Raw genomic sequence first — 54,581 nt, 5'->3', positions numbered from 1 at the left:
GAAGCGGTGGATCGAGGAGTAAGGCCAGTCGACCGCACGGCGCACATGCCCATGCTTCACCGGGTTGATGTGGATGTAATCGATGTGCCGAGCGAGGTCCCGCTCATCCCGTATCTGGTGCTCCCAGAAGCGTCTCTGCCAGATGCCACGCTCACGCTTGTCCCGACGCGACCGGTTCACCCGGCCCCGCTCCGGCACCAGCCGGGAAAAGGTGCCCTTGATCTGAGACCAGCGCAGGGGGAAGTCGGCATCACCTTCCGGCAAGGTCCATATGGCATGCAGGTGGTCGGGCAGCACGACCATCGCGGGTATCTCGAAAGGGTGCCGTGCCCGCACCCGCTTGAAGGCCATGCGCAGCAGATCGACATGTTCGATCAACAAGCCATGGGAGCGATTCGCGAGATTGACGGTGAAGAAATAGGTGCCACCCGGCACGAAGGCGCGGCGGTATCGCATGTTCCATCCCTTGAGCCATGAGGAGCCCGCAGTCTAGGGATCGCCACGCCCTTCGGATCCGGGAAAGGACATGGCCGCCTGTCGGATCATTGCCAGCGCATGCGGGCGAAGCCGGGAAGCGAAGCGCGATACGCGCATCGCGGCGTTGGGCCTCGCTGCGCTCGGCGCCAACCTACGGGCACGACACAACTCGCCAGAATTGACTCGATGGCAATTTGCCGTGCCGTGAACTCTCCCACGCAATGCCTTGTTACGAAACGCTATAGTCGGCCAACTACACCGGCCGGTGTAGGCCGAGGCCTTGCCAGGTACACGAAAAATGCCGCCACGCGCGGCCTAAAAAGGGAGTTTTCTATGGAATGGTATTTGAAGTGCATCAAGCAGCATTACTTCGACTTTAACGGCCGTGCGCGCCGCAAGGAGTACTGGATGTTCACCCTGGTGAACGTCGTGATCTCCATCGCGCTTTCCGTGATCCTGGGCCTGATCAGTGAAAACCTGGCCCTGCTGGCCAACCTGTACAGCCTCGCCGTGCTGCTGCCGGCCCTGGGCGTGACCGCGCGTCGCCTGCACGATATCGGCAAGAGCGGCTGGTGGATCCTGATCGCCCTCGTGCCGATCCTCGGCGGCCTGTACCTGCTGTTCCTGCTGGTCCAGGACAGCGTGCCGGAGACCAACGCCTACGGTCCCAACCCCAAGGCCTGATGGCCGGGTTCCCGTCGCCCTGGCGGGAACCTACGGGACAGACGCCTGTCCCAGCGCAGTGGCCGGGAGTTCCCCCGGCCACGCCCATGGATGACCAGGAACGCCACAGGATGTCCGATACCCCCCTCCCCCGTTTCAAGGGCGGCCTCTTTGCCCTGATCGGCCTCGCGCTGCTCGCCGCGATGGCCATCCAGACCTCTTCCCGCGTGGGATTCCTGCAATCGGCCCTGGAGGCAGATGGCAGCGTCGTCGCGCTCAACGCAGGCGGCTCCCACCCCGAAATCGCCTTCACCGATGGCACCGGTACGCGCATCTCCTACCCCCAGGGGGGCTGGATCTACGGCTACCAGGTCGGCATGCAGGTGAAGGTCCACTACCAGGCCGACGCGCCGGCCACCTCGGCCGTGGTCGACGACTTCGGCGCACTCTGGGGCACCCCGGCCTTCCTCGGCCTGCTGGGCTCCGCCTTCACGGTCACCGGACTGATGACCCTCTTCAGGCGCCCCCGTCACGACATCGCCTGAACCGCACCGCACAAGGAAGCAGCAATGCCGAAGATGCCCATTCCCCTGCCCGTCAATCCGAGCCGCTGGGGCTATGTCACCGCCAGTGGCGGCGGCCTGACCATCGCCTTCGTCGCCGGTGGCGGCGGTTCCATCACCCTGCGCTCGCCCGCCGGCGAGAACGTCAACCTGCGCTACGGCGGCCTCGGTGCCGGCGTGGGCATCGGTGCCAAGCTGCCGCGCTTCGGCAAGGTGGACATCAAGATCAAGGGCAAGAGCATCGGCGGTGCCGGCGCGGCGGAAGCCTTCCCCAGCGACGGCGCGGTCTTCGTCGCGGACGACCTGGTGGAGCGCGACCTGACCCGTGACGACATCACCGGCCCCTGCATGTACGTGGAAGTCGGCGCGGGCGTCGCCGTCGGCGTGTCGGGCACGGCGATGCTGTTCGGCCTGGACCCCAAGCTCTTGGCCGCGGTGATGCTGATGAACGCGAGCCCGGTGACCAGCCTCACCGTCTCGCCGATGCTGACCCGCCAGCTGATGCAGTCGGCGCGCGGCGCCCTGCTGATGGGCGGTGCCAACGTCGGCATCCAGGCCGGCGCCGGCGGCGCCGTCTATCTCGGCGCGCTGTTCTGAGCCTTCAACGCAACTGGCTGTCCTTGCTGCCGCGCCGGTTGTAGCCGGCGTAGGCGGCGTTCTCACGGTCGTGCTCGGCCTGGCATTTCACGCACAGCCGCACGCCCGGCACCGCCTCGCGGCGCGCCTGGGGAATGGGTGCATCGCATTCTTCGCAATGCGTCAGGCTCTCGCCCTTCGGTAACTGGCTGCGTGCCCGTTGCACGGCGTCTTCGATGGTGCTGTCGATCTGTTCCTGGACTGCGCCATCTCCCGCCCAACCACTGGCCATGCCGGCCTCCCATGCTGTCGAGGATTGACCCGATCAGTTATGGGGGCGGCACTCGGCCTTTTGCAACACCCGGGGCCGGTGGGCGACAAGCGGAGGTCGTTCCGGGCTATTCCTTCACGTCCATGTATTCCCGCGCCCAGATGATGTAGTCCTCGGGCAGGGTGTACTTGTGGGTCAGCTCGGTGGCGCTCAGTTCGGAGGCGGCGGTGTCGATCTGGCGCTGCTCGCGCAGGCAGTCGTAGGTGGCCTTGATGGCGGCGAAGTAGGCGGCGTGGCCGTTGACCACGATGCGCACGCCAAGGTCGGCCAGGCGCTGGTTGTCACGCAGTTGCGGGTTGCCGTAGGTGACCAGCATCAGCGGCACGCTGAGGTGCGCGGCGATGGCTTCCAGGTGCTCGAAGTCGGCGACGCCGACCATGCAGATGCCGTCGGCGCCGGCAGCCTGGTAGGCCTTGGTGCGGGCGATCACCTCCTCGGTGGAGAGCACGCCGGCATGGGTGCGGGCGATGATCGACAGGTCCGGGTCGACACGCGCTTCCAGGGCCGCACGGATCTTGCCGACGCCTTCCTCGACGCTGATCAGGTCGGTGGACTTGCGCCCGAACTGGGCCGGCAGCAGCGTGTCCTCGATGGTCAGCGCGGCGATGCCGGCACGCTCCAACTCCACCACCGTGCGCATGACGTTGAGGGCGTTGCCGTAGCCGTGGTCGGCATCGGCGATCACCGGCAGGCGGCTGACGCGGCCGATGCGCACGGCCTGCTCGACGAACTCGCTGAGGGTGATCAGCGCGAAATCAGGGGCGGCCAGGACCTGCAACGAGGCGACCGAGCCGCCGAGGATGCCGACTTCGAAGCCGAGGTCGGCAGCGATGCGGGCGGACATGGGGTCGAAGACGGACGCGGTGTGATAGCAGGTCTTCGAGTTCAACAGCGCACGAAAGGCCGTGCGCAACTCATGGTGAGAGGCTCTTCGCATAGAGGTTCCAGAACGACAGGTGCGGATAGTTGAAACGGGGATGCAAGTATCGCACCCCCGGTCACATTGTCCGACAACGATGGCAGCGGGATTACAGATTCTAGCCCCCGGGGCTTTCACCTGGCTTTAGCCGACCGGGCCCCGCATCGGTCGTAGGCACAGGCCCTTGCGCAAGTGACGCGTTGCCACACCGGGTTCAACTTTTCCCGCGCCCCGACTACATTGCGCGCCCCGGCGAACGAATCGCGGGATGGAATCACCCAGGAGAACGACGTGAAACACAGCATCAAGATGATCGCAGGCCTGCTGGCCGCACTGGCCATCGCCGGTTGCACCGGCACCCCGATGAAGACCCGGAACCTCGACAGCAGCCAGTACACCGTGATCGGCCACAGCGAGGCCAGCGCCACCGGGCTGCTGGTCGCCGGCTTCATTCCGGTCCGCCAGAACAGCCGCTTCGTGCGCGCGCAGAACGCCGCGATCAAGGCCAAGGGCGGCGATGCGATGATCAACACCCAGGTCCAGGAAGACTGGTTCTGGGCCTGGGTCCTGACCGGCTACACCACCACCGTTTCCGGTGACGTGGTCAAGCTGAACGACAGCCACTGAGCCCTGTGCGAGGGCCGCCCGGCCCTCGCCCCGACCGTTCCGGAAGCCGCCCGATGCCGGACCTGATCCCCTACCTGAGCCTCTTCCTCGTCGCCTTCGGCGCCGCCACCCTGCTGCCGCTGCAGTCGGAAGCGGTGCTGGCCGGCCTGCTGCTGGCCGGCGGCCAGCCGGCCTGGGCATTGCTGCTGGTGGCGACCCTCGGCAACGTGCTGGGCTCGCTGGTTAACTGGGTGTTGGGGCGGTTCCTGGCGGACTTCCGCCACAGGAAGTGGTTTCCCGTGTCGGAAACCGCCATCGAACGGGCGCAGACAACCTACCGCCGCTACGGGCGCTGGACCCTGCTGCTGTCATGGCTGCCGGTGATCGGCGACCCGCTGACCCTGGTGGCCGGCCTGATGCGCGAGTCGCCCTGGGTGTTCCTGCTGCTGGTCACCCTGGCCAAGGCCGGCCGCTACCTCGCGGTCGCGGCGCTGACCCTGGGCCTGGGCCTGGCCTGAGGCTATTTCTTCTTCAGGCACTCGCTGAGGAAGGCCTTGCGTTCGTCGCCCTTGAGCGCCTTCTCGCTGGCGGTCTTGTTGCAGCTGATCATCTTCTCCTGCTGGGTCGCCTTGAGGCAGTTGCTCATGAAGGTCTTGCGCACATCGCCCTTGAGTTCCTGGGCGGTGGCCTCGGCGTTGCAGCTCTTCATCTTTTCCTGCTGGGTGGCGGCGAAACCCTGGCTGGCGGCCAGCATCGCGAGCAGGAGCAAGGGCAGGCGGATCGACTTCATGGGGCGGTCTCCCGGGGTGTCCGTGTGGGGGGGGGGTGACGGGGGCGTCGCCTGGAGTCTAGCCACTGCGACGAACTGCGCCTCGCCGCCTGAGCAAAGCGCGCCCGGCTCGCGTACACTGCGCGGCCGTTTTTTCCACCGGACCTCTCGCGCCATGAGCAACCTCACCGCAGCCCGTGCCCTGGGCATCGACTTCGGCACCTCCAACTCCACCGTCGGCTGGTGGCGCCCGGACGTGGAGCCGCTGATCGCGCTGGAGGACGGCAAGATCACCCTGCCCTCGGTGATCTTCTTCAACATCGAGGAGCGTCGCCCCGTCTACGGCCGCCTGGCCCTGCACGAGTACCTGGAAGGCTACGAAGGCCGCCTGATGCGCTCGCTCAAGAGCCTGCTGGGCTCGACCCTGCTCAAGAGCGAGACCACGGTGCTGGGCAGTGCGCTGCCGTTCAAGGACCTGCTGGGCCTGTTCATCGGCGAGCTGAAGAAGCGCGCCGAAGCCACCGCCGGCCATGAATTCGAGCAGGTGGTGCTGGGCCGCCCGGTGTTCTTCGTCGACGACGACCCGGCCGCCGACCAGGAAGCCCAGGCGACCCTGGTGGCGGTCGCCAACAAGCTCGGCTTCAAGGACGTCTCCTTCCAGTACGAACCCATCGCCGCCGCCTTCGACTACGAACGCGGTATCGAGCGCGAGGAGCTGGTGCTGATCGTCGACATCGGCGGCGGCACCTCCGACTTCTCCCTCGTGCGCCTGTCCCCCGAGCGCCGCGACCTGGCCGACCGCCAGGCCGACATCCTCGCCACCGGCGGCGTGCACGTGGGCGGTACCGACTTCGACAAGCAGCTCTCGCTGGCCGGCGTCATGCCCGAGTTCGGCTACGGCAGCCGCATGAAGAGCGATGCCTTCATGCCCACCAGCTACCACCTCAACCTGGCCACCTGGCACACCATCAACGCCGTCTACGCGCAGAAATCGCAGCTGTCGCTGAAGAACATGCGCTACGACATCGTCGACACGCGCGGCATCGACCGCCTGTTCCGCCTGATCGAACAGCGCGCCGGGCACTGGCTGGCCATGCAGGTGGAAGACAGCAAGATCGAGCTGACCGAGGCGCGCCACCGGGTGATCGACCTCGAACGCATCGAGCCGGGCCTGCGCGTGGAACTGACCCGCCATCTGTTCGAGGAGGCCATCGAGCCGTTGCTGCAACGCATCCGCGACAGCGTCACCCAGCTGCTGGCAGACGCCGGGGTCGGTGTCGAGCAGGTCGACACCGTGTTCTTCACCGGCGGTTCCAGCGGCATCCCCGCCCTGCGTGGCAGCGTCGCCGCGCTGCTGCCCAACGCCCGCCATGTCGAAGGCAACACCTTCGGCAGCATCGGCAGCGGCCTGGCCATCGAAGCCAAGAAGCGCTACGGCTGAACCGGGCGTCGGGCGCCCCGCGACGTTCGTGCGGCTCCCCTGGCGGCGACCCCGGCGCTGGATTACCTTCGCCGGCATCGCCCCCCGAGGAACGTGCCATGAAATGCCTGCTGCCCTGCCTTGCCATCCTCCTGCTCGCCGGCTGCGGCCTCGGCGAGACCGCCGCCACCGGAGCGGCCCAGGCCAAGCTGCAGGCCGAACAGGCGCAGCAGGCCCAGCAGCAGATGGACCAGCTCAAGCAGCAGATCGACCAGGCCAACGCCGTCAACCAGCAGCGCCTGCAGGACGCCGAGAAGGCGGGCCAGTAGCGCGACGGCAAATTCTTCGAACTCGCCCGCTCCATCGCCACTCGAAACTCGTGAAGCCAATCAGGCCGTTGAAGATCAGCTCACACGAGGAACCCACCATGTACAAGGAAACGCTCGCGGCAGTGTTCGTGCTGGCATCGGTAGCAGGGTGCAGCACCAAGTTCGAGAACCCCACCGACTACGTCACCTACCGCCACGAACCCCTGGTCGAGAAGGTGCAGGACGGCATGAGCAAGGACGAGGTGCTGACCATCGGCGGCCCGCCGTCCACCGAGATCCAGCGCACCGTGCACCCCGGTACCTGCAACAACTACGTGCTGAACAAGGAAGGCCACCAGCAGGCCTACTACGTCAGCTTCAACGACGCGGGCCGGGTCGACAGCAAGGGCTTCATGACCTGCGAGCAATGGCAGAAACACGAAGCCGAGGCGGCGAAGATCTGATGCTTCGCGGCGCCCGGTCTGCCGGGCGCCGCAGTGGCCAAATGCCAGAAGTGCCAACGAGCGCACAGACCCGAAGAGAATAAATAGCGAACCGGCGCGCCTCGCTGATGTCCAAGCGCTGTTATTTACAGCGGATCATCAAGGACCTTCAGCATGTTCATGCGCTCGCTCCTGCTCGCGGCCGCTCTGGGCTCGGTGTCCGGCTGCGCCACGAAGATCGAGAACCCGACCGACTACATCACCTACCGCAACGAACCCCTGGTGCGGCAGGTGAAAGAGGGCATGACCAAGGAGCAGGTCCAGGCCATCGGCGGTCGCCCGTCCTCCATCGTCCAGCGCAGCGTCCACCCCGGTTCCTGCAACAACTACATCCTCAACCACGAGGGGCACCAGCAGGCGTATCACGTCAGCTTCGGCGCCGCCGGCCGCGTCCAGCACAGCGGCTTCATGACCTGCCGCCAGCGCGAGGAGGTCGAGCGCCAGCGCCTCGACTGACCGCACCGCCGACCACAGATTTCCTAAACTTTCCCGCTTCGTATCACTCACATCCCAGGTAGGGCCGCGACGCCAATGGCCGCCAGAGCCAGGCGCAATGGCCTGATTAGCCAAGGAGAAACGTGATGAGTGACGTACAGCTTACCGATGTGAACACCCTGCGCCAGCGCGCCCGGCAGAACGTGCTGGACGGCGCGGTGACCGAGGGCTACCACGCAGACCGCACCACCGTGCTGCGCCTGCTCAACGAGGCGCTGGCTACCGAGCTGGTCTGCTACCTGCGCTACAAGCGCCACTACTACATGGCCAACGGCCTGAAGGCGAGCATCGCCGCCAGCGAATTCCTCGAACACGCCCAGCAGGAACAGCAGCACGCCGACCGCCTGGCCGAGCGCATCGTGCAACTGGGCGGCGAGCCGGACTTCAACCCGGCCGGCCTGGAGGCCCGCTCCCATGCCCAGTACGTGGCCGGCAAGGACCTGCGCGAGATGGTCACCGAGGACCTGATCGCCGAGCGCATCGCCATCGACAGCTACCGCGAGATCATCCAGTTCCTCGGCGACAAGGACCCGACCACGCGCCGCCTGTTCGAGGAAATCCTCGAGCAGGAGGAAGAACACGCCGACGACATGGCCGACATCCTCGCCGACCTGAAGTAACCCCCCCCACCTCGTGGCCCGGGCTCCGGCCCGGGTCACGGGCATGCCGCAAGCCCCCGCGAAGAAAACCACCCTACGCAACCCGACACCACGGCGCCGAACGTCACCCCGTTGGGCCTCGCTGCGCTCGGCGCCAACCTACAGCCCTCACCGGGCACAGATCGCCAGCCCTCGCACGACACCCGTAGGTTGGGTAGAGGTACGAAACCCAACACCGCGACGCCGAATGTCATCCCGTTGGGCCTCGCTGCACTCGGCGCCGACACGCGCAAGCCGAAAGCTCCTGGACCTCAGTTGGCCTTGCGCATCTTTTCCAGCAGCGGCGCGCAGGTGTTGGTGACGTCCCCGCCACCGCTGGGGGCCACCAGCGCCAGCAGCCCGGCGGCGGGTGCTACCACGGCGCCGAGCACCACCATGCCGGCACCCCGGGCGATCAGCGGCACCGCCTTGACCCCGGCGTCCGGCTTCTTGAAGGTGCCGCGCACGTAGAGCGGCGAACGCAGGGAGAAGATGCGCACGCCCTTGGACTCCGGGGTGACGGTCAGGTCCAGGCGCTCGCTGGCCAGGTTGGCCGAACCGTCGACCTGGATCAGCGCGTTCTCGGTATCGAAGATGAACACCCGTGGCGTCACCAGGCCCTTGGCCAGCTTGAGGTCGGCAGCGGCGCAGTTGATCTTCACCTCGTCGTCGCCGAACAGCTTGCCGACCAGGTAGTTGCCGACGTTGAGCCCGGCGATCTCCATCAATCCGCGGCTCACCGCGCCGTCGTTGACCAGCAGCTTGAGGTCGCCGTTGGCCGTGCCCAGCAGAGCCGCCACCGAGTTGCCGGTGCCGGCCAGGTCGGCGTCGCCGTTCAGCTCGCCGAAGCTGGTGCGCATCGGCTCGAAGGTGGGAAACAGCTGCTTGAGCTTGAAATGCCGCGCGCTGAGGCGGGCACGGCCCTGCAGGGGCACGCTGCCGCCGTCCAGGTGGATGGTGGAGTCCAGGGTGCCGCCGGCCATGCCGAAGCGCAGGGGCTCCAGGCTCAGCTTGCCGTCGTCGAGTACCACGTGGGTGTCGAGGTCGTTGAAGGGCAGCTTGTCGCTGTGGACGATGCGCTTGCCGGTGAAGCGCACGTCGGCATCCATCTGCCGCCAGCGCTCGGTGCGAAACGCCTCCACCGGCAGCACCTTGTCCGCCGGCTGCTTGCCGGCCACGCCGCGCTCCTTCTTCTCGGCGTTGGAGTCGGCGCCGATCAGCGGCGCGAGGTCGGCGAAACGCAATTGGTTGGAGGTCAGCGCGCCGGACAGCTTGGGCCGGGGCGGGTGGGCGACGTAGTGCAGGTCACCCTGGATATCGCTGTCGCCGATGGCGCCGTTGAAGCCTTCGTAATGGAACTGCGGGCCCGCCGGGTCCTGCAGCTGCGCCACCAGGCGGCCGTCGGTGGAATAGGCCGGCGTGTCGGGCAGGGTGACACCGGTCAAGGGGTAGAGGTTGCCCAGGCTGTTGCCGGCCAGCTTCAGCCGCAGGTCCAGGGCGCCCAGGTGGGTCGGGTCGGTGAGGGTGCCGGCCAGGGCGATGCGCGTGGCGCCGATGCGCAGGTCGGCCTGCAGGGGAAATGGCTTGCGCGCGTCCTTCAGGGCCAGCAGCCCGCCGATCTTGCCGCTGCCGTCCAGCGCCTGGCCCTTGTAGCTGCCCTTGGCCGTCCAGCCGAAGGCGTAATCCTGGGGCGCATCGCCCTGCTCCGCCACCTTGCCGGCGGCCTTCTCGCCGACGATGTCGCTGAACGGGATCGGCTTGCCCAGTGGGTCCACCAGCAGCTCCAGGCGCGTCTGCGAGGGCTGGTCGTCGACCTTCACCTGGCCCTTGTCGAAGCCGATGGCACCGATGTCCAGGGTCCAGGCGGAAGGCTCCTCGTCAGCCTGCTCCGGGGAGCGGGCGAGCTTTTCGAAAGTCCAGTTGTCGCGGCCGTCGGCGCGGCGCTCGAGATCGGCGCGGGGCTCGGTGAGGTCGATGCGCGGGATGGCCACGGTCTTCCACAGCAGCAGCAGCGGCGACAGGCTCGCCTCCACGCGCCTGAGGGTGACGAACGGCTGCTTCCCGGCCCACTCGGGATTGCCCAGGGTCAGGTCCTCGGCCGTCACATGGGGCCAGGGCACCCAGGCACGCAGGCCGGGTTCCGAGGGCTCGCGCTGCCAGCGCACGCTGAGATCGCCCTTGATGGCGAAGGGGCGACCCAGGGTTTCCGAGACCCGGGTATTGAGCGTCGGCTTGATGCGGTTCCAGTCGAACGTGGCGACGAACACCACCAGGGCGGCCAACAGCAGCACCAGGCTGGCGGTGGTCCAGGCGAGGATTCTGCGTCCGCGCGTCATGCACTTCTCCTAACTCTAGCGGTGCCTTGCCCCAAGACCACCAGGGGCCGCACACGAGGCATCTTGTTCTATCGACTGGCAAACGGGACGGATGACTCCGGCAAATGCAGCGCAAAGATCATCACCGCGCGCAGCCTATACCGCCCGCGACACCGGCAGAAAGGCCTGGATGGGTAGGTAAGCACCTGATCCAAAACAGGTTTTCCAATCATCATCGGCATCGATGCCGACTATCGCGAGTGATCACTTTTTAATCGCCTGGCCGTCCGTAACATGGGCCCCGTAGCCACTTGCTACCCCCCACACCCCAGGAGATACCGACATGAAAACCCAAGCCATCGCCACCCTGTTCCTCACCGGCCTGTTCGCCATCCCGGTCGTCCAATCCGCCGTTTCCTATCCGCTTGTCGCCGAGGGCGAAGGTGCCTACATGGTCATCGACCGTGTCGCCGAAGGCGGAGCCGAACGCACCCTGAACCGCGTTGCCGAAGGCGGTGCCGATCGCACTCCGGGCTTCCGTGTCGCTGAAAGCGGTGCCGACCGCACCCCGGGCTTCCGTGTCGCTGAAAGCGGTGCCGACCGTACTCCGGGCCTCCGTGTCGCCGAAGGCGGTGCCGACCGTACTCCCGGCTTCCGCGTTGCCGAAGGCGGTGCCGACCGTACTCCGGGCTTCCGTGTCGCCGAAGGCGGTGCCGACCGTACTCCCGGCTTCCGCGTTGCCGAAGGCGGTGCCGACCGTACTCCGGGCTTCCGTGTCGCCGAAGGCGGTGCCGACCGCACCCCGGGCTTCCGTGTAGCCGAAGGTGGTGCCGATCGCACCTCGGGCTTCCGCGTAGCCGAAGGTGGTTCCGACCGTTTGCTGCAAGCCCACGGTGTGGTCTGAATCCACACCGGCTTCACCCAGTAGTCAAAGCCCGGCACCGGCCGGGCTTTTTATTGCCCGCCACGCCATGCCGCCCAGGCAGCACGCCATGCCCTGACGCCTGCGCGATCACTCCGGCAGCCGCTCATCACACCCATCGACAGGGGGCATGCCAAGCCCTCCTCAGCCCTGCAGACAAGGCTTTAAAAATCAGACAAACCATTGATTTTCAATGATTAAAGCAACCATTAAAGAGATCGATGCTTACTATTGGCCGCCTTCACTTCTGGCCTTTCCGGGGGCTCCGTAACATTGGCTCCGTAGTCACTTACCAGCCCCCCACGAGGAGCCACAGATCATGAAAGCCCATGCCATTGCCGCCCTGTTCCTGACCAGCCTTTCCGCCACCGCCTTTGCCCTGCCCTCCGAGCCGCAACCGGTTCTGGGCGAGTCCCGCGACAACAGCGGTTTCATCCAGGTCGTCGAGCCGGTTGCCGAAAACGGCTCCGATCGCACCCCCGGCCTGCGCATCGCTGAAGGCGGTGCCGAACGCACCCTGAACCGCGTTGCCGAAGGTGGCGCCGAGCGCACTCCTGGCTTCCGCGTTGCCGAAGACGGTGCCGACCGCACCCCTGGCTTCCGCGTTGCCGAAGACGGCGCTGACCGCACTCCTGGCTTCCGCGTTGCCGAAGACGGCGCCGACCGCACTCCTGGCTTCCGCGTCGCCGAAGATGGCGCCGACCGTACTCCTGGCTTCCGCGTTGCCGAAGATGGCGCCGACCGTACTCCTGGCTTCCGCGCCGTCTGAAGTGGGTTCGCTCACTGAGGCGAGAACAGACGCACCGCCCATACGGCGGCCCTCCACGGAATGAAAGCCCGGCACATGCCGGGCTTTCGCATTTCAGGGCTCAGGCAGGCACGGCGGGCGGTGGCGAACGGTAGATCCAGATGCGCTTGAGCACGGTGGCGAACTGCACGGAAAGCCTGCCGCTGTTGTAGACCTGGCCATAGCGCAGGGCGATCTCCTTCACCTCCACCGCCAAGGCGGCGTAGCGACGGGCCGGCAGGTCGGGGAACAGGTGATGCTCGATCTGGTGGCTGAGGTTGCCGGTGAGGATGTGCAGCAGCGGGCCCCCGGCGAGATTGCTGGAACCGCGCAGCTGGCGCAGGTACCACTGGCCCCGGGTTTCGCCCTCCAGCACTTCGGGCGGGAAGACCACGGCCTTCTCGGTGAAGTGGCCGCAGAAGATCACGGTGAAGGTCCACAGGTTGCGGATCAGGTTGGCCAGCGCATTGCCCGCCACCACCGCCCAGGCATTGGCACCCAGGGCCAGCGCGACGAGGGGGAAGAACAGGTAGTCCTTGACCAGCTGGCGCAGCACCTTGGCGTTGAACTGGCGCAGGCGCGGGCGCAGCTCCTCGCGGCTCATCCGGCCCTTGAAGTACTGGTCCAGGCGCAGGTGCTGCACCGCCACCGAGAACTGGAACAGCAGCGCCTGCAAGGTCACCCACAGCGGCTGCCAGCGGTAGAAGGGCTTCCAGCGCTGCTCGGGGAACAGCCGCACCAGCCCGTAGCCGACATCGTCATCACGGCCGAGCACGTTGGTGTAGGTGTGGTGGACATGGTTGTGCGTGTGTCGCCAGAAGTCGGCGGGGCCGACGATGTCCCACTCATAGCGCTGCCCGGAGAATTCCGGGTCGTTCATCCAGTCGTACTGGCCGTGCATCACGTTGTGGCCCAGCTCCATGTTCTCGAGGATCTTGCCCAGCCCCAGCAAGGCGCTGCCCAGGAGCCAGGTGGGCGGGAACCAGCCGAGCAGCAGCAGGAGCCGGCCGGCCCAGCAGCAGAACCGGGTCACGGCACGGATGCGGCGGATGTAGCGGGCGTCCGCCTCGCCCAGGTCGTCCAGGGTGCGCTGGCGCAGGGCGTCCAGCTCGGCGGCGAAGGCCCGCAGTTCCTCGGGGCCCAGTTCTCGGTCGATACGCATGTCGTTCTCGCTCATCGAGGCGTTGCCGGCATGACGCCGGTTCAGAGGTCGAGCACCAGGTCGCCCATGGGCGCACTGACGCACAGGCGGATGGGCTGGCCCGGTTCGGCGGACAGCGCGCCGGTTCGCACGTCGCGCACCGTGCCGCTGACCAGCTTGCAGGTGCAGCTGGTGCAGACGCCCTGGCGACAGCCGTGGGCAGGGCGCAAGCCATGGGCTTCGGCCTGTTCCAGCAGGTTGTAGCGGCTGTCGCCCTGCATCTCGCTGCGCGAGCGGGCGAAGCCCAGGCGCACCTGGCGCGCGGGTTCATCCGGGTTCACCGCGGGCGCGCTGAAGGCTTCCAGTTGCAGAGCGCCCCGCCGGGGCTCGGCCTGCCACCACTGGCGCACCCGGGAGATGAAGCCATGGGGCCCGCAGGCCAGCAGGTCGCTGGCGTCGATGTGCTGCACGTGGTCCGGCAGGAATCGCCCGGCCAACTCGTCGGCCGCCGGCGGCTCGCCGCTGATCGCCCAGCGCACGCTGAAATTCGGATGACGACGCGCCAGGGCCTGGAGCTCCTCGGCGAACGCCCGCTGGCCGCGTCGGCGCACGTAGTGCAGCAGCGTCACCGGCGTCGCGAAGCCTTGCGCCAGGGCCTCGCGCAGCAAGCCCAGCAGCGGTGTGAGCCCGCTGCCGGCCGCCAGCAACAGCACGCCATCGGCCCCCTGCGGCCAGCGCAGCTCGCCCTCCGCCTGGCCCATCTCGACCCGCGTGCCGACCCCGAGGAAGTCCAGCAGGCGGTTGGACAGGCGCCCGCCCGGCTGGCGCTTGATCGCCAGCTCCACGCGGCCGTCGGCATGCACCGCGGTCAGGCTGTAGCTGCGTCCCAGCCGTACGCCATCGACCGTCTGGTGCAGTTGCACATGCTGACCCGGGCGCCAGAGCCGGGCGTTGCCGTTGACGCGAAAAGTCAGCGCGAGCATGTCGTCCGCGACCCAATGGCGCGCCTCCAGGCGGGCGAAGACCCGGTTGAGACGCAGCAGCGGGTGCACGCGGGAAAGGAAGAAATCGACTTCGGCTTCACGCAGCCAGGCGCGCTCGGCGAGCGCCCGCAGGGGCTTGAGGCCGGGCGCCAGGTGGCGGGCGAGGGACAGGGGAATGAGGGGCATCGGCAACACCAGTGAACACTTGTGCACTAGCCTGCATGAGCACCCCGCTTTCAGTCAACAACCGTTCACTGAATGCGGTTCGCACCGGCAGGGGGCATTTGCTAGAGTGCGGCGCATCCACACCCCCGCGAACCGGCTCCATGACCCCACGCTCGGAACAGAAACAGCAGACCCGTCAGGCCCTGATGGATGCAGCGCGCCTGCTTATGGACAGCGGCCGCGGGTTCGGCAGCCTGAGCCTGCGCGAAGTCGCCCGCACCGCCGGCATCGTGCCCACCGGCTTCTACCGCCACTTCGCCGACATGGACCAGCTCGGCCTGGCCCTGGTCAGCGAGGTGGGCGAGACCTTCCGCGACACCATCCGCATGGTTCGCCACAACGAGTTCGAGATGGGCGGGATCATCGACGCCTCGGTGCGTATCTTCCTCGACGCGGTGAAGGCCAATCGCGGCCAGTTCCTCTTCCTCGCCCGCGAGCAGTACGGCGGCTCGCAACCGGTACGGCAGGCCATCGCCGCACTGCGCGAGCGCATCACCGACGACCTCGCCGCCGACCTCAAGCTGATCAACCGCATGCCGCACCTGGACGACCCGGCGCTGGACGTGGTCTCCGACCTGGTGGTCAAGACGGTGTTCGCCACCCTGCCCGAGCTCATCGATCCTCCCGCCAAGGGCCTGGCCCCGCACCTCACGCCGGCGGCCAAGATGATCCAGCAACTGCGCTTCATCATGATCGGCGGCAAGCACTGGCAGGGCCTCGGCAGCGCCAGAAGCTGACCGACCCGACAGTGCGCACCAAAACGGCCCGCCACGCACCACGACGAAGCACCCTGGCGCCCCGGGAACTGGCAGACCGCTCCCTGCGCCCCGCAACACAAGGGTTCAGCCCTCTTGGCAAGCACCTTGCTCTAGCACCGGCATTGCACACTGCCGGGACCTCCCATGCTGGTCATCCAGGAAAGAACCGAACCCCGCGCGAGCTGGGACGCCGAACTGCTGCTCACCTATGAAGCGCGCAGCAAGAGCCGCCTGCGCTGCTTCAGCGTGGCCGGCGAAGACGTCGGCCTGTTCCTCGAACGCGGCCAGCCGCCGTTGCGCGACGGCGATTGCCTGCTGGCCCAGGACGGCCGCGTGGTCCGCGTCAGCGCCCGCCCCGAGGCGCTGCTCCACGTCACCTGCGCCAACGCCTTCGAACTGACCCGCGCCGCCTACCACCTGGGCAACCGCCACGTCGCCCTGCAGATCGGCGACGGCTGGCTGCGCCTCCTGGACGACTACGTGCTGCTGGCGATGCTCGAACAGCTCGGCGCGCGGGTCGAGCGCATCGAGGCCGGCTTCCAGCCCGAGCACGGCGCCTACGGCGGCGGCCACCACCACTCCCACCACGGCGACGCCGACTTCAACTACGCGCCGCGCCTGCACCAGTTCGGAGTGCGCACGTGAACCCGGCCTGGCAGCTGCTGCGCCTCGCCAGCCCCCAGCTGCCCATCGGCGGCTACAGCTACTCGCAAGCCCTGGAGCTGGCGGTGGACCAGGGCCTGGTGGACGACCCGCAGAGCGCCGAACGCTGGATCACCGACCAGTTGCTGCTCAACCTCGCGCGCTTCGAGGCGCCCCTGCTGCTGGCCCTGTGCGAGGCCGCCGCCGACGCGGACTGGGCCCGCTTCAGCCACCTCGGCGAGTGCCAGCGCGCCAGCCGTGAAACCCGCGAACTGCAGCTGGAGAACCGGCAGATGGGCTACTCCCTGCAGCAATTGCTCGAAGGCCTGTCGGAGCTGGATGCCCCGGCCCGCAACGCCCTCGACGCCCTGCACGAGCCCGTGCTCGGCTGCGCCTGGGCCCTGGCCGCGCGCACCTGGCGCATCACCCCGCAGGACGCCCTCGCCGCCTGGCTCTGGGGCTGGCTGGAGAATCAGCTGGCGGTACTGATGAAGACCCTGCCGCTGGGCCAGCAAGCCGCCCAGCGCCTGACCTCCGCGTTGTTGCCGGCCCTGCAGAAAGCGCAGGACACGGCCACCGCGCTTCCCGAAAACCAGTGGGGCAGCGCCGCCTTCGGCCTGGCCCTGGCGAGCATGGCGCACGAGCGCCAGTACAGCCGTCTGTTCCGTTCCTAGGAGAGCAACATGCACAGCCAACCCCTGCGCGTCGGTATCGGCGGCCCCGTCGGTTCCGGCAAGACCGCCCTCACCCTGGCCCTCTGCCGCGCCCTGCGCGACCGCTACAACCTCGCCGTGGTGACCAACGACATCTACACCCAGGAGGACGCCCAGTTCCTGGTGCGCAACGAGGCCCTCGACCCCGAGCGCATCATCGGCGTGGAGACCGGTGGCTGCCCGCACACGGCGATCCGCGAGGACGCCTCGATCAACCTCGAGGCCGTCGACCAGCTCAACCGCCGCTTCCCCGGGCTTGAGCTGATCATCGTCGAGTCCGGTGGCGACAACCTCTCCGCCACCTTCAGCCCCGAGCTCTCGGACCTGACCCTCTACGTGATCGACGTCTCCGCCGGCGACAAGCTGCCGCGCAAGGGCGGCCCGGGCATCTGCAAGTCCGACCTGCTGGTGATCAACAAGGTCGACCTGGCGCCCATGGTCGGCGCCTCCCTCGAGGTGATGGACCGCGACGCCCGCAAGATGCGCGGCGACAAGCCCTTCGTCTTCAGCAATCAGAAGGTCGGCCAGGGTCTCGACGAGATCATCGCCTTCATCGAGAAGCAGGGCCTGCTCGGCGCTGCCTGAACCGACTCACAAGGAGCTTCACATGACCCTTCGCAAAGCCCTCTACGCCCTCGCCCTGTTCCTCACCCCGGCACTGGCCTTCGCCCACCCCGGGCATGACGCCTCGGGCCTCGCGGCCGGCATCGCCCACCCCATCACCGGCCTCGACCACCTGCTGGCGATGCTCGCCGTCGGCCTCTGGGCCGCGCAGCAGCAGGGCGCCGCGCGCTGGGCACTGCCGCTGACCTTCGTCGGCACCATGCTGCTCGGCGGCCTGCTGGGCTTCGAGGGCCTGGAACTGCCCTTCATGGAAACCGGCATCGCCGCCTCGGTGCTCGCCCTCGGCCTGCTGGTGGCCGTGGCCGTGCGCCCGCCGGTGTCCGTCGCCGTCGGCCTGACCGCCCTGTTCGCCCTGGCCCACGGTGTCGCCCACGGCCTGGAGCTGCCCCAGCTCTCCAGCCCCTGGGGCTACGCCGCCGGCTTCGTCGCCGCTACCGCCGCCCTGCACGCCGCCGGCTATGGCCTGGTGCGCGCGCTGCCGCAATCCGCCGCCCCGCTGGTACGCATCGCCGGCGGCGCCTCCGCCGTGGCCGGCGCCTGGCTGCTGGCGGGCTGAATCCCTGCGTTGCACCGGCCGGCCAGGGGCTCCCCCATCCTCCCCTGGCCGGTCGCCCCCCCTCGAAGACTCCACCCGCACGAAAGCGCAGCGGCGGGCATCGCCTTGGCGTCACGCTTTTGTCATAGTCCTCGCGTCTGATTCGGCACGCCCGTCCCTCTTCCTCGGAATATCGCCATGCGCTTCGCCCGTTTCCTGCTCGTCCCCCTGCTGCTGGTCGCCATCGCCCTGGTGGTCCTCGTCCTCACCAGCAAACCGGCGTCGCCACCGGCGGTGATCCAGGCGCTGGGCGACAAGCCGCTGGTGATCGCCCACCGGGGCGGGCGCGGGCTGTGGCCGGAAAACACGCTGTTCGCCTTCGAGCGCGCCAGTGCCCTGGGCGTGGACATGCTGGAGATGGACATCCGCCTGACCGCCGACGGCAAGGTGGTCGTCCTGCATGACGCCGACGTGGACCGCACCACCGACGGCAGCGGCCCCATCGCCGGGCTGACCCTGGAACGCGCCCAGGCGCTGGATGCCGGCTACCACTGGACCGCCGACGGCGACGAGAACCACCCGTATCGCGGCCAGGGCATCCGCATCCCGACCCTGGACGCGGTGCTGCAGGCCTTCCCGGAGCAGGCCAAGGTCATCGAGATCAAGGTGCCCGACGTGGGCCTGGAGGATCGCCTCTGCGAGGCGCTGACGGAGGCGAAGCAGCGCGACAAGGTGATAGTCGGCAGCTTCTACGAGCGCAGCCTGAAACGCTTCCGCGACCAGTGCCCGGACGTGGCCACATCGGCCAGCCCGGGCTCGGTGAAACTGCTGGTGGCGCTGAACTGGCTGGGCCTCGGCCGCCTGCTGTCACCCTCCTACCAGGCGCTGCAGATCCCCGAGCGCAGCAGCGGCCTGGAGGTGGCCACGCCGAGCCTGCTGGCCACCGCCATCGACCGCGGCCTCAACGTGCAGATGTGGACCATCAACGAGCAACCGGCCATGCGCCACCTGCTGGACATGGGCGCGCACGGCCTGATCACCGACTACCCGGATCGCGCCCTGCAACTGCTGGGGCGATCCACCCGCATCACTTCGCTGAACGATCAATAGCGAAGCCGGCCCAGGTCTGGCTCACGGGCATCAGCTCCAGGGTGTTGATGTTGATGTGCGCCGGCTGGTTCAGCACCCAGAAGATGGTCTCGGCGATGTCCTGCGGCTGGATCGGCTCGGCGCCGGCGTAGGTCGCGTCGTACTTGGCCTGGTCGCCACCGAAGCGCACCAGGGAGAACTCGCTCTCGCACAGCCCCGGCTCGATGTCGGTGACGCGCACGCCGGTGCCGACCAGGTCGTTACGCAGGTTCAGCGAGAACTGCCGGACGAAGGCCTTGGTGCCGCCATACACGTGGCTGCCGGGATAGGGGTAGCTGCCGGCGATCGAGCCCAGGTTGACGATGCCGGCGCCGCGCCCGTGGGCGATCAGCTTCGGCAGCAGCAGGCGCGTGGTGTAGAGCAGGCCCTTGATGTTGGTGTCGACCATGGTGTCCCAGTCATCCAGGCTGCACTTGGGCGCCGGGTCGGTGCCCAGGGCCAGGCCGGCGTTGTTGATCAGGCCACGCAAGGTGCCGAAGCGCTCCGGCAGGCCACCGATGGCCGCCTCCATCGCCGCGCGGTCACGCACGTCGACCACCAGCGGCAGCACCTCGACCTTCTCGCCAAGCTCCTCGGCCAGCGCCTTCAGGCGCTCCTCGCGGCGGCCGGTGATCACCAGCGACCAGCCCGCCTCGGCGAAACGCCGGGCGCAGGCCTCGCCGAAGCCGGAAGTGGCGCCGGTGATGAACAGGGTGGACGTCATGGGAATCTCCTCGAATCGATGGCGGCGGCACGCCCTTCAGGCGTCGCCCGGCCGGTTGGGCAGGAAGGCGTCCACAGTGCCAGAAACCTGCCTCTCTCTCCTAGCCCGGGCGCCGGTTGCCGGACGCGTGCCGCACCGTTCGGCAGAGCCCTTGCCAGGCCTGCATCCGGGCCATCCATACCCAGCTTATCCACAGCTCGATAACAGCTTGATCCACAGTTATCGGGGGCAAGCCCGGGCATGGCATGGACGCCTGCGCGGACTTTTCCTGTTTTTCTCAAACCCAGCAGCTGCGCCGCTTGCAAGCCAGCGCGCCGGATGGGAATGGCTGATTTTCGACCAGCCCGTGCCAGCCCCTGGCGATACTGGCGCCTGGCCAGAGCTCCAGAGCTTGCCCACAGAGTTATCCACAGCTCGCGGGGATAACTGCGAGGGCACTTCAAGGGGCATTGGCAAGTAACTGTTCCGCTTGAAAAAAGCATGACTGTACGAATCTCGACCAGACCACCCGGACGACCGCCGGTCCGGCCCGACAGCCACCTGCCCACACCTTTTCCACAGTTCGCTCCACAGATTTTGTGGGCGGCCCGGCGTGTTGCGCTAACGCACCTGTAGGGGCGAATTCATTCGCCAAGCAGCGCGCAGCGCTGCCCAGAGGCTTCGCGAGCAGAGCTCGCTCCTACGCGGCGTGCACAGGTGTGAGGTCGGTGGTGGAATCGAACTCCGTTCGGTGGATGAAAAGAGCGTCCTCCACCCTGCATCCAGTCCCGCTCAGGTGGCGCGAGCCAGCAGCAGGCGCGCTGCCACCAGGTCTTCCAGGGCGTAGCCGACCGACTTGAACAGGGTGATCTCCTCGGCGTTCCGTCGATGGCCACGGCCTTGCAGGAGGTCGCGCAATTCGGTGCGGACCTCGGCCTCGTCAAGCAGGCCATCGGCGATGGCGAACAGCAGGTCGCCGGCCTCCTCCAGGGCACCCTCGCGGGTGTCGACGACGATGCGGGCTCGGGCCACGGCGGTGGAGTCGGTCTCGCGCATGCTCGGCAGGAAGGCGCCCACCAGGTCCAGGTGGCTGCCGGGCCGCAGCCAGTCGCCCAGCACCAGCGGCGAGCGCGAGGTGGTGACGCAACTGATGCAATCGGCCTGCTGCACCAGGCCCTGCAAGTCGATGCCGGCCTGTGCCGGATAGCCCTCCCCGGCCAGCGCAGCGGCCAGCCGGGCGGACTTCTCTGCGTCACGCCCCCAGATATCCACACGCCCGTAGCGGCGTACCTGGCAATGGGCACGGACCATGTGCGCGGCGAGGGTGCCGTTGCCCACCACCAGCAGGCGCTCGGCGTCTTCACGCACCAGGTGGTCGGCTGCCAGGGCGGAGGTGCAGGCGGTGCGCCGTGCGGTGAGCTCCGAAGCCTCGAGCATGGCCAGCGGACGGCCGGTGTCGTCGTCGAACAGGGTGAACAGCGCCGCCACCGACGGCAGCCCGCGCGCACCGTTGCCGGGGAATACGGTCACCAGCTTGACGCCGATGCCCTGCCCCGCCTGCCACACCGGCATGGTCAGCAGGGACGCGCCACCGGGCAGCTCATGGCAGCCCCGCACAGGCGCCGCACAGGGCTCGGCGAGCCCGCCCCGCAGCGCTTCGATCAGGGCGGGGTAGCCGAGCGCAGCAGCGACATCGGGGTTGGTGAAGAAACGCAGGTGGGACATAGCACTCTCCGAATGGGCTGGAAGCCAGAAGCTCGAAGCTGGAAGCGAACCGCCCCTGCTTCCAGCTTCCGGCTTCAAACTTCCAGCTGCTTTTAATGCCCCCCCAGATACGCGTTGCGCACGTCCTGGTTGCCGAGCAGTTCCTCGCCCGTGCCGCTCATGCGGATTTCCCCGGTGACCATCACGTAGGCGCGGTCGGAGAGGCGCAGGGCGTGGTTGGCGTTCTGCTCCACCAGGAAGATGGTCATGCCGCTCTTCGCCAGTTCGCGCAGGGTCTGGAAGATCTGCTTGACCACGATGGGCGCGAGCCCGAGCGAGGGCTCGTCGAGCAGCAGCAGGCGGGGACGGCTCATCAGCGCGCGGGCGATGGCGAGCATCTGCTGCTCGCCGCCGGACATGGTCATGGCGCGCTGGTTGCGCCGCTCCTTGAGCCGCGGGAAGAGGTCGAACATGCGCTGCATGTCCTCGTCCGCATGCTGGGCGCCGATGGGGATGGTGCCCATCAGCAGGTTCTCCTCCACGCTCATGTCGGGGAACACCCGGCGCCCTTCCGGCGACTGCGCGATGCCGTTGGAGGCCACGTAGTGCGGGGACTTGCGCGAGATATCCACACCGCCGTAGAGGATCTCCCCGGCGCTGGCGCGGGGCTGGCCGAAGATCGACATCAGCAGCGTGGACTTGCCCGCGCCGTTGGAGCCGATGAGGCTCACCGTCTCGCCCTCGTTGATGTGCAGGCTGACCTTCTTCAGCGCCTGGATGGGGCCGTAGAAGACGTCGACGTCCTTGAATGCCAGGAGGGGGGCCGTCATGCCACTTCCTCCTCGTCGGCGCCCAGGTAGGCGGCGATCACCTTCGGATCGTTGCGGATCGCCTCGGGGCCGCCCTGGGCGATCACCACGCCGTGGTCCAGCACCACGATGTGGTCGGAAATGCTCATCACCATGCCCATGTCGTGCTCGATCAGCAGTACGGTCAGTTCGTGTTCGTCGCGCAGCTTGCGGATGATCCGGCTGAGCGCCTCGGTTTCCGCCGGGTTGAGGCCGGCGGCGGGTTCGTCCAGGCAGATCAGTTGCGGCCGCGTGCACATGGCGCGGGCGATCTCCAGGCGGCGCTGCTGGCCGTAGGAGAGTTCACCGGCCAGGCGGTTGGCGCAGTCCACCAGGTCCACCACCTCCAGCCAGTAGAAGGCGTGGTTCAGCGCGTCCTCCTCGGCGCGGCGGAAGCCGGGGGTGTTGAGGATGCCGGCCAGCAGGTTGCGGTTGACCCACATGTGCTGGGCCACCAGCAGGTTTTCCACCACCGACATCTCCCGGAACAGGCGGATGTTCTGGAAGGTGCGCGCCAGCCCGGCGCGGTTCACCAGGTGGGTGCCGCCGAACATCTTGAACCAGAGGCGGCTGCCGAACTGCGCCGGGTTGACGAAGTCGGTGGCCTGGAAGGGCTCGCCCAGCACCTTGATCACGTCGGTGCAGGTGCCCCGGGCGTTGAGGCGGATGCTGCCGCCGGTGGCCTTGTAGAAGCCGGTGAGGCAGTTGAACACGGTGGTCTTGCCGGCGCCGTTGGGGCCGATCAGCGCGGAGATCGAGTGGCGCTTGATCTCCAGGCTGACGTCGTTGAGCGCCTTGATGCCGCCGAAGTGCATCATCAGGCGTTCGACGCTGAGGATGTTGTCGTCGCTCATGGCGCTACTCCTTTACGCGGGGTGAAGCCGCTGCGGCTGATACGGATCAGCCCGCGCGGCCGCCAGATCATCATCAGCACCATGAGGATGCCGAACAGCAGCACGCGGTAGTCGGCGAAGCTGCGCAGCAGCTCCGGGGCGACGGTGAGGACGAAGGCGGCGATGACCACGCCCACCGTCGACCCCATGCCGCCCAGCACCACGATGGCGAGGATCAGCGCCGACTCGAAGAAGGTGAAGGAGGACGGGTTGACGAAGCCCTGGTAGCTGGCGAAGAACACCCCGGCGAGGCCGGCGGTGGAGGCGCCCAGGGTGAAGGCGGAGAGTTTCACCAGCACGTGGTTGAGGCCCAGGGAACGGCAGGCGATCTCGTCCTCGCGCAGCGCTTCCCAGGCGCGGCCGACGGGCATGCGGGTCAGGCGGTGCTTGATGTAGAGCACCAGCATCACCACCAGGAACAGCACCACGTAGATGAACAGGAACTTCAGGTTGGGGTTGTAGGCGATGCCGAAGAACTCGTGGAACGGCACGCCCCCGTCCTTGGCGCGACGGCCGAACTCCAGGCCGAAGAAGGTCGGCGACGGCACCGGCATGCCGTTGGGGCCGCCGGTGAAGCTCAGCCAGTTGTTGAGCACCAGGCGGATGATCTCGCCGAAGCCCAGGGTGACGATGGCCAGGTAGTCGCCATGCATGCGCAGCACCGGGAAGCCCAGCAACCCGCCCGCCAGCGCCGCGGCCAGGGCCGACAGCGGCAGCACCGACCAGAAGCCCAGCCCCAGGTGCTGGTAGCCGAGCGCGAGGCCGTAGGCGCCGATGGCGTAGAAGGCCACGTAGCCGAGGTCGAGCAGGCCGGCGAGGCCGACCACGATGTTCAGGCCCAGGCCCAGCAGCACGTAGATCAGCCCGAGGATGACCACGGTGAGCAGGTACTTGCTGGCGAAGAAGGGGAAGATCACCGCCGCCACCAGGATCAGCGGCAGCACCCAGCGCAGGCTGCTCTTGAAGTCCGGCGCACGCACGTGCACGCCCGAGCCGCTGCTTTCGAAGCGCTCCAGCAGCACGGAACCACTGGCGCTCTGCAGGTAAAGGCTGAGCAGGAAGCGCCCGAGCATGACGATGCCGATCATCCAGCCGACGCGGCCGAACTCCAGGTTGAAGCTGTAGCCGTCGAGCACCACGCCGACGATGGGGCCGAAGACGATGAGCGCCAGCAGCCCGGCGAGCACCGTGTCGACGAGGCTCTTCTTGATATCGATGGGTTTTCCAGAAATGGCAGAGGACATGCTTACACCTTGGCGACATGCGGGCGGCCAAGCAGGCCTTGGGGACGGAAGATCAGGATCAGCACCAGCAGGGAGAAGCTGAAGACGTCCTTGTAGTCGGTGTTGACCATGCCCGAGAACTGCGCCTCGGCGACGCCGAGGATGATCCCGCCGAGCATCGCGCCGGGCAGCGAGCCGATGCCGCCGAGTACCGCCGCGGTGAAGGCCTTGATGCCGATGATGAAGCCGGCATAGAAGTCGAAGGTGCCGTAGTTCATGGTGATCAGCACGCCGGCCAGCGCGGCCATGGCGGCGCCGATGACGAACACGTAGGAGATCACCCGGTCGGTGTTGATGCCGAGGATCGAGGCCATCTTGCGATCCTGCTGGGTGGCGCGGCACATGCGCCCGAGCTTGGTGCACTGGATCACGTAGGTCAGCACGCCCATGCCGATGAAGGCGGCCACCAGGATGAACACCTTGGTGTAGGTGAGCTGGACGAAGCCCTCGCCGACGTGGAACTTCAGCGCGCCGTCGAGCAGCGTGGGCACGCCCTGCTGGCGGGCGCCCTGGGACAGCTGCACGTAGTTCTGCAGGATCAGCGACATGCCGATGGCGGAGATCAGGGGCGCCAGGCGCGTGGAGTTGCGCAGCGGCCGGTAGGCGATGCGCTCGATCACGAAGCCGTACACGCCCGTCACCGCGATGGTGAACAGCAGGGTGCCGAGGATCAGCAGCGGGAAGGACTCGAGGCCGAAGAACGCCAGCAGCGCGAGGGTGATGGCAGAGAGGTAGGCGGAGATCATGTACACCTCGCCGTGGGCGAAGTTGATCATGCCGATGATGCCGTAAACCATGGTGTAGCCGATGGCGATGAGCCCGTAGACGGACCCGAGGGTCAGCCCGTTGATCAGCTGTTGCAGGAAAATACCGTCCATCACTCAGTCTCGTCTTCTGGGGGACCGGCCTGGGGTTCGGCCGGCCTCCGCGAGTGGAATCAGACGGGCACCACTGAATCACTGGATCTCTGGTTTACGTCGGCAGTCGCCTGCGCGGCACAAGCAGGAAGAGGTTTCAGCAGCCACCCGGAATACACCGGCTGACCAGGCGCGTGTGGCACCTGGCCGGCCGGCCGAGCCAGTACAGCAAATGAAGGGCCGGGACTGCGCGAGTGACAGGCGGACGGGCCGGAAAGGGCCGAGGGGCCCTTTCCAACGCGGTCCGGCCGACGCGCAGCCGGTCCCGCGCTTACTGCTGGTGGTACTTGCCTTGGTCATCCCACTCGTAGATCACGTAGTCGGACACTTTCAGGTCGCCCTTGCCGTCCCACTCCTTCTTGCCCATCACGGTCTGCACCGGGTGCGCCTTCAGCCATTCGCTGGCCTTGGCGCCTTCGTTGGCACCGGCGCCATTGAACGCGGCGGCCAGGGCCTGCAGGGAGGCATAGGCGTAGAGGGTGTAGCCCTCCGGCTCGAAGCCGCCGGCGCGGAACTTCTCGATCACGGCCTTGCCGTCGGCGATCTTGCGCGGGTCGGCGCCGAAGGTCATGAGCACGCCCTTGGTGTATTGCGGGCCGCCGGCGGTGGTGACCAGCTCGTCGGTGACAATGCCGTCGCCGGAGAGGAACTTGGCGGTCAGGCCCTGCTCGCGCATCTGCCGGACCAGCGGGCCGGCCTCGGGGTGCAGGCCACCGAAATAGACGACCTCGGCACCGGTGGCGCGGATCTTGGTGACCAGGGCGTTGAAGTCCTTCTCGCCACGGGTCAGGCCCTCGTACAGCACTTCCTTCACACCGCGCTTGGCCAACTGCGCCTTGGTGGCGTCGGCCAGGCCCTGCCCGTAGGTGTCCTTGTCGTGGATGATCGCGACCTTCTTGGCCTTGAGCACGTCGACGATGTAGTCGCCGGCGACGATGCCCTGCTGGTCGTCGCGGCCGCACATGCGGAACATGCCGGTCAGGCCGCGCTCGGTCACCTGCGGGTTGGTGGAGCCGGGGGTGATGGCGATGATGCCGGCCTCGTCGTAGATCTCGGACGCCGGGATGGTGGAGGACGAGCAGAAGTGGCCGACCACGCCGATGGCCTTGTCCTGGTCGACCAGGCGGTTGGCCACGGCCACGGCCTGCTTGGGCTCGCAGGCGTCGTCCGCCTTGACCAGCTTGATCTTCTCGCCGTTGACGCCACCGGCGGCGTTGATGTCCTCGGCGGCCTGGCTCGCGCCACGCCAGTACTGCTCGCCGAAGGAAGCGTTGGCGCCGGTATGAGGCCCGGCAACACCTATAACCACGTCAGCGAAAGCAAGGTTGGTCAAGCTCAGAACACTGGTAACCGCAACAGCCAAAATACCTTTCTTGAAAGTCTTGTGAGGCATGGGAGTTTTGCTCCTGAGGGGTTATGTGATGGCGCGATACTCGAACTAACGGGAAGTTCCTTGAGCAAGCGTCGTGCCACTCGTTTTTTGTTGTAGGAAAAAACCCGGGGTCACCCGCGCACCCGGCCTGGAATGCGGGACGGCGCACACGTGCAACCCTGCCGATCCAATAGGTGCAACCCTTTGCAACCAATCGCCGAATGGCCTTCTCAAGGGAATAGCAACCCACGGCGCGAAAAGCGCAACCTGCCGTAACCGTCACTGTCACCGAAGTGCACACCACTGGTGCGCGGCAAGCGCGCTGACGCACCAATACAGGCTAGTGCATTGCGGCCGAGGCAGCCGCTCCGCGTCGATGCAGCTTGAACAAAACCACCCTCAGATGACCACGCGCAGGCACTGGCCCGCGTGGTACAGGGAGAAGCCCAGCTCGTAGAGCCCGCTGCGCAGCGCAGGTGCGCCCACACCGCGCATGCTCTGGAAGGGCATGGGCAGCGATTCGGCCGAACCGCTTAGGAGGAAGTCGGCGAAGGCCCGGCCCACCACGGTGCCGGTGGTCACGCCCCGGCCGTTGTAACCGGTGACGGCCACCAGCCCCGGCGCCGGTTCGAACAGGCGCATCAGGTGGTCCGGGGTGAAGGCGATGCAGCCGGTCCAGCTGAATTCCCACTGCACCTTGCCCAGGTAGGGGAAGTAGTGGCCCTGGATGCGATCGGCCCAGGCCTTGAGGAACCACAGCGGCTTGCGCGCGCCGTTGCCCAGGCTGCCCAGCAGCAGCCGGCCATCGGCGTCGCGGCGGATGCTGCTGAGCACCTGGCGCGTGTCCCAGGAGCCCTGCCCGCCGGGCAGGATGCGCGCCGCCGCCTCGCCCGGCAGGGGCTGGGAGGCGACCTGGTAGTAGTAGCCGGGGAAGAAGTTGCGGCGCAGCTCGGTCCACTCGCCTTCGGTGTAGGCGTTGGAGGCGATCACCACCTGCGGGGCGATCACGCTGCCGTTTTCGGTGAGCACGCACCAGGCATCCCCCTGGCGTTCCAGGCGGGCGACGGCGCTGTGCTGGAACAGCGAGCCGCCCAGGTAGCGCACCGCCTGGGCCAGGCCCCGGGTGTAGGCCATCGGGTTGAGGGTGCCGGCGCGGCGGTCGAGCAACGCGGCGGCGATGCGGTCGGTGCCGGTGGCCTCGCGGCAGGCCTGCCCGGTGAGCAGCTCCACCGGCGCACCGCGGCGCTGCCACTGCTCGCAGCGGCTGGCCAAGTCGGCCTGGCCACGGGCGTTGTGGGCCATGTGCAGGGTGCCGTCACGGCGCAGCTGGCAGTCGATGCCGTACTTCTCGATCACCGCGAACACCTGGGCCGGCGCGCCACCCAGGGTGCGGTTGAGCTGGGCGCCGACCGGCTTGCCGAGGCCGGCCTCGATCTCGTCCGGCGGAATCCACAGCCCGGCGTTGACCAGGCCGACATTGCGCCCCGAGCCGCCGTGCCCAACCTCGTGGGCCTCCAGCACGCAGACCCGCCTGCCCTGCTCCAGCAGGCGGATGGCCGCGTTGAGCCCGGTGATGCCGCCACCGATGACGCAGACATCGGCACGGACCTCGCCGTTCAGCGTCTCGGCCTTCGGCAGCGCCGGCGTCAGATACTCCCAGAGGCATTCCTGGCGCAGGGGCATGGACGGCATTCCTTAGGGCGATGGCCCGGTCAGTCGAAGGTGATGCCCTGGGCCAGCGGCAGTTCGTGGGAATAGTTCACCGTGTTGGTCTGCCGGCGCATGTAGGCCTTCCAGGCGTCCGAGCCGGACTCGCGCCCGCCACCGGTCTCCTTCTCGCCGCCGAAGGCGCCGCCGATCTCCGCGCCGCTCGGGCCGATATTGACGTTGGCAATGCCGCAGTCGCTGCCCACCGCCGAGGTGAACAGCTCGGCCTCGCGCACATCGGTGGTGAACAGGCAGGACGACAGCCCCTGGGGCACCTCGTTGTTGAGGCGCAATGCCTCGTCGAAATCGCGATAGCCGACCACGTAGAGGATCGGCGCGAAGGTCTCGTGACGCACCACCGCGCTCTGCCCGGGCATCTGCACGATGGCCGGCGACACGTAGTAAGCGTCCGGGAATTCGCCGGCCAGCTGGCGCTCACCGCCGAACACCACGCCCCCCTCGGCGCGGGCCTGTTCGAGCGCGCGCTGCATGGCGTCGAAGCCGGCCTTGTCGATCAGCGGGCCGATCAGGTTGCCCTGCAGCGGATGGCCGATGCGCACCTTGGCGTAGGCGGCCTGCAGGCGCTGGACGATTTCCTCGCGCACCGACTCGTGGGCGATCAGCCGGCGCAGGGTGGTGCAGCGCTGGCCGGCGGTGCCGACGGCGCTGAAGAGGATGGCGCGAACCGCCAGGTCGAGGTCGGCGCTGGGGGCCAGGATCATGGCGTTGTTGCCGCCCAGCTCCAGGATGCTGCGGGCGAAGCGGGCCGCCACGCGCGGTGCCACTTCACGGCCCATGCGGGTGCTGCCGGTAGCGCTGACCAGGGCGACGCGGGGGTCGTCCACCAGCGCCTCGCCGGCCTCGCGGTCGCCGATCAGCACCTGGCTGAGGTGCGCGGGGGCGCCGTCGAAATGCTTCGCCACGCGCTCGAACAGGGCCTGGCAGGCCAGGGCGGTGAGCGGGGTCTTTTCCGAGGGCTTCCACACCACCGGGTTGCCGCAGACCAGCGCCAGGGCGGCGTTCCACGACCAGACCGCCACCGGGAAGTTGAAGGCGCTGATGATGCCGACCACGCCCAGGGGCTGCCAGGCCTCGCGCATGTGGTGCCCGGGGCGCTCGGAGGCGATGGTCAGGCCGTAGAGCTGGCGCGACAGGCCGACGGCGAAATCGCAGATGTCGATCATCTCCTGCACTTCGCCCAGGCCTTCCTGGGTGATCTTGCCGGCCTCCCAGGACACCAGCTCGCCAAGCTCGGCCTTGTGCTGGCGCAGCAGCTCGCCGAACTGGCGCACCAGCTCGCCCCGGCGCGGCGCCGGCACCTTGCGCCAGGCCTGGAAGGCCTCGGCGGCGAGGGCTATCTTGCGCTCGACCTCCGCGCGGCCTTCCAGTTGCACGCGGGCGATGCGGCTGCCGTCGATGGGGGTGTGCACGACGTGCTCGCCCTGCTGGTAGAGCTTCGGGTCGACGCCTAGGCGGTCTAGCAATGCAGCAACCATTGGAACTCCTGGAAAGCGCTTCGAAAAAGGTCGGCGCCAGTATTAGCCGCACCGGGGGCTTGCCAACAAACGACCTTTGCTCCACATATCATTCCTTTTGCTCATGAACCCGCCCGGACCCGCCATGCTCAAACGCCACATGCCGTCCCTCACCGCCCTGCAGTGCTTCGAAGCCGTGGCACGCCACCTCAGCTTCACCCGCGCATCCGAGGAGCTGGCCCTGACCCAGAGCGCGGTGAGCAAGCAGGTGGCGCAGCTGGAGGAGATGCTCCAGCACCTGCTGTTCCGCCGTGTGCGCCGACGCCTGCAGCTGACCCCGGCGGGCTCGCTGTACCTCTCCGAGGTGCGCAAGATCCTCACCCAGGTGGAGATGTCCACCCACTACATGCTGTCCTACGGCGGCGAGACCGAGGTGCTGCGCGTGGCCACGCCGCCGACCTTCGGCGCGCGCTGGCTGATTCCCCGCCTCAAGGGCTGGCGCCTGCGCCATCCCAACGTGCACCTGGACGTGCGCAACGAACTGGAGCCGGATGCCCTGCTCCAGGGCCGCGCCGACGTGGCGCTGTTCTTCGGCCAGGGCGCGCTGCCGGGCGCCGAGTGCATCCGCCTGTTCAGCGAGGAAGTGGTGCCGGTCTGCGCCCCGTCGAGCATGCCCGCCGAGCCCTTCACCGACCCCACCCAGCTCACCACCCTGGTGCTGCTGCAGAACGCCACCCGCCCGGAGGCCTGGCACGAGTGGTTCCAGAGCCAGGACCGGCACACCGAGCACAGCTATCACGGGCCGCGCTTCGACACGTCCTACATGTGCATCCGCGCCGCCCAGGCCGGCTGCGGCGTGGCCCTGCTGCCGCGTTTCCTGGTGGAGGAGGAACTGGCCGAGGGCAAGCTGGTGATCCCCTGGAACCACGCCATGCCCAGCCGCAACGCCTACTACCTGGCCTACCCCGAGCACGCCGCCGAAGTGCCCAAGGTGCGCGACTTCGTGCGCTGGATGCTGGAACAGCTGGAGAACGGCGCCCAGGGGCCGGCGTCGCATCAGGAAAAAACGGAATGAACCCGCCGGTTTTTTTCGTTTGCCCCGCGCCCGCGCGGCTGCTTGGATAGCAGGCCCGTACAGCCACAGCCGAGCCCGTGCCGATGAACGCCCGCGAACGCCTCCTGCCCCTGGTCGCCCATGTGATCGGCGAACCCGCCGCCCGCTGGGTCGACGCCCACGTCGAAGTACCCGGCGCCCTGGACGGCTTCACCTTCACGGAGCTGCGCATCCACCGCGCCTGGCTGGCCGAGGCGCTCAACCTGTGCCTGTTCCACAAGCTGGTGGAGGCGGTACCGATTGGCCGCACCTACGTCGAGGAACAACGGGCCGACGGCCGCCAGGTGCTGTTCGACCACGGCGCCATCCGCACCGTCGACTGGCCCGACAACGGCGCCCTGCCCCGTGGCCGCCAGGCCTTCGTGCGCATCCTCGAGCCCCTGGGCTTCACCGACGTGCGCACCTACCCGCTGACCCGCCTGAACATGACGGGCTACGCCTACCGGCAGATGGACCTTCCCGAGGACATCGCCCAGTTCTTCGTCTCCGAACTGCACCCTGGGCGCTTCAGCGAAGCCTTCCAGCTCGCGGTCAGCCGCGTGGTGGGCGCCAGCCGCGACCCGCTGCAACCCCGCCACCTGGCGACGCTCGATGAACTCTGGCGCACCCGCCATTGCAGCCGCGAGCAGGCCCTCGACCTGCTGCCTGCGCTGTTCGACGCCTTCGGCTGCCAGCACGACGCGCCCCTGGAAAGCGACTACGAGCAGCTGCGCGAGGAAAGCGCCGAGATGGCCTGGATCGCCACCGAGGGCAACATGTTCAACCACCTCACCGACCGCGTCGCCGACCTGGAAAGCGTGGTCGCCGCTCAGAACGCCAAGGGCCGGCCGATGAAGGCCAGCATCGAAGTCTCCGCCTCCGGCCGGGTGATGCAGACCGCCTACCGCGCGGTGCAGGTCGAGCGCGATTTCATCGACGCGGCCGGTGCCACCGTGCGGCGCCAGGTGCCCGGCTCCTTCGTCGAATTCATCCAGCGCAAGGCCGACGAGGCCGACGGCCGCATCGACCTCGCCTTCGACAGCAGCAACGCCCAGGGCATCTTCAAGATGACGGCAGGGACCTAGCAGGGCCTCCTCGTTGATGGGTTTCGCGGAGCTCGCGGAACGCCGCCCGCCCCATCCTACGGGCTACCCGCCAAGCGGAGTCGCCCCGGACACAGCCTGTGGGAGCGAATTCATTCGCGATGGAGTTCCCCCACTCCATGAGCGTCATTGCGCGCACCCATCCAGGACCGATGTGCTCGCCGGCGCGGAGTACATGAGGCGAAGCTCCGCCCGGTGGATGAAAAAAGCGTCATCCCCCTACCCAGCCACCATCATCGTGCTGGCGTGGGCGGTTTCCATCGCCCATGAAAAAGGCCGCTTCACGGAGCGGCCCCTTGTCATTGCCTGTCGGGTCAGTCGACCAGGGCCAGGGTGCCCTTCATCATCGAGACGTGGCCGGGGAAGGAGCAGAAGAACTCGTAGCTCTCGCCAGCGGCCAGCTTGGATACGTCGATGGTGGTGGTCGCGGTCTCGCCGCCGCCGATCAGCTTGGTGTGGGCGATGATGCGGGCGTCGTCGGCCTTGAGGTAGTCCTTGTCGACACCGGCGGTCATGCCTTCGGTGGCGATGGCCTGGGCGTCGGCGGTCTTGCTCAGGACCCAGTTGTGGCCCATCACGTTCTTGGGCAGCTTGCCGACGTGCTTGAGGTTCACGGTGAAGGTCTTGCAGCTTTTGCTGACCTTGATTTCCTTCGTGTTGAAGGTCATCTGATCAGTGCCTTCCACGTCCACCGAACATTCAGCAGCCAGCAGAGGGGCACTGGCCAGGGCCAGCACGGATGCAACGACGAGCTTGCGAATCATTGGAGTCTCCTTGGCAGGTAGGGCCGGATCAGCCCAGAGGGGAGACTGCCTGAGTCGGCGTGGAGTTCCCATAACCTGCGTCAACAAACCGCAGGAATCCCGCGCCCTGCGCAGGGGCTATCACGGTCATCGAGACAATCAAACGGCGCCTCGCCAGCGCGGCGCGGAGAATGGCCGCATCCCAGACCGAGGAGCGCCACCATGAACGTCCTGCAAAGCCTGCTCGCCGCCTACGCCGCCGGAGCCAGCGGCAACTGCGACGACTGATCCGCCACACCCGCCCCTACCGTTCGGAAGCTGCGTCCACGCGCCGCTTCCGGGACGCCACGCGAGCCGTTAATCTTGCCGACTTTTTTCGGGAGTCGACCATGACCTTGCGCTCCGTGTGCGTATTCTGCGGTGCCAGCCCCGGCGCCAATCCGATCTACCAACGTGCCGCCAGCGACCTGGGTCGCACCCTGGCCGAGCGTGGCCTGACGCTGGTCTACGGCGGTGGCGCGGTCGGCCTGATGGGCACCGTGGCCGATGCCGCCCTGGCGGCCGGTGGCGAGGTGATCGGCATCATCCCGCAGAGCCTCAAGGAGGCCGAGATCGGCCACAAGGGCCTGACCCGCCTGGAAGTGGTGGACGGCATGCACGCCCGCAAGGCCCGCATGGCCGAACTGGCCGACGCCTTCATCGCCCTGCCCGGCGGCCTGGGCACCCTGGAGGAACTCTTCGAGGTATGGACCTGGGGCCAGCTCGGCTACCACAGCAAGCCCCTGGGCCTGCTGGAGGTGAACAGCTTCTACGGCAAGCTCACCGAATTCCTCGACCACCTGGTGGAAGAGCGCTTCGTACGCGACCAGCATCGCGGCATGCTGCAGGTCGGCGGCGCCCCGGACATCCTGCTGGAGCGCCTGGAAGCCTGGCGCCCCACCGTGGCGCCCAAGTGGGTCGATCGCAAACCCCACTGATCCCTCTGGACAGCCCGGACGGCCGTGCCCCAGCATGCCGCCTGGGCTGACCCGGCCCGCCGAACGGACGTGGCCCGCCCCATGAAGAAGCTTTTCATCGCCCTGCTCCTGGGCCTTGCGCTCTATGGCGTGCAGCAACGCCATCCAGGCCTGCTCCAGGGCCTCACCGGCGCACCCGCAGCCAGCGTAACCAGCACCAGCGCGCCGTTGCGCCAGGCCTTCGAGGATCGCCGCAGCGACCTGCAGGTCGAGGGTCGTGCCGTGGTCACCCGCGTGTTGCGCGACGACCTCAAGGGCAGTCGCCACCAGCGCTTCCTGATGCGTACCGACGACGGCCTGAGCCTGCTGGTGGCGCACAACATCGACCTGGCGCCCCGCGTCGAGGGCCTGCGCGAAGGCGACACGATCGAGTTCGCCGGCGAATACGAATGGAACGACAAGGGTGGGGTGATCCACTGGACCCACCACGACCCACGCGGCCGCCACCCGGGCGGCTGGCTGAGGCACAACGGCAGGACCTACCAATAGGGAGCGTGCGATGAGCGAGGACGAAGGGCGCATCAAGGTCTACTACAACAGCGCCTGCCCCGTGTGCCGGGCGGGCATCGAAGGGCAGAAGGACAAGTCCACCGCCTGCGAGATCGAGTGGGCCGACGTGCACGCCGACAACCAGGCGGTGGAGGAAATCGGCGAGGCGCTGGAGTACGTCCGCGAGCGCCTGCACCTGGTGGACGAACAGGGCGTTAAGCGCATGGGCGTGGACGCCTTCATCGTGCTCTGGCGCCACTCGCCGAAGGAGCGCTGGAAGGCCCGCCTGCTCTCCCTGCCGCTGATCCACGGGCTGGCGCAACTGGGCTACAAGGCCTTCGCCCGCCTGCTCTATCTCTGGAACCGCTCGAAACGACACTGGTGAACATGGACATACTCGAACGCATCGACGACAAGGACCGCCAGCGCCTGGTGGAGGTCTGGGAGGCCGCCGTGCGCGCTACCCACCACTTCCTCGGCGAGGACGACATCCAGTTCTTCAAGCCGCTGGTGCGCGACGCCTACCTGGACTCGGTGAAGCTGGCCTGCAGCCGCGATGCCGAGGGGCGCATCCAGGGCTTCATCGGCACCGCCGAGGGCAAGGTGGAAATGCTCTTCGTCGACCCGGCGCTGCATGGCCAGGGCATCGGCCGCGAACTGCTGCTGCACGCCATCGCCAACGAGGGCGCGACGGCGGTGGAGGTCAACGAGCAGAATCCGCAGGCCGTGGGCTTCTACCTGCACATGGGCTTCGAGGTGGAAAGCCGCTCGGAGCTGGACGGGTCGGGCAAGCCGTTTCCCATCCTGCACCTGCGCCTGAAGGGCTGCTGAGACACGGAGCCCGACCTATACGGCCAACTCCCACAGCGGCATCACCGTGACCCGCACGTCCGGGTCGTGGCTGCCGCCACCGAGGATCACCCCCCGCAGGGGCGACACGTCGGAGAAGTCGCGACCCCAGCCCAGGGTGATGTGCTCCAGGTCCGGGAGGATGTTGTTGGTGGGGTCGAAATCCACCCAGCCGTTGCGCGGGCAGTACACCGAAACCCAGGCGTGGGAGGCGTCGGCGCCGATCAGGCGGGGCTGCCCGGGCGGCGGCTGGGTCAGCAGGTAGCCGCTGACGTAGCGTGCGGCCAGGCCCTTGGAGCGCAGGCAGGCGAGCATCAGGTGGGCGAAGTCCTGGCACACGCCGCGACGGCGCTCCAGCACCTCGGTCAGCGGGGTCGCCACCTGGGTGGCCTCGGCGTCGAAATCGAAGCCGGTGAAGATCTTTTCCATCAGCGCGGCAGCGCAGAGCAACAGCGGCCGGCCGAGGGGGAAGCAGTCCTCGGCGAAGTCGGCGAACTGGCGCTTGATGCGCACGTAGGGCGACTCGACCCGATAGCGGCAGGCCTCCAGCGCCTCGGCCCCCAGCGGACGCCCGGTGAAGGCCTGGCCGGCCAGTGCCAGCTCCCAGGGGGGCGAGCTGTCCAGCGCATGGGGGCCGCGGGGCAGCACTTCCACCAGCAGCCGCGCGTTGACCTGCAATTGGTCGTGGGGCCGCTCGAAGGCGAGGCGGCACAGCGGGTTGCCGAACACGTCGAGCCCTTCGCTGCGCGAGGACGGCGCCGGGTTGATCTCCAGGTCCTGCCCGCTGCACAGCTGCCAGGGGCACTCGCGCGGCCACAGGTGCACCAGCTGCTGGGCCAGCGACACCGGCGCGGCGTAGCGGTAGTGGGTGTCGTGGAACACCTGGTAGCGCGCGCCCTGGGGGGCGACGGAGGCGGCTTGGGAGTGCATCAGGTGGATACCGTTTGCTGGCTGACGTCGTCGACATGGGCAAAATAGCGCAAAGCGAGGCGATCCGAGACCTGGCCGACCATCTGGCCGATCTCGCCGAGCAGGTGCGCCAACCCCTCCAGCACCTCGTCGAGGCTGTCGCTGCCGAACAGCGGGTTTTCCAGGGTGCCCAGGTCGAAGGCCAGCAGGCGGCCGATCAGGCCGCTCAGCATCAGCTCCTGGGGCGCGCCGAATTCCTCGTGCAGCCGGCCCAGCGAGCGCTCCAGGGCCTGCAGCTGGAACCGCAGCGCATGGGGGTTCTGCTCGTGCAGCAGAAGCAGGTCGAGCACCGGGATCAGCTGCGGCGAGGCCAGGTAGCGCGAGCGGTAGGTGATGGTGCTGTTGCCCAGCTCCAGCAGCCACTCCAGGGCGCCCGGGTCCCAGGCCGCACCGCCGCGCAGGAAGCCGGCGATGCTCTCGGCGAAGAAGCTCACCCGTTCGATGCGCCGGCCGATCATCAGGAAGCGCCAGCCGTCGTCGCGGGTCATGTCGTCGAGGGCGAAGCCGGAGAGCGCCGCCAGTGACATCAGCAGGCGGCTGAGGAAGTCCAGGGCGTCGCCCAGGTCCATGCGCGCCGGGTCCAGCCCCTGGGCTTCCTGCTGGAGTTCCAGCACCGCGTGCCAGTTTTCCCGCGAGAGGCGGCCGCGCACCTGGGCCGCCGCCCAGTGCAGGCGACGCAGGTTGGCGCTGAGGCTGAAGGCCCAGTCATCGCTGAGCAGCGCCTGGAGCAGGCGTCGGTCCAGGGGCTCGTCGCCGGGCGGCAGCTGGCCCAGGGCCTCGGCCAGCTCCAGCGCGGCCTGCCGGGCCCGCTCGTCCCCGTCGGCATCGACGTAGCGCGACAGCACCACGCGCAGCAGCCGCGCGGCGTCATCGCAACGTTCGGCATAGCGGCCGAACCAGAACAGGTTCTCCACCACCCGCGAGGGCAGGTAGGGGTCCTGGCGGATCAGGTCGCGCACACCGAGGATGCGCGGGCGCAGGGGCTCCCCGGTCACCGGCCGGTCGGCGAGCACCCAGGTGTCCTTGCTGGCACCGCCGCGCTGCATGGACACCACTTCGGCGTCCGCCTCGGAGGCCACGCGCGTGAGGCCGCCGGGCATCACCCAGTAGCCGCCGTCGGCGGTGGCCACGGCGAACACGCGCATGCCGATGGCCCGCGAGTGCAGGGCGCCGCGCTCGCCTTCGGCCTGCCACACCGGCGCCTGGGACAACTGCGCCTGGCGCTGGGCGACATAGGCGTGGGGCCGTGCCTGCAGGCGCTTGCGCAGTGCATCCAGCGCGTGCGGCGCCAGGTTGTGGCCGAACACCGGCTCGAAGCTCTGCGACGGGAAGGCCGGCTTGATCACCAGGCCCTCCAGGGCGCCGAGGGTTTCCTGCAGCACGCCGGGGGTGCCGCACCAGCGGGTGCCGACGGTGGGCAGCAAGAGTTCCTCGCCGAACAGGCGGCGGTTGACGGCGGGCAGGAAGCCCAGCAGGCCGGGGGACTCCAGTACGCCGCTGCCCAGGGCGTTGGCCACCAGCACGCGGCCACGGCGCACGGCGTCGAGCAGGCCGGGCACGCCGAGGGCCGAGTCGGTGCGCAGCTCGAGGGGGTCGCAGAAATCGTCATCCAGGCGGCGCAACACGGCGTGCACGCGCTTCAGGCCGCCCAGGGTCTTGAGGTAGAGGGTGGCGTCGCGCACGGTCAGGTCGTGGCCCTCCACCAGGGGGAAGCCCAGCTGGCGCGCGAGGTAGAGGTGCTCGAAGTAGGTCTCGTTGAAACGCCCCGGCGTTAGCAGCACCACCAGGGGCGTCTCGCCGTCGCCGGGGGCCTGGCGGATCAGCGTCTCCTGCAACGCGCGGAAGTAGCCGGCCAGGTACTGCACGCGCAGGTCGCGGTACAGCTCCGGGAAGGCGCGCGAGACGATCTGCCGGTTCTCCAGCGCATAGCCGGCACCGGAGGGCGCCTGGGTGCGGTCGGCGAGCACGTGCCACTGGCCGTCGGCATCGCGCGCCAGGTCGACCGCGTAGCTGTGCAGGTAGGTGCCGCCGATGGCCTGCACGCCCTGGCAGGGCCAGAGGAAGCTGGTGTGGCCGAATACCAGCTCGCTGGGCAGCAGGCCTTCGGCGATGAGTTTCTGCTCGCCGTAGACGTCGGCCAGCACGGCGTTGAGCAGGCGCGCGCGCTGGGCCACGCCCTGGGCGATGGGCTGCCATTGCTCGGCGGAAATCAGGTTGGGCAGCAGGTCCAGCTCCCAGGGGCGGTCGGTGCCCTTGGGGTCGGCGTAGACGTTGTAGGTGACGCCGTTTTCCTGGATCTGCCGCGCCAGCAGTTCCTGGCGCTGGCGCAACTGGGCGGCGCTGCTGCGCTGCAGCTGGAGGTACAGGCGCAGCCAGTGCGGACGCACCTCGCCGGTGGCGTCGAGCAGCTCGTGGTAGGCCGTGTCGGTCAGGGGGTAGTGGGCAAGCAGGTCGGACATCTGGTACTCGCGAATGGATGCGCCCGTTCTCAATTGTAATCCTGGGTGCCGCCGCAGCCGGCCGGACGCCAGGCTGCGGCGGCGCACAGCTTAATGGCGACGCAGGTCCAGGGTCATTGGCAGTTCGTCGCTCCTTTGCGGCTGTGCGACCTGCAGCTTGCCGGGGCTGTGGCCGAGGCGGAAGAAGCGCGCCAGGCGCCGGCTCTCGGCCTCATAGGCGTTGACCGGGAAGCTGTCGTAGCTGCGCCCGCCGGGGTGCGCGACGTGGTACTGGCAACCGCCGAGGGAGCGCTGCATCCAGGTGTCCACCAGGTCGAACACCAGGGGCGCGTGGACGCCGATGGTGGGTTGCAGGCAGGAGGCGGGCTGCCAGGCGCGGTAGCGCACGGCGCCGACGAATTCGCCGACCCGGCCGGTGCTCTGCAGGGGCACCGGCTCGCCGTTGCAGGTGAGCACGTAACGGTCCGGGGCCAGGCCGCCGAGCTTGAGCTGCACCCGCTCCAGGGACGAATCGACGTAGCGCACGGTGCCGCCGGCGGCGCCCTCCTCGCCCAGCACGTGCCAGGGTTCCAGGGCCTGGCGCAGTTCCAGTTCGATGCCCTTGGCCATGAAGTCGCCGTACTTGGGGAAGCGGAACTCGAAGTGCGGCGCAAACCACTCGCCGCGCACCGGGTAGCCCGCCTCGTTGAGCTCGTGCAGCACGTCGTCGAAGTCCTGCTGGACGAAGTGCGGCAGGAGGAAACGGTCGTGTAGCTCGGTGCCCCAGCGCGCCAGCTTCGGCGGCGCGTAGGGCTGTTCCCAGAAGCGCGCCACCAGGCCGCGCAGCAGCAGTTGCTGGGCCAGGCTCATGCGCGCGTGGGGCGGCATCTCGAAGGCGCGCAGCTCGAGGAGGCCGAGGCGGCCGCTGCTGCTGTCGGGCGAGTAGAGCTTGTCGATGCAGAATTCGGCGCGGTGGGTGTTGCCGCTGACATCCACCAGCAGGTTGCGCAGCAGGCGATCCACCAGCCAGGGCGGGCAGTCGGCGCCGGGCTCGGGCATCTGCGCGAAGGCCACCTCCAGTTCGTACAGGGCGTCGTTGCGCGCCTCGTCCACCCTGGGGGCCTGGGAGGTGGGGCCGATGAAGAGGCCGGAGAACAGGTACGACAGCGAGGGGTGGTTGTGCCAGTAGCTGATCAGGCTGCGCAGCAGGTCGGGGCGGCGCAGGAAGGGCGAGTCCGCCGGGGTGGCGCCACCGAGGACGAAGTGGTTGCCGCCACCGGTGCCGACATGGCGGCCGTCGACCATGAATTTCTCGCTGGCCAGGCGCGTCTGCCGCGCGGCCTCGTAGAGGAATTCGGTGCGCTCGACCAACTCCTCCCAACTGCTGGAGGGGTGGATGTTCACCTCGATGACGCCCGGGTCCGGGGTGACGCGGAATACGTTCAGGCGCGGGTCGCCGGGCGGCTCGTAGCCCTCCAGCAGCACCGGGCACTCCAGCTCGCGCGCGGTGGCCTCGATGGCGGCGACCAGTTCCAGCCAGGGGTCGAGTTCCGCCAGTGGCGGCATGAACAGGTACAGGCGCCCGTCGCGGGGCTCGGCGCACAGGGCGGTGCGGACCACGCCGGCAGCCGACTGGTAGAGGCCGGGCGCGGCCTCGGCCTGGCCCTTGGCTTGCGCACCCTGGCGCAGCTGGGTGCGGATCTGCGCGGCACGACGCAGCGGCGGGAAGGCCTGGCCGGGGTCGGCGGCGTGGATGTAGGGGTAGTCGGCCTCGCTGACCCAGGGTTGCGAATCCAGCGGCAGGCGGTAGCCCATCGCCGAATCGCCCGGCAGCAGGCGGCAGTGCTCGTCGCGCAGGAACCAGGAGCCGGTCTGCCAGCCATCGCCAGCGGCGTTGCGCCCCAGCGGCAGCACCTGCCCGACGATCTCGCCCAGACCCTGCTCGAAGACCTTGCGCAGGCGCTCGCGCTCCAGCGGGTCGGCGAGGCGGGCGTCCTCGGGGGTGACGTTGACCGGCAGCCGGCGCTCGCGCCAGAGGTAGTAGTACCAGTCCTCGTAGGCCGGGAAGATGCCGTCGGCGGCCAGGCCCAGGCGGCCGGCCAGCTGCGCGAGGAAGCGCCCGGCCAGCTCGGCGCTGGCGTCGTAGCCGCGGGTCTCGTCGGCGAACAGGGCCGGGTCGTTCCAGATCGGCTCGCCATCGCGGCGCCAGAAGCAGTTCAGCGACCAGCGCGGCAGTTGCTCGCCCGGGTACCACTTGCCCTGGCCGAAGTGCACCAGGCCGTTGGGGGCGTAATGCCCGCGCAGGCGATGGAACAGCTCGGCGGCCAGGCGGCGCTTGTTCGGCCCTAGGGCGGCGGTGTTCCACTCCGGGTCGTCGGGGTAGTCGATGGCGACGAAGGTGGGTTCGCCCCCCATGGTCAGGCGTACGTCGCGGGCCAGCAGGTCGCGGTCGATGCGCCGGCCAAGCTCGAGGATCGCCGCCCATTGCTCGTCGCTGTAGGGCCGTGTGACCCGGGGCGCTTCCCAGATGCGCTCGATGCGCATGTCGTGGGAGAACTCGCATTCGCACTCGTCCACCGCACCGCTGATGGGCGCCGCGGACGACGGCTCGGGGCTGCAGGCGAGCGGTACGTGGCCTTCGCCGGCGAACAGGCCGGAGGTGGGGTCGAGGCCGATCCAGCCGGCGCCAGGCAGGTACACCTCGCACCAGGCGTGGAGGTCGGTGAAGTCCACCTCGGTGCCGCTGGGGCCGTCGAGGGCCTTCTGGTCGGCGGTGAGCTGGATCAGGTAGCCGGAGACGAAACGCGCCGCCAGGCCGATATGGCGCAGCAGCTGCACCAGCAGCCAGGCGGAGTCGCGGCAGGAGCCGGAGCCCAGTTCCAGGCTCTGCTCGGGCGTTTGCACGCCGGGCTCCATGCGGATCAGGTAGCGGATGTCGCGGGAGACGCGCTGGTTGAGCGCCACCAGGAAGTCGACGCTGGCGCGCGGGGTGAGGTCGATGGCGGCGAGGTACCTGGCGAACAGCGGCGTGGCCGGCTGGCGGCTGAGGTAGGGCGCCAGCTCGCGCTGCTCGTCGGCGGTGTAGGCGAAGGGTGCCTGCTCGGCATAGGGCTCGAGGAAGAAGTCGAAGGGGTTGAACACCGCCATCTCGACGACCAGGTCCACCTCGACCTTGAGCTCACGGGTCTTTTCCGGGAACACCAGGCGCGCCAGGTAGTTGCCCTGGGGGTCCTGCTGCCAGTTGATGAAGTGCTTGCCCGGCTCGACCTTCAGCGAATAGCCGAGGACGCGCGTGCGGCTGTGGGGCGCCGGGCGCAGGCGGACGATCTGCGGACCGAGGGCGACCTCGCGGTCGTAGCGGTAATGGGTGACGTGGTGCAGTGCGACGTGGATCGACACGGCGTGCCTCCTGCGAGCCTGAGCGATGGCCTTGCTGCGCAAGTCTCATGCCAGCGCGCAAGGTGCTGTTTTGTCGATGGGTGCGCCCCGCGCCGGCACTGGAACGGGGCTCGGGACGCACTGCTTCGAACGGCGCGCACGAAAATGGTTCGCGTCGCGTGCCGGCGGCTTTCGGGTCAGCGCCTGAGCATAGTCGGGGAAGATGACGGGCGTGGGGGCGGTTAGGGGAGCGTAGGTTGGGTTGAGGTACGAAGCCCAACGACGCGGTTTTGGGTCCGCACCGTTGGGCCTCGCTGCGCTCGGCACCAACCTACAGGTCGCTAGCTGCGACAGGCGCCAGGCAGGCCGGCGATCCAGCGTTCGAGCAGGTCGAGGCCCTCGCGGTGGACGGAGGAGCGGCCGAGCTCGGGCATCATGACGCTGGGGTCGGTGCTTTCGACGCGGTAGGTGAGCACGGATTCCTCCGGCTTGCCCGGGTGGATGTCCACCAGGCGGTCGCCGGAGCCCTTGCCGGCGGCCACGGGCTGCTTGCACAGGCCGAAGTTGATGCCCATCGGCGCGGCGGCGTCGAGGAACAGGCCGGAGGTGCGCGCCGGGCCCTTGGGGTTGTGGCAATGCCCGCAGTTGGCGTCGAGGTAGCTGCGGGCCTGCAACTCCAGGCTCTCGCCGTCGCGCGGCTGGCCGAACAGGGCGTTGCGCGGGACGCTGGCCACCGCTGCCGGCAGGCCGCTGAGGAAGCCGCGCCTCTGCCAGTGGACGAGCTGGTTGTCGGGCCCGTCGGCATAGACCAGGTCCTTGTTCAGGTGCCGCGCCTTGGGGCCGAGCGGGCGCACGCCCTCGCCGTGGCGCTCCTCGTGGCAGCCGGCGCACTGGTTGGCGTCGGGCACCTGGTAGTCGACGGCGAGGCGTTCGCCCTTCGCATCCAGCAGCTCCAGGTCGAAGCTGGCCCCGGCCCATTCCAGGGTGGCCTCCTTCTGTGCCTCGTCCCAGACGTAGGGCAGCGCCATCCAGCCGTCCTTCTGCCGCAGCAGGATGCGCGTCTCCACCAGGCGCACGCGGTCCAGGGCCAGGCCTTCGCGGGGGTCGCGGTCGTCCTGGCCGTTCTTCAGCAGGCGGCCCTGTTCGTCGCGGGGGTAGTAGAAGGTCTTGGTCAGCACGGTGCCGACGGGGTAGTCGAAGTGGTCTTCGCCATACTGCGCCGCCTGCCCGTCGGGCATCCACAGGGTGCGCATCTTGTGGGCGTAGTCGGTGAACAGCGGGGTATTGAGGTCGTAGGGCAGCACCGCGGCCATCGGCTGCAGGTGGCCGTCGGCCAGGCGCAGCATGCCCCACTCGCTGAGTTTCTCGGGGTAGGCGTCGCCTTCGGGCATGAAGCGCGGCTCCGGCTGCCGGCCGCAGGCGGCGAGCAGCAGGAGGGCGATCAACAGCAGGCCTCGCTTCATGCGCCGGGAGCCTCCTTGGCCGAGCCCAGGACGATTTCCGGCAGCGCCGGCAGCTTGCAGCGATGGGCGGACATGTCGGTGGTGATGTTCTTGTAGCCGTTGGGGCCGTCGACGTTGATCAGCACCGCCTCGCCGTTGTCGACGCAGATGCCCAGCTCCGCCGGGAGCTTGCCGTCCACCAGCTTGGCCGGGTTGACGTAGCCGTCCCAGAGGATGTCGGGCAGCCGCCCGCCGAGGCCGAACTTGGCGACCTTGAGGGCCTTGAGCTCGAGGTTGTCGGGGCTGTCGCCACCCGGGCCGAAGCGGTTGCCGTGGATGGCGATGCGCTCGGGGTAGGGGTCGAAGTTCTCCGAGGTGGAGAGGTTGGTGTAGCCGGTGCTGAAGTAGCTGCTGACGATGACGTTGGCGGTGCGGTGGCCGCTGATGTCGTTGTCGAAGATCTCCACGTCGTCGTTGGAGTTGATCACCACGCCGGAGCCCGCCGGCACGCTGGCCACGGGGGTGCCCTTGTGGCCGAAGTTGTCGTGGTCGTTGTCCTTGACCTGGTTGCGGTAGACGCGGGTGCCGTGCCCCGGCTGCTGCAGGTTGGGCATGTTGAACACGAGGATGCCGCCGGTGTTGCCGGTGGCGAGGTTGTCGTAGACGTCGGCGCCGATGGTGTTCTCGATCTCGATGCCGGCCACGTTGCGCTCGGCGCGGCTGTTGCGCACCACGACGTTGCGCGACTGGCCGACGTAGATGCCGGCGTCGGAGGCGCCGATGGCCACGGCGCCTTCGATCAGGGTGTTCTCGGTCTGCACCGGGTAGATGCCGTAGGCGCCGTTCTCGGTGGCCGGGCCGTTGGTCCATTCGGTGCGCACGTTGCGGATGACGATGTTCTTGCCGCCCACCACCTTGAGCGCGTCGCCCTTGGTGTCTTCCAGGGCCAGGTCCTCGATGGTGAAGTCGGAGGCGTCCACCAGCAGCCCTTCGGCACCGGCCTTCTGGCCCTTGAAGTTGAGGATGGTCTTGTCCATCCCGGCGCCCTTGATGGTGACGCCACTGGCCTTGAGGCTGAGGCTGCGGTCGAGCTGGTAGGTACCGGCGGGAATCTCGATGACGGTGCCCGGCTTGGCCTTGATCAGCTTGGCCTGCAGCTCCTTCTGGAAATCCACGTGGGTGGTGGGCGTCTTGTCCTGCTCGCCGCAGCCGGCCAGCAGCACCGAGAGCGCGAGAAGGGAAAGGGAGGCGATACGCATGGCGGGCTCCGTCGTTGTTTTTATGAGATTGGAACTATAGTGCCAAAAACATTTTGTAACCAGTCCCTTCAAGAACCCATCCGGGGCAAGAAAGCGGGCGACTGAAGTCACCCCCTGCATCCCGTGGACCGTGGACCGTGGCTGGAAACGAAAACGCCAGCACGGGGCTGGTGTCTTCATTTCACGGCACGGCGGATCAGCGCGGTACCGGGGGGCGCTTGCCGGGCTTCTTGGCGCCCTTACCGGCGCCGCTCTTCTCCGCCTGGCGCCGGGCCTGGGCCGCAGCCTTGGCTTCCTCGCGCTTGTCCCAGGGCTTGCTGCCGTCGCTGGCACGGGGCGGCAGGCCGGTGTGCTGGGTGAGCATGGCCTTGCCGACCTTCTTGCTGCCGGCCGGGGTGGAGTTCTTGCGGCGGGCGCTCTGGTAGCCGTCGGTTTCCGGCTGGTGGGTGGGGATCAGCTGGTGCTTGCCGTTGCCGATCAGGTCGGCGCGGCCCATGCGCTCCAGCGCGGCACGCAGCATCGGCCAGCCCTTGGGATCGTGGTAGCGCAGGAAGGCCTTGTGCAGGCGGCGCTGCTCCTCGCTCTTGACGATCTTCACCCCTTCGCTCTTGTAGGTGACCTTGCGCAGAGGGTTCTTGCCCGAGTGGTACATGGCGGTGGCGCTGGCCATGGGCGAGGGGTAGAAGGCCTGCACCTGGTCGGCGCGGAAGCCGTTGCGCTTGAGCCACAGGGCGAGGTTCATCATGTCCTCGTCTGTGGTGCCGGGGTGGGCGGCGATGAAGTACGGGATCAGGTACTGCTCCTTGCCCGCCTCCTTCGAGTACTTCTCGAACATCTGCTTGAAGCGGTCGTAGCTGCCGATGCCGGGCTTCATCATCTTGTCCAGCGGGCCGCGCTCGGTGTGCTCCGGGGCGATCTTCAGGTAGCCGCCGACGTGGTGGGTGACCAGCTCCTTGACGTACTCGGGCGACTCGACGGCGAGGTCGTAGCGCAGGCCCGAGGCGATGAGGATCTTCTTCACCCCTGGCAGGGCGCGTGCCTTTCGGTACAGCTCGATGAGCGAGCTGTGGTCGGTGTTGAGGTTCTCGCAGATGCCGGGGAACACGCAGGACGGCTTGCGGCAGTGACGCTCGATCTCCGGGTCCTTGCAGGCGATGCGGTACATGTTGGCGGTCGGGCCGCCGAGGTCGGACACGACGCCGGTGAAGCCGGGCACCTTGTCACGCATCTCCTCGATCTCGCGCAGGATCGAGTCGTGGGAGCGGTTCTGGATGATGCGGCCCTCGTGCTCGGTGATGGAGCAGAAGGTGCAGCCGCCGAAGCAGCCACGCATGATGTTCACCGAGAAGCGGATCATCTCGTAGGCGGGGATCTTTTCCTTGCCGTAGGCCGGGTGCGGCACCCGCGCGTAGGGCATGCCGAAGACGTAGTCCATCTCCTCGGTGGTCATGGGGATGGGCGGCGGGTTGAACCACACGTCGGTGTCGCCGTGGCGCTGCACCAGAGCGCGGGCGTTGCCCGGGTTGGTCTCCAGGTGCAGCACGCGGTTGGCGTGGGCATAGAGCACCGGGTCGTTGCGCACCTTCTCGAAGGACGGCAGGCGGATCACGGTCTTCTCGCGGGTCAGGCGCGGGTTGGGCAGCAGCTGCACCACCTTGGCCTCGTTCGGGTCCTCGACCGGGCCCTTCTCCTGCTCGATGGCGCAGGCGGCGGTGTCCTGGGTGTTGACGTAGGGGTTGATGATCTTGTCGACCTTGCCCGGGCGGTCGATGCGGGTGGAGTCGATCTCGAACCAATCTTCCGGGGTGTCGCGGCGGATGAAGGCGGTGCCGCGGATGTCGGTGATCGAGTCGATCGTCTCGCCCTGGGCCATGCGCTGGGCGATCTCCACCACGGCGCGCTCCGCGTTGCCGTAGAGGAGGATGTCGGCGCAGGCATCGATCAGGATCGAGTGGCGGACCTTGTCCTGCCAGTAGTCGTAGTGGGCGATGCGGCGCAGCGAGGCCTCGATGCCACCCAGCACGATGGGCACGTGGGTGTAGGCCTCCTTGCAGCGCTGGCTGTACACCAGGCTGGCGCGGTCCGGTCGACGCCCGGCGACGCCACCCGGGGTGTAGGCGTCATCGGAGCGGATCTTCTTGTCGGCGGTGTAGCGGTTGATCATCGAATCCATGTTGCCGGCGGCGACGCCGAAGAACAGGTTGGGCTCGCCGAGCTTCATGAAGTCGTCCTTCGAGCGCCAGTCCGGCTGGGCGATGATGCCGACGCGGAAGCCCTGGGCCTCCAGCAGGCGGCCGATGATCGCCATGCCGAACGAAGGATGATCGACGTAGGCATCACCGGTGACAATGATGATGTCGCAGGAGTCCCAGCCAAGTTGGTCCATCTCCGCCCGACTCATTGGCAGGAAAGGTGCAGGACCGAAACATTCGGCCCAGTACTTCGGATAGTCGAACAGCGGCTTGGCGGCTTGCATGGCAGGGACCGTCGGATCTCAGGTGAAAAAGCGGGCGCGAAATATAGCACAAAAAATGAACAAGTCCGACTTTGGCAGTAGGTTTTCCGATGCCTTTTCCAGCCGGCGACATATAGCTGTCATCACTTTGATACCTAATGGCTATACTCCTGCCGATAACAATACCGCCCGCCCCCCAGTGGTTACGGGCACAAGGAGCGTGCGGTGCTTCGCCTAATCCATCTGACAATGATTCTGCTGGGCATCCTCGGCCTCTGCGGCCAGACCAGCGCAGCTCCCTTCCAGTTGCAGGCCGACAGCAGCGGCACCCCCTTGAACACCCATATAGAGCTGCTGGAAGACGCCAGCGGGACACTCGGCATCGCCGACATGGCCGATCCGGCCGTGCAGTCGCGCTTCGTTCCGGCGGATGGACGCGCCTCCGTGGGGCAGAGCCGCAGTGCCTGGTGGGTAAAGGTGCAACTCAGCCGCAGCGCCGATGCGCCCGCACAGTGGTGGCTGGAGAACTCGGGCATCACCGTCTACCGCGTGCGCCTCTACCTGCCCGATGGCCAGGGCGGCTGGAGCGAACGCGAGACCAGCGAGTCGGTGCCCTTCGCCGAAGGCCGTGACTTCGACTACCGGCGCATGGTGTTCCGCCTGCCGGAACTCGGCACGGAACCGCTGACCTTCTACTTCCGCAGCTACGACCCGGCGGGCAACTCCTTTCCGCTCAAGGTCTGGCAGCTGGATGACCTGCAGGACCTGCGCGCCACCGAGGACATGGGCTTCGGCCTGATCTACGGGGTGATCCTGGCGCTGTTCCTCTACAACCTGTTCATCCTCGTGGCCCTGCGTGACAAGGCCTACCTCTGGTACGTACTGGCCACCGGTTGCGCCCTGGTGTTCATCCTCAGCATGACCGGCCACGGCTTCCAGTACTTCTGGGGCGGCTCGCCGGTGCCCTTCTGGCTCGACCGCATCAGCCTGCCCTCGCTCTGGGGCATCTTCGTCATGCGCTTCACCCAGGAGCTGCTGTACACCCGACGCGGGCTGGTCTGGGCCGAGCGCGCCTTCAATGTAAGTTGCGTGCTCTATGCGATCGCCATCCTGATCAACGCCTTCGGCTACCGCGCCGAGGGCGCCCTACTGATCGCCATCACGCCCATCGTCACCGTGCCCACCGCGCTGATCAGCGCCGGGGTGCGCTGGTACCAGGGCTTCATCCCGGCGCGCTTCTACCTGGTCGGTTACGGCACCGTGCTGGTCAGCACGGCGGTGCTGGTGATGCGCGCGGCGGGGATCATCCAGCCCACCAACTTCACCGCCTACATGTTCCCCATCGCCGTGGCGGCGGAGTCGATCCTGTTCTCCTTCGCCCTCGCCTACCGCATCCAGATGCTCAAGCAGGAAAAAGCCGCCGCGCTGGAGCAGGTGGACCGCGAGAAGACCGCGCGCCTGGCGCAGATGCAGGCCAGTGCCGACGAACTGCAGGCCGCCGTGGCCAACCGCACCGCCGAACTGGCGGCCGCCAACCAGCGCCTGTGCGAACGCGAGCAGGAGCTGGAGCACGCGGCCTTCCATGATGCCCTCACCGACCTGCCCAACCGCCGCTACCTGATCGAGCGCGCCGAAACCGCCCTGGCCAACGCCGGCCGGCGCAGCGAGACGGTGGCGCTGATGCTGATCGACCTGGACCACTTCAAGCCGATCAACGACAAGTACGGGCACGATGCCGGCGACGCGATGCTGCGCAGCATCGGCCAGCGCCTGCGCGAGCACGTGCGGGGGGGCGACAGCGTGGCGCGCCTGGGCGGGGACGAGTTCGCGGTGCTGATCTGCGGGCCGGACGCCGAGCCCCACGCCCGGGAGATCGCCGAGCGCCTGCTGGCCGAGCTGGCGGAGCCGGTGCACTACGGCGCCCAGAAGCTGACGGTGACCATCAGCATAGGTGTCGCGCTCTACCCGCAACATGCACGGCAGTTCGCCGGCCTCTACAAGACCGCCGACCAGGCGATGTACAAGGTCAAGGAGAAGGGCCGCTCGGGCTTCGCGATCTTCGGCGCGGACGGCGAACTGTCCAGCGAGGCACGCCTGGAGCTGGACGTGCTGAAGGTACCCAGCGGCCTGGTCTGAGCCTCAGCTCAGGTAACGACGCGGCACCCGTGCGGTGACCTTGGTGAGCAGCTCGTAGCCGATGGTGCCGCAGGCGGCGGCCAGCTCGTCCACCGGCAGCTGCGCCCCCCACAGCTCCACCGCGTCGCCTTCGACGGCCTCGGGCAGGTCGGTCAGATCCACCGCCAGCATGTCCATCGACACCCTCCCCGCCAGCGGCGCACGCTGGCCACGGATCACCACCGGCGTGCCGCTGGGCGCGTTGCGCGGGTAGCCGTCGGCGTAGCCGCAGCTGACGATGCCGATACGCGAGGGGCGCTCGGCGACCCAGGAGGCGCCGTAGCCAACGCTCTCACCTTCCGCGACATCCCGTACGGCGATCAGCTCGGCGGTCAGGCTCATGGCCGGCTTGAGCCCCAGTTCGCGCGCGGCGAGGTCGGCGAATGGGGTGGCGCCGTAGAGCATGATGCCGGGACGCACCCAGTCCATGTGGGCAGCGGGGATGGTGAGGATGGCGGCGGAGTTGGCCAGGCTGCGCTGGTCGAAATCCAGGTCCAGCAGGCCGAGGAAGCATTCCACCTGCTGCTCGGTGAGCGTGTGGCCACGCTCGTCGGCACAGGCGAAGTGGCTGATCAGGTTGAGTTCGGCCACCTTGCCGGCGCCATGCAGCAACCCGTGCCACTGGCGCAGGGCCTCGGTATCGAAGCCCAGGCGGTGCATGCCGGAATCCAGCTTCAGCCAGACATTCAGCGGGCGGCTGGTCTCGGCCACGAGCAGGGCCTCGGCCTGGCGCTCGCCCTGCACCACCACATCCAGCCCGAGCTGGGCGGCGATCAGGTACTCACGGGGCTCGAAGCAGCCCTCCAGCAGCAGGATGCGCGCGCGGTCATCCATGGCCCGGACCTCGGCGGCCTCCTCCAGGCACGCCACCGCATAGCCGTCGGCGACATCGTGGAGCACGCTGACCACCTCCCGCACGCCGTGCCCATAGGCATTGGCCTTGACCACCGCGAACACCTGGCGCCCCGGGGCACAGCGCTTGGCGACGGCATGGTTGTGGCGGATGGCGGAAAGGTCGACGGCGGCGATCAGCGGACGCATGGAAGGGGCTCATGAACGAAAACGGGCTCCCATGATAACGGCAAGGCGCCCCTCTTCATTGATCCATGGCGGGATTAGAGCTGGAAGCTGGAAGCTGGAAGCTGGAAGCTGGAAGCTGGAAGCTGGAAGCTGGAAGCTGGAAGCTGGAAGAGCCTGGGGGATCGACGGAGAGCGTCAACCCCTGGGCTCATTTGTTTTAGCAGCCCGGGCGTGGGGTGGACCACGCTTCACCGCTCCACCATGGCAGAGTCATGTCGGACGCCGATCGCGTGGGGCTCGCTGCGCGCTCTCCCCTCATACGGCACTTCCAGCTTCAGGCTTCCAGCTTTATTCGTCCTCGAAGTTGTAGCTGCCCGGCGCCAGGTTCTCGAAGCGCGAGTACTTGCCGAGGAAGGCCAGGCGCGCGGTGCCCAGGGGGCCGTTACGCTGCTTGCCGATGATGATCTCGGCGACGCCCTTGTACTCGGTCTCGGGGTGGTAGACCTCGTCGCGGTACACGAAGAGGATGATGTCGGCGTCCTGCTCGATCGCCCCGGATTCGCGAAGGTCGGAGTTGATCGGGCGTTTGTTGGGGCGCTGTTCCAGGCCGCGGTTGAGCTGGGACAGGGCGATCACCGGGCAGTTGAATTCCTTGGCCAGGGCCTTGAGCGAGCGGGAGATCTCGGAGATCTCGTTGACTCGGCTGTCGCCGCTGGAGCCCGGGATCTGCATCAGCTGCAGGTAGTCGACCATGATCAGGCCGATCTCGCCGTGCTCGCGGGCCAGGCGGCGAGTGCGTGCACGCATCTCCGACGGCGAGATGCCGGCGGTGTCATCGATGAACAGCTTGCGATCGTTGAGCAGGTTGACCGCGGAAGTCAGGCGCGGCCAGTCGTCATCGTCCAGGCGGCCGGCGCGGACCTTGGTCTGGTCGATGCGCCCAAGGGACGCGAGCATACGGATGACGATGGATTCCGAGGGCATTTCCAGCGAGTAGACGAGGATCGACTTGTCGCTGCGCATCAGCGCGTTCTCCACCAGGTTCATGGCGAAGGTGGTCTTACCCATGGACGGGCGGCCGGCGACGATGATCATGTCGGCCGGCTGCAGGCCGCTGGTGAGGTTGTCCAGCTCGTCGAAGCCGGTGGACAGGCCGGTGATGGCGTCGCCGTTGTTGAACAGCTCGTCGATGCGATCGATGGCCTTGACCAGGATGTCGTTGATCCCCACCGGGCCGCCGGTCTTCGGGCGCGCCTCGGCGATCTGGAAGATCAGGCGCTCGGCCTCATCGAGGATCTCCTCGCCGGTGCGGCCCTGGGGCGCGTAGGCGCTGTCGGCGATCTCGGTGCTGATGCCGATCAATTGGCGCAGGGTCGCGCGCTCGCGAATGATCTGCGCATAGGCCTTGATGTTGGCCACCGAGGGGGTGTTCTTCGCCAGCTCGCCCAAGTAGGCCAGGCCGCCCACCTGGGACAGCTGCCCTTCCTTGTCCAGTTGCTCGGACAGGGTCACCACGTCGAAGGGTGCGTTGCGCTCGGCGAGCTTGAAGATGGCGCGGAAGATCAGGCGATGGTCATGACGGTAGAAGTCGCCATCGGAGACCTGGTCGAGTACCCGCTCCCAGGCGTTGTTGTCGAGCATCAGGCCCCCCAGCACCGCCTGCTCGGCCTCGATGGAGTGCGGTGGCACCTTGAGAGCGGAGGTTTCCAGGTCGAACTGTTCGGGAAGGCTGATTTCGTTCATGGGCTCGGGAATGCATGCGGTAGAAAGACAACGGGCACGTCACCGCTCTCGCAATGACGTGCCCGATTGTTAGCGTGCCCGCACCTGAGTGCAAGCATGCTCCGTCCGGTTGCCCGGACGCGCCGACTTAGGCAGCGATGACGATCAGCTTGACGGTCGCTTCAACGTCGGTGTGCAGGTGCACAGCTACGTCGTACTCGCCAACCTGACGGATGGTGCCGTTCGGCAGACGAACTTCGGACTTGGCAACCTCGACGCCGGAGGCGGTCAGGGCGTCAGCGATGTCGTGGGTACCGATGGAACCGAACAGCTTGCCTTCGTCACCGGCGGTGGCAGTGATGGTCACTTCCAGCTCAGCCAGTTGGGCAGCGCGAGTTTCAGCCGAAGCTTTCTTCTCGGCAGCCAGTTTTTCCAGCTCAGCGCGGCGAGCTTCGAACGCAGCGACGTTCTCGGCGGTAGCAGCGGTGGCCTTGCCTTGCGGCAGCAGGTAGTTACGACCGTAACCAGCCTTGACGTTCACCTTGTCGCCCAGGTTGCCCAGGTTGGCGATTTTTTCCAGCAGAATGATTTCCATTTGGGAATCCTCTTAACTATTAACCTTCACCGTTCGCGGGGCCGGCGCCGTTCTTGCGAGCCAGGCGTCCGCGAAAATCAAACAGGCTGTCGATCACAGCCAAAAGACAGATCAAGTTCCCGATCAGCAGCACGGCCAGGTACAGCACTATCAGCCAACCACCCGAGAGGCGCTTGAGGGCGATCAGCCCGTGCCCGAGGGCAGCACCTGCGAACAGCAGCGGCACGCTGCACAGCGGCCCGAGCAACGCGGCACGTGCATCCAGCGCCGGGATCAGGATGCATCCCAGCAGCAGGGCCACGGCAACCGCGGGCCTCAGGCGCAGACTCCGGAATTCGCGACCGAAGCCGCCCGGGTTGTACAACGCCGCTTGCCAATAGCGCGCCAGCACCAGGCAGAGAAGGCAGGTGGCCTGCAGCGAGGACGCCATGACCCCAGTAAGGGTCGGCACCATCGCGGCCTGCAACCTGTCGAGCTCCTCGCCCGAAAGCTGGGCATCGCCGCGGACCTGGGCCAGCACCTTGGTGACCTCGGTCGCCAGCACCCCGATCATCTCGGAGTAGGCGTTGCCGAGCACCAGTGCGAACACCAGGCCCAATGCCACGCTGCCGATCAGCACATGGCTCCAGGACTCGCTGACGCGCAGAATCTGCGCCAGCACCAGGGTCCCGAGCAGGGCCAGAAGGATGCTCGGATCGCCCAGGTACCACCAGCACGCAGCCGGCAGTACCGCCCAGGCCAGGATGCCGACGGCATCACTGAACCCCCTTCGCAACAGCACCAGGCTGCCTGCGGAGGCACTCAGCCAGAACAACAGCGGAACCACTGCAGCGCCGGCCACGGCCAGCGTTGCCTGCATGCGGCCTCGCATGGTGAATTCAGCCAGTGCGCGCATGCGATCTATCCCTTGAAGCGTCGACTACCCGGTCTCAACGGCCGTGGCTGTCGGTGTAGGGCAGCAGGGCCAGGTAGCGGGCGCGCTTGATAGCGGTAGCCAGCTGACGCTGATACTTGGCTTTGGTACCGGTGATACGGCTAGGAACGATCTTGCCGGTTTCGGAGATGTACGCCTTCAGGGTGTTGAGATCCTTGAAGTCGATCTCTTTCACGCCTTCAGCGGTGAAACGGCAGAACTTACGACGACGGAAGAAACGTGCCATGAACTTGGCTCCTCAATAGATCCGTGGATTACTCGTCAGCGTTGTCGCTGTCGTTGTCGCTGTCATCGCCATCGACGGCGGAGTCAGTTTCAACGCGCTCACGGCGCTCGCGGCGCTCGTTGCGGTTTTCCTCGGCCTTGAGCATCTCGGACTGGCCGGTAACGGCTTCGTCGCGACGGATGACCAGGTTGCGCAGGACGGCATCGTTGTAGCGGAAGTTGTCTTCCAGCTCGGCCAGGGCCTTGCCGCTGCACTCGACGTTCAGCATCACGTAGTGAGCCTTGTGAACGTTGTTGATTGCATAGGCCAGTTGACGACGGCCCCAATCTTCCAGGCGATGAATCTTGCCACCGTCTTCTTCGATCAGCTTGGTGTAGCGCTCGACCATGCCACCAACCTGCTCGCTCTGGTCCGGGTGAACCAGGAAGATGATTTCGTAATGACGCATAAATGCTCCTTACGGGTTGTAGCCTGCCAACGATGTGGTCAGGCAAGGAGTGAATGTTTCGTTTTGGCTTGCCGGCGAGGAAGGCGCGCGAGCGCCTGCCGGGGCGGCAAGGGGCGACATTCTAGAGAAGCGCCCGGGGCCGCGCAAGAAGAACTGGTGAATATTTGAACAGTAGCTGCAAGCTGCAAGCTGCAAGCTGCAAGCTGCAAGCTGCAAGCTGCAAGCTGCAAGCTGCAAGCTGCAAGCTGCAAGCTGCAAGCTGCAAGCTGCAAGCTGCAAGCTGC

At 67.6% G+C, this 54,581-nt stretch carries 55 protein-coding genes (1 of these 55 running past the window's edge); 25 read left to right on the top strand and 30 right to left on the bottom strand.

What is annotated here, in order from left to right:
• Positions 1-456, bottom strand: the 5' portion of a protein-coding gene (locus WFQ67_RS25800; RefSeq protein ID WP_213626495.1) for an REP-associated tyrosine transposase. 75 nt of this gene lie to the left of the window's left edge; only the first 456 of its 531 coding nucleotides appear in the window; it begins with the start codon at positions 454-456; its stop codon lies off the left edge, out of view.
• 354 nt (positions 457-810) lie between these two features.
• On the opposite strand from WFQ67_RS25800, the gene WFQ67_RS25795 reads away from it, so the two are divergent.
• From WFQ67_RS25795 to WFQ67_RS25785, 3 genes are all read left to right on the top strand, one after another.
• Positions 811-1,161, top strand: coding sequence for a DUF805 domain-containing protein (locus tag WFQ67_RS25795; protein WP_173171477.1), 351 nt, complete (start codon positions 811-813; stop codon positions 1,159-1,161).
• Positions 1,162-1,271: 110 nt separating this feature from the next.
• On the top strand, positions 1,272-1,685 hold the full coding sequence (locus tag WFQ67_RS25790) for a DUF3592 domain-containing protein (RefSeq protein WP_213626497.1): 414 nt from the start codon (positions 1,272-1,274) through the stop codon (positions 1,683-1,685).
• A 24-nt stretch (positions 1,686-1,709) separates the two neighbouring features.
• Entirely contained in the window at positions 1,710-2,300 is a 591-nt protein-coding gene (locus tag WFQ67_RS25785; RefSeq protein WP_111264635.1) for a hypothetical protein, read from the top strand.
• Between the two features lie 4 nt (positions 2,301-2,304).
• On the opposite strand, the gene WFQ67_RS25780 is transcribed toward WFQ67_RS25785, so the two are convergent.
• Both WFQ67_RS25780 and WFQ67_RS25775 read right to left on the bottom strand, forming a co-directional pair.
• The gene (locus WFQ67_RS25780) at positions 2,305-2,571 is read right to left on the bottom strand and encodes a DksA/TraR family C4-type zinc finger protein (protein WP_111264636.1); all 267 of its coding nucleotides are present in this window, start codon (positions 2,569-2,571) and stop codon (positions 2,305-2,307) included.
• A 106-nt stretch (positions 2,572-2,677) separates the two neighbouring features.
• Positions 2,678-3,547 (bottom strand): isocitrate lyase/PEP mutase family protein, encoded by an 870-nt coding sequence (locus tag WFQ67_RS25775; RefSeq protein ID WP_111264637.1) that lies wholly within the window; start codon positions 3,545-3,547, stop codon positions 2,678-2,680.
• A 291-nt stretch (positions 3,548-3,838) separates the two neighbouring features.
• Here WFQ67_RS25775 and WFQ67_RS25770 point away from each other — a divergent pair, with 291 nt between their 5' ends.
• On the top strand, positions 3,839-4,156 hold the full coding sequence (locus tag WFQ67_RS25770) for a hypothetical protein (RefSeq protein ID WP_442969630.1): 318 nt from the start codon (positions 3,839-3,841) through the stop codon (positions 4,154-4,156).
• Positions 4,157-4,209: 53 nt separating this feature from the next.
• Positions 4,210-4,653 (top strand): YqaA family protein, encoded by a 444-nt coding sequence (locus WFQ67_RS25765; RefSeq protein ID WP_337058586.1) that lies wholly within the window; start codon positions 4,210-4,212, stop codon positions 4,651-4,653.
• Between the two features lie 2 nt (positions 4,654-4,655).
• On the opposite strand, the gene WFQ67_RS25760 is transcribed toward WFQ67_RS25765, so the two are convergent.
• Positions 4,656-4,925, bottom strand: coding sequence for a PsiF family protein (locus WFQ67_RS25760; protein WP_337058585.1), 270 nt, complete (start codon positions 4,923-4,925; stop codon positions 4,656-4,658).
• 154 nt (positions 4,926-5,079) lie between these two features.
• On the opposite strand from WFQ67_RS25760, the gene WFQ67_RS25755 reads away from it, so the two are divergent.
• The 5 genes from WFQ67_RS25755 (at position 5,080) to WFQ67_RS25735 (ending at position 8,250) form a co-directional block, all read left to right on the top strand.
• The gene (locus WFQ67_RS25755) at positions 5,080-6,345 is read left to right on the top strand and encodes an Hsp70 family protein (protein ID WP_213626505.1); all 1,266 of its coding nucleotides are present in this window, start codon (positions 5,080-5,082) and stop codon (positions 6,343-6,345) included.
• A 98-nt stretch (positions 6,346-6,443) separates the two neighbouring features.
• Positions 6,444-6,653 (top strand): hypothetical protein, encoded by a 210-nt coding sequence (locus tag WFQ67_RS25750; RefSeq protein WP_173171467.1) that lies wholly within the window; start codon positions 6,444-6,446, stop codon positions 6,651-6,653.
• A gap of 98 nt (positions 6,654-6,751) precedes the next feature.
• Positions 6,752-7,096 carry an osmotically-inducible lipoprotein OsmE gene (gene osmE, locus WFQ67_RS25745; protein WP_111264642.1) on the top strand — a complete coding sequence of 115 codons (345 nt, stop codon included), beginning with the start codon at positions 6,752-6,754 and terminating at the stop codon, positions 7,094-7,096.
• A 153-nt stretch (positions 7,097-7,249) separates the two neighbouring features.
• Positions 7,250-7,591, top strand: coding sequence for an osmotically-inducible lipoprotein OsmE (gene osmE / locus WFQ67_RS25740; protein WP_337058584.1), 342 nt, complete (start codon positions 7,250-7,252; stop codon positions 7,589-7,591).
• A 125-nt stretch (positions 7,592-7,716) separates the two neighbouring features.
• On the top strand, positions 7,717-8,250 hold the full coding sequence (locus WFQ67_RS25735) for a ferritin-like domain-containing protein (RefSeq protein ID WP_213626509.1): 534 nt from the start codon (positions 7,717-7,719) through the stop codon (positions 8,248-8,250).
• A 290-nt stretch (positions 8,251-8,540) separates the two neighbouring features.
• On the opposite strand, the gene WFQ67_RS25730 is transcribed toward WFQ67_RS25735, so the two are convergent.
• Positions 8,541-10,604, bottom strand: coding sequence for an AsmA family protein (locus tag WFQ67_RS25730; protein ID WP_337058583.1), 2,064 nt, complete (start codon positions 10,602-10,604; stop codon positions 8,541-8,543).
• 430 nt (positions 10,605-11,034) lie between these two features.
• On the opposite strand from WFQ67_RS25730, the gene WFQ67_RS25725 reads away from it, so the two are divergent.
• Together WFQ67_RS25725 and WFQ67_RS25720 are read left to right on the top strand one after the other, a co-directional pair.
• Positions 11,035-11,487, top strand: a complete 453-nt coding sequence (locus WFQ67_RS25725) for a hypothetical protein (protein ID WP_442969629.1) — start codon at positions 11,035-11,037, stop codon at positions 11,485-11,487.
• Between the two features lie 337 nt (positions 11,488-11,824).
• Positions 11,825-12,274, top strand: a complete 450-nt coding sequence (locus tag WFQ67_RS25720; protein WP_213626515.1) for a phage infection protein — start codon at positions 11,825-11,827, stop codon at positions 12,272-12,274.
• A 100-nt stretch (positions 12,275-12,374) separates the two neighbouring features.
• Here WFQ67_RS25720 and WFQ67_RS25715 read toward each other — a convergent pair whose 3' ends face one another.
• Positions 12,375-13,454, bottom strand: a complete 1,080-nt coding sequence (locus tag WFQ67_RS25715; protein ID WP_337058581.1) for a fatty acid desaturase family protein — start codon at positions 13,452-13,454, stop codon at positions 12,375-12,377.
• Between the two features lie 41 nt (positions 13,455-13,495).
• Positions 13,496-14,602, bottom strand: a complete 1,107-nt coding sequence (locus WFQ67_RS25710; RefSeq protein WP_337058580.1) for a ferredoxin reductase — start codon at positions 14,600-14,602, stop codon at positions 13,496-13,498.
• A gap of 140 nt (positions 14,603-14,742) precedes the next feature.
• On the opposite strand from WFQ67_RS25710, the gene WFQ67_RS25705 reads away from it, so the two are divergent.
• The 6 genes from WFQ67_RS25705 to WFQ67_RS25680 all read left to right on the top strand — a co-directional run bounded on the left by WFQ67_RS25705 (position 14,743) and on the right by WFQ67_RS25680 (position 19,023).
• Positions 14,743-15,378: a TetR family transcriptional regulator gene (locus WFQ67_RS25705; protein ID WP_213626521.1), complete on the top strand. Its 636-nt coding sequence runs from the start codon at positions 14,743-14,745 to the stop codon at positions 15,376-15,378.
• A 165-nt stretch (positions 15,379-15,543) separates the two neighbouring features.
• Complete coding sequence (ureE, locus tag WFQ67_RS25700; protein ID WP_173171449.1) at positions 15,544-16,044, top strand: urease accessory protein UreE; 501 nt, start codon at positions 15,544-15,546, stop codon at positions 16,042-16,044.
• On the top strand, positions 16,041-16,715 hold the full coding sequence (locus WFQ67_RS25695; RefSeq protein ID WP_337058579.1) for an urease accessory protein UreF: 675 nt from the start codon (positions 16,041-16,043) through the stop codon (positions 16,713-16,715). Before ureE ends, WFQ67_RS25695 begins: the two co-directional genes overlap by 4 nt.
• 9 nt (positions 16,716-16,724) lie before the next feature.
• Positions 16,725-17,339: an urease accessory protein UreG gene (gene ureG, locus WFQ67_RS25690; protein WP_021222421.1), complete on the top strand. Its 615-nt coding sequence runs from the start codon at positions 16,725-16,727 to the stop codon at positions 17,337-17,339.
• Positions 17,340-17,361: 22 nt separating this feature from the next.
• A complete protein-coding gene (locus WFQ67_RS25685; protein WP_337058578.1) occupies positions 17,362-17,934 on the top strand; it encodes a HupE/UreJ family protein in 573 nt (190 codons plus the stop codon).
• A 177-nt stretch (positions 17,935-18,111) separates the two neighbouring features.
• Positions 18,112-19,023 carry a glycerophosphodiester phosphodiesterase gene (locus tag WFQ67_RS25680; RefSeq protein WP_173171443.1) on the top strand — a complete coding sequence of 304 codons (912 nt, stop codon included), beginning with the start codon at positions 18,112-18,114 and terminating at the stop codon, positions 19,021-19,023.
• On the opposite strand, the gene WFQ67_RS25675 is transcribed toward WFQ67_RS25680, so the two are convergent.
• The 9 genes from WFQ67_RS25675 to amaB all read right to left on the bottom strand — a co-directional run bounded on the left by WFQ67_RS25675 (position 19,001) and on the right by amaB (position 29,964).
• Positions 19,001-19,765 carry an SDR family oxidoreductase gene (locus tag WFQ67_RS25675; RefSeq protein WP_213626527.1) on the bottom strand — a complete coding sequence of 255 codons (765 nt, stop codon included), beginning with the start codon at positions 19,763-19,765 and terminating at the stop codon, positions 19,001-19,003. The genes WFQ67_RS25680 and WFQ67_RS25675 overlap by 23 nt on opposite strands.
• Positions 19,766-20,536: 771 nt before the next feature.
• Positions 20,537-21,469: an ornithine cyclodeaminase family protein gene (locus WFQ67_RS25670; RefSeq protein ID WP_337058577.1), complete on the bottom strand. Its 933-nt coding sequence runs from the start codon at positions 21,467-21,469 to the stop codon at positions 20,537-20,539.
• Between the two features lie 92 nt (positions 21,470-21,561).
• Positions 21,562-22,278: an ABC transporter ATP-binding protein gene (locus WFQ67_RS25665; RefSeq protein WP_111263800.1), complete on the bottom strand. Its 717-nt coding sequence runs from the start codon at positions 22,276-22,278 to the stop codon at positions 21,562-21,564.
• On the bottom strand, positions 22,275-23,150 hold the full coding sequence (locus tag WFQ67_RS25660; protein WP_111263801.1) for an ATP-binding cassette domain-containing protein: 876 nt from the start codon (positions 23,148-23,150) through the stop codon (positions 22,275-22,277). The genes WFQ67_RS25665 and WFQ67_RS25660 overlap by 4 nt, the downstream gene beginning before the upstream one ends.
• Positions 23,147-24,433, bottom strand: a complete 1,287-nt coding sequence (gene livM / locus WFQ67_RS25655) for a high-affinity branched-chain amino acid ABC transporter permease LivM (protein ID WP_337058576.1) — start codon at positions 24,431-24,433, stop codon at positions 23,147-23,149. The genes WFQ67_RS25660 and livM overlap by 4 nt, the downstream gene beginning before the upstream one ends.
• Before the next feature lie 2 nt (positions 24,434-24,435).
• Positions 24,436-25,350: an ABC transporter permease subunit gene (locus tag WFQ67_RS25650; RefSeq protein WP_111263822.1), complete on the bottom strand. Its 915-nt coding sequence runs from the start codon at positions 25,348-25,350 to the stop codon at positions 24,436-24,438.
• A gap of 310 nt (positions 25,351-25,660) precedes the next feature.
• Positions 25,661-26,782, bottom strand: coding sequence for a branched-chain amino acid ABC transporter substrate-binding protein (locus WFQ67_RS25645; RefSeq protein ID WP_173171432.1), 1,122 nt, complete (start codon positions 26,780-26,782; stop codon positions 25,661-25,663).
• A 378-nt stretch (positions 26,783-27,160) separates the two neighbouring features.
• Positions 27,161-28,444 (bottom strand): L-pipecolate oxidase, encoded by a 1,284-nt coding sequence (gene amaA, locus WFQ67_RS25640; protein WP_337058575.1) that lies wholly within the window; start codon positions 28,442-28,444, stop codon positions 27,161-27,163.
• 29 nt (positions 28,445-28,473) lie between these two features.
• Positions 28,474-29,964, bottom strand: a complete 1,491-nt coding sequence (amaB, locus tag WFQ67_RS25635; protein ID WP_213626537.1) for an L-piperidine-6-carboxylate dehydrogenase — start codon at positions 29,962-29,964, stop codon at positions 28,474-28,476.
• 124 nt (positions 29,965-30,088) lie between these two features.
• On the opposite strand from amaB, the gene WFQ67_RS25630 reads away from it, so the two are divergent.
• Entirely contained in the window at positions 30,089-31,018 is a 930-nt protein-coding gene (locus WFQ67_RS25630; protein WP_173171426.1) for a LysR family transcriptional regulator, read from the top strand.
• An 83-nt stretch (positions 31,019-31,101) separates the two neighbouring features.
• Positions 31,102-32,121, top strand: a complete 1,020-nt coding sequence (locus WFQ67_RS25625; protein WP_337058574.1) for a DUF1338 domain-containing protein — start codon at positions 31,102-31,104, stop codon at positions 32,119-32,121.
• Between the two features lie 332 nt (positions 32,122-32,453).
• Here the strand turns inward: WFQ67_RS25625 and azu are convergent, their stop codons facing one another.
• Positions 32,454-32,903 carry an azurin gene (gene azu / locus WFQ67_RS25620; RefSeq protein ID WP_111263808.1) on the bottom strand — a complete coding sequence of 150 codons (450 nt, stop codon included), beginning with the start codon at positions 32,901-32,903 and terminating at the stop codon, positions 32,454-32,456.
• A 368-nt stretch (positions 32,904-33,271) separates the two neighbouring features.
• On the opposite strand from azu, the gene WFQ67_RS25615 reads away from it, so the two are divergent.
• From WFQ67_RS25615 to WFQ67_RS25600, 4 genes are all read left to right on the top strand, one after another.
• Entirely contained in the window at positions 33,272-33,859 is a 588-nt protein-coding gene (locus tag WFQ67_RS25615; protein ID WP_337058573.1) for a TIGR00730 family Rossman fold protein, read from the top strand.
• Between the two features lie 81 nt (positions 33,860-33,940).
• A complete protein-coding gene (locus WFQ67_RS25610) occupies positions 33,941-34,387 on the top strand; it encodes a DUF3465 domain-containing protein (RefSeq protein WP_213626541.1) in 447 nt (148 codons plus the stop codon).
• A 10-nt stretch (positions 34,388-34,397) separates the two neighbouring features.
• The gene (locus WFQ67_RS25605) at positions 34,398-34,772 is read left to right on the top strand and encodes a thiol-disulfide oxidoreductase DCC family protein (RefSeq protein WP_213626543.1); all 375 of its coding nucleotides are present in this window, start codon (positions 34,398-34,400) and stop codon (positions 34,770-34,772) included.
• A gap of 2 nt (positions 34,773-34,774) precedes the next feature.
• A complete protein-coding gene (locus WFQ67_RS25600; protein ID WP_337058572.1) occupies positions 34,775-35,218 on the top strand; it encodes a GNAT family N-acetyltransferase in 444 nt (147 codons plus the stop codon).
• Positions 35,219-35,233: 15 nt separating this feature from the next.
• Here WFQ67_RS25600 and WFQ67_RS25595 read toward each other — a convergent pair whose 3' ends face one another.
• The 6 genes from WFQ67_RS25595 to WFQ67_RS25570 form a co-directional block, all read right to left on the bottom strand.
• Positions 35,234-36,166, bottom strand: coding sequence for a transglutaminase family protein (locus tag WFQ67_RS25595; protein WP_213626547.1), 933 nt, complete (start codon positions 36,164-36,166; stop codon positions 35,234-35,236).
• Positions 36,166-38,664 (bottom strand): circularly permuted type 2 ATP-grasp protein, encoded by a 2,499-nt coding sequence (locus WFQ67_RS25590; protein WP_213626549.1) that lies wholly within the window; start codon positions 38,662-38,664, stop codon positions 36,166-36,168. The genes WFQ67_RS25595 and WFQ67_RS25590 overlap by 1 nt, the downstream gene beginning before the upstream one ends.
• 90 nt (positions 38,665-38,754) lie before the next feature.
• Positions 38,755-42,042, bottom strand: coding sequence for a transglutaminase family protein (locus WFQ67_RS25585; protein ID WP_337058571.1), 3,288 nt, complete (start codon positions 42,040-42,042; stop codon positions 38,755-38,757).
• A gap of 320 nt (positions 42,043-42,362) precedes the next feature.
• The gene (locus WFQ67_RS25580; RefSeq protein ID WP_337058570.1) at positions 42,363-43,484 is read right to left on the bottom strand and encodes an SO2930 family diheme c-type cytochrome; all 1,122 of its coding nucleotides are present in this window, start codon (positions 43,482-43,484) and stop codon (positions 42,363-42,365) included.
• Positions 43,481-44,722, bottom strand: coding sequence for a parallel beta-helix domain-containing protein (locus tag WFQ67_RS25575; protein WP_173171403.1), 1,242 nt, complete (start codon positions 44,720-44,722; stop codon positions 43,481-43,483). Before WFQ67_RS25575 ends, WFQ67_RS25580 begins: the two co-directional genes overlap by 4 nt.
• Positions 44,723-44,918: 196 nt before the next feature.
• A complete protein-coding gene (locus tag WFQ67_RS25570; protein WP_337058569.1) occupies positions 44,919-47,198 on the bottom strand; it encodes a YgiQ family radical SAM protein in 2,280 nt (759 codons plus the stop codon).
• A gap of 228 nt (positions 47,199-47,426) precedes the next feature.
• Between WFQ67_RS25570 and WFQ67_RS25565 the strand changes: the two genes are divergently transcribed.
• A complete protein-coding gene (locus tag WFQ67_RS25565) occupies positions 47,427-49,313 on the top strand; it encodes a diguanylate cyclase (protein WP_213630702.1) in 1,887 nt (628 codons plus the stop codon).
• Between the two features lie 3 nt (positions 49,314-49,316).
• On the opposite strand, the gene alr is transcribed toward WFQ67_RS25565, so the two are convergent.
• From alr to WFQ67_RS25530, 7 genes are all read right to left on the bottom strand, one after another.
• Positions 49,317-50,393, bottom strand: coding sequence for an alanine racemase (alr, locus tag WFQ67_RS25560; protein ID WP_337058568.1), 1,077 nt, complete (start codon positions 50,391-50,393; stop codon positions 49,317-49,319).
• A gap of 327 nt (positions 50,394-50,720) precedes the next feature.
• Positions 50,721-52,115, bottom strand: coding sequence for a replicative DNA helicase (gene dnaB / locus WFQ67_RS25555; protein WP_111259902.1), 1,395 nt, complete (start codon positions 52,113-52,115; stop codon positions 50,721-50,723).
• Positions 52,116-52,242: 127 nt separating this feature from the next.
• Positions 52,243-52,689 (bottom strand): 50S ribosomal protein L9, encoded by a 447-nt coding sequence (gene rplI, locus WFQ67_RS25550; protein WP_111259901.1) that lies wholly within the window; start codon positions 52,687-52,689, stop codon positions 52,243-52,245.
• A 19-nt stretch (positions 52,690-52,708) separates the two neighbouring features.
• Entirely contained in the window at positions 52,709-53,584 is an 876-nt protein-coding gene (locus tag WFQ67_RS25545; protein ID WP_173171398.1) for a hypothetical protein, read from the bottom strand.
• Between the two features lie 34 nt (positions 53,585-53,618).
• Entirely contained in the window at positions 53,619-53,849 is a 231-nt protein-coding gene (gene rpsR, locus WFQ67_RS25540) for a 30S ribosomal protein S18 (protein ID WP_003452992.1), read from the bottom strand.
• 28 nt (positions 53,850-53,877) lie between these two features.
• The gene (gene rpsF, locus WFQ67_RS25535) at positions 53,878-54,297 is read right to left on the bottom strand and encodes a 30S ribosomal protein S6 (protein WP_111259899.1); all 420 of its coding nucleotides are present in this window, start codon (positions 54,295-54,297) and stop codon (positions 53,878-53,880) included.
• A 9-nt stretch (positions 54,298-54,306) separates the two neighbouring features.
• A partial coding sequence (locus WFQ67_RS25530) for a hypothetical protein (protein ID WP_337058567.1) occupies positions 54,307-54,581 on the bottom strand: 275 nt, incomplete at its 5' end.

This window comes from Pseudomonas sp. USHLN015, assembly GCF_037153275.1.
GTDB classification, from domain to species: domain Bacteria; phylum Pseudomonadota; class Gammaproteobacteria; order Pseudomonadales; family Pseudomonadaceae; genus Metapseudomonas; species Metapseudomonas tohonis.
Note: the sequence above shows the minus strand (reverse complement) of the source record. Positions and strands in the feature narration are given on the sequence as shown.

Coding starts and splice junctions, on each gene's coding strand:
- WFQ67_RS25795 (WP_173171477.1), top strand. CDS start 811: ATGGAATGGTATTTGAAGTGCATCAAGCAGCATTACTTCGACTTTAAC.
- WFQ67_RS25790 (WP_213626497.1), top strand. CDS start 1,272: ATGTCCGATACCCCCCTCCCCCGTTTCAAGGGCGGCCTCTTTGCCCTG.
- WFQ67_RS25785 (WP_111264635.1), top strand. CDS start 1,710: ATGCCGAAGATGCCCATTCCCCTGCCCGTCAATCCGAGCCGCTGGGGC.
- WFQ67_RS25780 (WP_111264636.1), bottom strand. CDS start 2,571: ATGGCCAGTGGTTGGGCGGGAGATGGCGCAGTCCAGGAACAGATCGAC.
- WFQ67_RS25775 (WP_111264637.1), bottom strand. CDS start 3,547: ATGCGAAGAGCCTCTCACCATGAGTTGCGCACGGCCTTTCGTGCGCTG.
- WFQ67_RS25770 (WP_442969630.1), top strand. CDS start 3,839: ATGATCGCAGGCCTGCTGGCCGCACTGGCCATCGCCGGTTGCACCGGC.
- WFQ67_RS25765 (WP_337058586.1), top strand. CDS start 4,210: ATGCCGGACCTGATCCCCTACCTGAGCCTCTTCCTCGTCGCCTTCGGC.
- WFQ67_RS25760 (WP_337058585.1), bottom strand. CDS start 4,925: ATGAAGTCGATCCGCCTGCCCTTGCTCCTGCTCGCGATGCTGGCCGCC.
- WFQ67_RS25755 (WP_213626505.1), top strand. CDS start 5,080: ATGAGCAACCTCACCGCAGCCCGTGCCCTGGGCATCGACTTCGGCACC.
- WFQ67_RS25750 (WP_173171467.1), top strand. CDS start 6,444: ATGAAATGCCTGCTGCCCTGCCTTGCCATCCTCCTGCTCGCCGGCTGC.
- osmE (WP_111264642.1), top strand. CDS start 6,752: ATGTACAAGGAAACGCTCGCGGCAGTGTTCGTGCTGGCATCGGTAGCA.
- osmE (WP_337058584.1), top strand. CDS start 7,250: ATGTTCATGCGCTCGCTCCTGCTCGCGGCCGCTCTGGGCTCGGTGTCC.
- WFQ67_RS25735 (WP_213626509.1), top strand. CDS start 7,717: ATGAGTGACGTACAGCTTACCGATGTGAACACCCTGCGCCAGCGCGCC.
- WFQ67_RS25730 (WP_337058583.1), bottom strand. CDS start 10,604: ATGACGCGCGGACGCAGAATCCTCGCCTGGACCACCGCCAGCCTGGTG.
- WFQ67_RS25725 (WP_442969629.1), top strand. CDS start 11,035: ATGGTCATCGACCGTGTCGCCGAAGGCGGAGCCGAACGCACCCTGAAC.
- WFQ67_RS25720 (WP_213626515.1), top strand. CDS start 11,825: ATGAAAGCCCATGCCATTGCCGCCCTGTTCCTGACCAGCCTTTCCGCC.
- WFQ67_RS25715 (WP_337058581.1), bottom strand. CDS start 13,454: ATGCGTATCGACCGAGAACTGGGCCCCGAGGAACTGCGGGCCTTCGCC.
- WFQ67_RS25710 (WP_337058580.1), bottom strand. CDS start 14,602: ATGCCCCTCATTCCCCTGTCCCTCGCCCGCCACCTGGCGCCCGGCCTC.
- WFQ67_RS25705 (WP_213626521.1), top strand. CDS start 14,743: ATGACCCCACGCTCGGAACAGAAACAGCAGACCCGTCAGGCCCTGATG.
- ureE (WP_173171449.1), top strand. CDS start 15,544: ATGCTGGTCATCCAGGAAAGAACCGAACCCCGCGCGAGCTGGGACGCC.
- ureG (WP_021222421.1), top strand. CDS start 16,725: ATGCACAGCCAACCCCTGCGCGTCGGTATCGGCGGCCCCGTCGGTTCC.
- WFQ67_RS25685 (WP_337058578.1), top strand. CDS start 17,362: ATGACCCTTCGCAAAGCCCTCTACGCCCTCGCCCTGTTCCTCACCCCG.
- WFQ67_RS25680 (WP_173171443.1), top strand. CDS start 18,112: ATGCGCTTCGCCCGTTTCCTGCTCGTCCCCCTGCTGCTGGTCGCCATC.
- WFQ67_RS25675 (WP_213626527.1), bottom strand. CDS start 19,765: ATGACGTCCACCCTGTTCATCACCGGCGCCACTTCCGGCTTCGGCGAG.
- WFQ67_RS25670 (WP_337058577.1), bottom strand. CDS start 21,469: ATGTCCCACCTGCGTTTCTTCACCAACCCCGATGTCGCTGCTGCGCTC.
- WFQ67_RS25665 (WP_111263800.1), bottom strand. CDS start 22,278: ATGACGGCCCCCCTCCTGGCATTCAAGGACGTCGACGTCTTCTACGGC.
- WFQ67_RS25660 (WP_111263801.1), bottom strand. CDS start 23,150: ATGAGCGACGACAACATCCTCAGCGTCGAACGCCTGATGATGCACTTC.
- livM (WP_337058576.1), bottom strand. CDS start 24,433: ATGTCCTCTGCCATTTCTGGAAAACCCATCGATATCAAGAAGAGCCTC.
- WFQ67_RS25650 (WP_111263822.1), bottom strand. CDS start 25,350: ATGGACGGTATTTTCCTGCAACAGCTGATCAACGGGCTGACCCTCGGG.
- WFQ67_RS25645 (WP_173171432.1), bottom strand. CDS start 26,782: ATGCCTCACAAGACTTTCAAGAAAGGTATTTTGGCTGTTGCGGTTACC.
- amaA (WP_337058575.1), bottom strand. CDS start 28,444: ATGCCCCTGCGCCAGGAATGCCTCTGGGAGTATCTGACGCCGGCGCTG.
- amaB (WP_213626537.1), bottom strand. CDS start 29,964: ATGGTTGCTGCATTGCTAGACCGCCTAGGCGTCGACCCGAAGCTCTAC.
- WFQ67_RS25630 (WP_173171426.1), top strand. CDS start 30,089: ATGCTCAAACGCCACATGCCGTCCCTCACCGCCCTGCAGTGCTTCGAA.
- WFQ67_RS25625 (WP_337058574.1), top strand. CDS start 31,102: ATGAACGCCCGCGAACGCCTCCTGCCCCTGGTCGCCCATGTGATCGGC.
- azu (WP_111263808.1), bottom strand. CDS start 32,903: ATGATTCGCAAGCTCGTCGTTGCATCCGTGCTGGCCCTGGCCAGTGCC.
- WFQ67_RS25615 (WP_337058573.1), top strand. CDS start 33,272: ATGACCTTGCGCTCCGTGTGCGTATTCTGCGGTGCCAGCCCCGGCGCC.
- WFQ67_RS25610 (WP_213626541.1), top strand. CDS start 33,941: ATGAAGAAGCTTTTCATCGCCCTGCTCCTGGGCCTTGCGCTCTATGGC.
- WFQ67_RS25605 (WP_213626543.1), top strand. CDS start 34,398: ATGAGCGAGGACGAAGGGCGCATCAAGGTCTACTACAACAGCGCCTGC.
- WFQ67_RS25600 (WP_337058572.1), top strand. CDS start 34,775: ATGGACATACTCGAACGCATCGACGACAAGGACCGCCAGCGCCTGGTG.
- WFQ67_RS25595 (WP_213626547.1), bottom strand. CDS start 36,166: ATGCACTCCCAAGCCGCCTCCGTCGCCCCCCAGGGCGCGCGCTACCAG.
- WFQ67_RS25590 (WP_213626549.1), bottom strand. CDS start 38,664: ATGTCCGACCTGCTTGCCCACTACCCCCTGACCGACACGGCCTACCAC.
- WFQ67_RS25580 (WP_337058570.1), bottom strand. CDS start 43,484: ATGAAGCGAGGCCTGCTGTTGATCGCCCTCCTGCTGCTCGCCGCCTGC.
- WFQ67_RS25575 (WP_173171403.1), bottom strand. CDS start 44,722: ATGCGTATCGCCTCCCTTTCCCTTCTCGCGCTCTCGGTGCTGCTGGCC.
- WFQ67_RS25570 (WP_337058569.1), bottom strand. CDS start 47,198: ATGCAAGCCGCCAAGCCGCTGTTCGACTATCCGAAGTACTGGGCCGAA.
- WFQ67_RS25565 (WP_213630702.1), top strand. CDS start 47,427: ATGATTCTGCTGGGCATCCTCGGCCTCTGCGGCCAGACCAGCGCAGCT.
- alr (WP_337058568.1), bottom strand. CDS start 50,393: ATGCGTCCGCTGATCGCCGCCGTCGACCTTTCCGCCATCCGCCACAAC.
- dnaB (WP_111259902.1), bottom strand. CDS start 52,115: ATGAACGAAATCAGCCTTCCCGAACAGTTCGACCTGGAAACCTCCGCT.
- rplI (WP_111259901.1), bottom strand. CDS start 52,689: ATGGAAATCATTCTGCTGGAAAAAATCGCCAACCTGGGCAACCTGGGC.
- WFQ67_RS25545 (WP_173171398.1), bottom strand. CDS start 53,584: ATGCGCGCACTGGCTGAATTCACCATGCGAGGCCGCATGCAGGCAACG.
- rpsR (WP_003452992.1), bottom strand. CDS start 53,849: ATGGCACGTTTCTTCCGTCGTCGTAAGTTCTGCCGTTTCACCGCTGAA.
- rpsF (WP_111259899.1), bottom strand. CDS start 54,297: ATGCGTCATTACGAAATCATCTTCCTGGTTCACCCGGACCAGAGCGAG.